General features: G+C 60.4%; 54 protein-coding genes (1 of these 54 running past the window's edge). 31 read left to right on the forward strand and 23 right to left on the reverse strand.

Annotation, left to right across the window (positions count from 1 at the left end):
- Window positions 1–153: 153 nt before the first annotated feature.
- Window positions 154–1,671 carry an MDR family MFS transporter gene (locus ACTJK7_RS06210; protein WP_039765903.1) on the forward strand — a complete coding sequence of 506 codons (1,518 nt, stop codon included), beginning with the start codon at window positions 154–156 and terminating at the stop codon, window positions 1,669–1,671.
- 44 nt (window positions 1,672–1,715) lie between these two features.
- Here the strand turns inward: ACTJK7_RS06210 and ACTJK7_RS06215 are convergent, their stop codons facing one another.
- From ACTJK7_RS06215 to ACTJK7_RS06230, 4 genes are all read right to left on the reverse strand, one after another.
- Complete coding sequence (locus ACTJK7_RS06215; protein ID WP_163976312.1) at window positions 1,716–2,564, reverse strand: cache domain-containing protein; 849 nt, start codon at window positions 2,562–2,564, stop codon at window positions 1,716–1,718.
- A gap of 115 nt (window positions 2,565–2,679) precedes the next feature.
- A complete protein-coding gene (locus tag ACTJK7_RS06220; RefSeq protein WP_440779858.1) occupies window positions 2,680–3,555 on the reverse strand; it encodes an ATPase in 876 nt (291 codons plus the stop codon).
- A 116-nt stretch (window positions 3,556–3,671) separates the two neighbouring features.
- The gene (locus ACTJK7_RS06225; RefSeq protein ID WP_039765898.1) at window positions 3,672–4,664 is read right to left on the reverse strand and encodes an NAD-dependent epimerase/dehydratase family protein; all 993 of its coding nucleotides are present in this window, start codon (window positions 4,662–4,664) and stop codon (window positions 3,672–3,674) included.
- A 108-nt stretch (window positions 4,665–4,772) separates the two neighbouring features.
- The gene (locus ACTJK7_RS06230) at window positions 4,773–5,660 is read right to left on the reverse strand and encodes a LysR family transcriptional regulator ArgP (protein ID WP_103387416.1); all 888 of its coding nucleotides are present in this window, start codon (window positions 5,658–5,660) and stop codon (window positions 4,773–4,775) included.
- Between the two features lie 96 nt (window positions 5,661–5,756).
- Between ACTJK7_RS06230 and ACTJK7_RS06235 the strand changes: the two genes are divergently transcribed.
- From ACTJK7_RS06235 to ACTJK7_RS06280, 10 genes are all read left to right on the forward strand, one after another.
- Window positions 5,757–6,158 (forward strand): ACT domain-containing protein, encoded by a 402-nt coding sequence (locus tag ACTJK7_RS06235; RefSeq protein ID WP_440779859.1) that lies wholly within the window; start codon window positions 5,757–5,759, stop codon window positions 6,156–6,158.
- A 5-nt stretch (window positions 6,159–6,163) separates the two neighbouring features.
- Entirely contained in the window at window positions 6,164–6,766 is a 603-nt protein-coding gene (locus tag ACTJK7_RS06240) for a LysE/ArgO family amino acid transporter (protein ID WP_108563126.1), read from the forward strand.
- A gap of 176 nt (window positions 6,767–6,942) precedes the next feature.
- Entirely contained in the window at window positions 6,943–7,539 is a 597-nt protein-coding gene (locus ACTJK7_RS06245) for a superoxide dismutase (RefSeq protein WP_003227660.1), read from the forward strand.
- 355 nt (window positions 7,540–7,894) lie between these two features.
- Window positions 7,895–9,946, forward strand: coding sequence for a putative bifunctional diguanylate cyclase/phosphodiesterase (locus tag ACTJK7_RS06250; RefSeq protein ID WP_064383811.1), 2,052 nt, complete (start codon window positions 7,895–7,897; stop codon window positions 9,944–9,946).
- A gap of 196 nt (window positions 9,947–10,142) precedes the next feature.
- Window positions 10,143–11,489 carry an imelysin family protein gene (locus tag ACTJK7_RS06255; RefSeq protein ID WP_108563127.1) on the forward strand — a complete coding sequence of 449 codons (1,347 nt, stop codon included), beginning with the start codon at window positions 10,143–10,145 and terminating at the stop codon, window positions 11,487–11,489.
- Between the two features lie 277 nt (window positions 11,490–11,766).
- The gene (locus ACTJK7_RS06260) at window positions 11,767–13,194 is read left to right on the forward strand and encodes a di-heme oxidoreductase family protein (RefSeq protein WP_085654793.1); all 1,428 of its coding nucleotides are present in this window, start codon (window positions 11,767–11,769) and stop codon (window positions 13,192–13,194) included.
- A gap of 26 nt (window positions 13,195–13,220) precedes the next feature.
- Window positions 13,221–14,285 carry an imelysin family protein gene (locus ACTJK7_RS06265; RefSeq protein ID WP_085654791.1) on the forward strand — a complete coding sequence of 355 codons (1,065 nt, stop codon included), beginning with the start codon at window positions 13,221–13,223 and terminating at the stop codon, window positions 14,283–14,285.
- A 14-nt stretch (window positions 14,286–14,299) separates the two neighbouring features.
- Window positions 14,300–15,400, forward strand: a complete 1,101-nt coding sequence (locus ACTJK7_RS06270; protein ID WP_108563129.1) for a DUF1513 domain-containing protein — start codon at window positions 14,300–14,302, stop codon at window positions 15,398–15,400.
- Window positions 15,401–15,547: 147 nt separating this feature from the next.
- Entirely contained in the window at window positions 15,548–16,696 is a 1,149-nt protein-coding gene (locus ACTJK7_RS06275) for an efflux RND transporter periplasmic adaptor subunit (protein ID WP_064383816.1), read from the forward strand.
- A gap of 13 nt (window positions 16,697–16,709) precedes the next feature.
- Entirely contained in the window at window positions 16,710–19,739 is a 3,030-nt protein-coding gene (locus tag ACTJK7_RS06280) for a multidrug efflux RND transporter permease subunit (protein WP_064383817.1), read from the forward strand.
- A 72-nt stretch (window positions 19,740–19,811) separates the two neighbouring features.
- Here ACTJK7_RS06280 and ACTJK7_RS06285 read toward each other — a convergent pair whose 3' ends face one another.
- From ACTJK7_RS06285 to colR, 5 genes are all read right to left on the reverse strand, one after another.
- Window positions 19,812–20,039, reverse strand: a complete 228-nt coding sequence (locus ACTJK7_RS06285) for a hypothetical protein (protein ID WP_011335717.1) — start codon at window positions 20,037–20,039, stop codon at window positions 19,812–19,814.
- A 2-nt stretch (window positions 20,040–20,041) separates the two neighbouring features.
- Window positions 20,042–20,755: a lipopolysaccharide kinase InaA family protein gene (locus ACTJK7_RS06290; protein ID WP_085654781.1), complete on the reverse strand. Its 714-nt coding sequence runs from the start codon at window positions 20,753–20,755 to the stop codon at window positions 20,042–20,044.
- Window positions 20,756–20,759: 4 nt separating this feature from the next.
- The gene (locus ACTJK7_RS06295) at window positions 20,760–21,428 is read right to left on the reverse strand and encodes a class I SAM-dependent methyltransferase (protein WP_064383819.1); all 669 of its coding nucleotides are present in this window, start codon (window positions 21,426–21,428) and stop codon (window positions 20,760–20,762) included.
- Between the two features lie 161 nt (window positions 21,429–21,589).
- Complete coding sequence (locus ACTJK7_RS06300; RefSeq protein WP_064383820.1) at window positions 21,590–22,864, reverse strand: sensor histidine kinase; 1,275 nt, start codon at window positions 22,862–22,864, stop codon at window positions 21,590–21,592.
- Entirely contained in the window at window positions 22,854–23,537 is a 684-nt protein-coding gene (colR, locus tag ACTJK7_RS06305; RefSeq protein WP_007953224.1) for a two-component system response regulator ColR, read from the reverse strand. The genes ACTJK7_RS06300 and colR overlap by 11 nt, the downstream gene beginning before the upstream one ends.
- 203 nt (window positions 23,538–23,740) lie before the next feature.
- Between colR and ACTJK7_RS06310 the strand changes: the two genes are divergently transcribed.
- Together ACTJK7_RS06310 and ACTJK7_RS06315 are read left to right on the forward strand one after the other, a co-directional pair.
- Window positions 23,741–25,690: an LTA synthase family protein gene (locus ACTJK7_RS06310; RefSeq protein ID WP_440779860.1), complete on the forward strand. Its 1,950-nt coding sequence runs from the start codon at window positions 23,741–23,743 to the stop codon at window positions 25,688–25,690.
- A 51-nt stretch (window positions 25,691–25,741) separates the two neighbouring features.
- Complete coding sequence (locus ACTJK7_RS06315; protein WP_197868531.1) at window positions 25,742–26,485, forward strand: phosphatase PAP2 family protein; 744 nt, start codon at window positions 25,742–25,744, stop codon at window positions 26,483–26,485.
- Window positions 26,486–26,560: 75 nt separating this feature from the next.
- Here ACTJK7_RS06315 and groL read toward each other — a convergent pair whose 3' ends face one another.
- From groL to ACTJK7_RS06335, 4 genes are all read right to left on the reverse strand, one after another.
- Window positions 26,561–28,207 carry a chaperonin GroEL gene (groL, locus tag ACTJK7_RS06320; RefSeq protein ID WP_064383822.1) on the reverse strand — a complete coding sequence of 549 codons (1,647 nt, stop codon included), beginning with the start codon at window positions 28,205–28,207 and terminating at the stop codon, window positions 26,561–26,563.
- 49 nt (window positions 28,208–28,256) lie between these two features.
- Window positions 28,257–28,550: a co-chaperone GroES gene (locus ACTJK7_RS06325; protein WP_064383823.1), complete on the reverse strand. Its 294-nt coding sequence runs from the start codon at window positions 28,548–28,550 to the stop codon at window positions 28,257–28,259.
- 258 nt (window positions 28,551–28,808) lie between these two features.
- Window positions 28,809–29,285 (reverse strand): FxsA family protein, encoded by a 477-nt coding sequence (locus ACTJK7_RS06330; protein ID WP_039765871.1) that lies wholly within the window; start codon window positions 29,283–29,285, stop codon window positions 28,809–28,811.
- 65 nt (window positions 29,286–29,350) lie between these two features.
- Window positions 29,351–30,082 (reverse strand): HugZ family pyridoxamine 5'-phosphate oxidase, encoded by a 732-nt coding sequence (locus ACTJK7_RS06335; RefSeq protein ID WP_064383824.1) that lies wholly within the window; start codon window positions 30,080–30,082, stop codon window positions 29,351–29,353.
- A gap of 160 nt (window positions 30,083–30,242) precedes the next feature.
- Here ACTJK7_RS06335 and ACTJK7_RS06340 point away from each other — a divergent pair, with 160 nt between their 5' ends.
- The gene (locus ACTJK7_RS06340) at window positions 30,243–31,001 is read left to right on the forward strand and encodes an SDR family oxidoreductase (protein ID WP_011335726.1); all 759 of its coding nucleotides are present in this window, start codon (window positions 30,243–30,245) and stop codon (window positions 30,999–31,001) included.
- A 68-nt stretch (window positions 31,002–31,069) separates the two neighbouring features.
- On the opposite strand, the gene apbC is transcribed toward ACTJK7_RS06340, so the two are convergent.
- Entirely contained in the window at window positions 31,070–32,164 is a 1,095-nt protein-coding gene (apbC, locus tag ACTJK7_RS06345) for an iron-sulfur cluster carrier protein ApbC (protein WP_064383825.1), read from the reverse strand.
- A gap of 155 nt (window positions 32,165–32,319) precedes the next feature.
- On the opposite strand from apbC, the gene metG reads away from it, so the two are divergent.
- The 8 genes from metG (at window position 32,320) to ACTJK7_RS06385 (ending at window position 39,355) form a co-directional block, all read left to right on the forward strand.
- A complete protein-coding gene (gene metG, locus ACTJK7_RS06350; RefSeq protein ID WP_440779861.1) occupies window positions 32,320–34,371 on the forward strand; it encodes a methionine--tRNA ligase in 2,052 nt (683 codons plus the stop codon).
- Between the two features lie 131 nt (window positions 34,372–34,502).
- The gene (locus ACTJK7_RS06355) at window positions 34,503–35,072 is read left to right on the forward strand and encodes an electron transport complex protein RnfA (RefSeq protein ID WP_440779862.1); all 570 of its coding nucleotides are present in this window, start codon (window positions 34,503–34,505) and stop codon (window positions 35,070–35,072) included.
- Entirely contained in the window at window positions 35,069–36,283 is a 1,215-nt protein-coding gene (gene rsxB, locus ACTJK7_RS06360; RefSeq protein WP_108563135.1) for an electron transport complex subunit RsxB, read from the forward strand. The genes ACTJK7_RS06355 and rsxB overlap by 4 nt, the downstream gene beginning before the upstream one ends.
- Complete coding sequence (locus tag ACTJK7_RS06365) at window positions 36,270–37,253, forward strand: RnfABCDGE type electron transport complex subunit D (protein ID WP_108563136.1); 984 nt, start codon at window positions 36,270–36,272, stop codon at window positions 37,251–37,253. The genes rsxB and ACTJK7_RS06365 overlap by 14 nt, the downstream gene beginning before the upstream one ends.
- Window positions 37,250–37,855, forward strand: coding sequence for an RnfABCDGE type electron transport complex subunit G (locus ACTJK7_RS06370; protein ID WP_108563137.1), 606 nt, complete (start codon window positions 37,250–37,252; stop codon window positions 37,853–37,855). The genes ACTJK7_RS06365 and ACTJK7_RS06370 overlap by 4 nt, the downstream gene beginning before the upstream one ends.
- Entirely contained in the window at window positions 37,852–38,433 is a 582-nt protein-coding gene (locus ACTJK7_RS06375; RefSeq protein WP_108563138.1) for an Rnf-Nqr domain containing protein, read from the forward strand. Before ACTJK7_RS06370 ends, ACTJK7_RS06375 begins: the two co-directional genes overlap by 4 nt.
- On the forward strand, window positions 38,430–39,068 hold the full coding sequence (gene nth / locus ACTJK7_RS06380) for an endonuclease III (RefSeq protein WP_085647251.1): 639 nt from the start codon (window positions 38,430–38,432) through the stop codon (window positions 39,066–39,068). The genes ACTJK7_RS06375 and nth overlap by 4 nt, the downstream gene beginning before the upstream one ends.
- A gap of 107 nt (window positions 39,069–39,175) precedes the next feature.
- A complete protein-coding gene (locus ACTJK7_RS06385; protein ID WP_064383833.1) occupies window positions 39,176–39,355 on the forward strand; it encodes a PA3496 family putative envelope integrity protein in 180 nt (59 codons plus the stop codon).
- Between the two features lie 88 nt (window positions 39,356–39,443).
- Here ACTJK7_RS06385 and ACTJK7_RS06390 read toward each other — a convergent pair whose 3' ends face one another.
- Entirely contained in the window at window positions 39,444–40,070 is a 627-nt protein-coding gene (locus ACTJK7_RS06390; protein WP_007953203.1) for a response regulator transcription factor, read from the reverse strand.
- 401 nt (window positions 40,071–40,471) lie between these two features.
- Here ACTJK7_RS06390 and ACTJK7_RS06395 point away from each other — a divergent pair, with 401 nt between their 5' ends.
- Complete coding sequence (locus ACTJK7_RS06395) at window positions 40,472–41,053, forward strand: hypothetical protein (RefSeq protein WP_085654767.1); 582 nt, start codon at window positions 40,472–40,474, stop codon at window positions 41,051–41,053.
- Window positions 41,054–41,168: 115 nt separating this feature from the next.
- Here the strand turns inward: ACTJK7_RS06395 and ACTJK7_RS06400 are convergent, their stop codons facing one another.
- Window positions 41,169–42,386: an argininosuccinate synthase gene (locus ACTJK7_RS06400; RefSeq protein ID WP_011335737.1), complete on the reverse strand. Its 1,218-nt coding sequence runs from the start codon at window positions 42,384–42,386 to the stop codon at window positions 41,169–41,171.
- Between the two features lie 129 nt (window positions 42,387–42,515).
- On the reverse strand, window positions 42,516–43,424 hold the full coding sequence (locus ACTJK7_RS06405) for a flagellar protein MotY (protein ID WP_007953200.1): 909 nt from the start codon (window positions 43,422–43,424) through the stop codon (window positions 42,516–42,518).
- A 160-nt stretch (window positions 43,425–43,584) separates the two neighbouring features.
- Between ACTJK7_RS06405 and pyrC the strand changes: the two genes are divergently transcribed.
- Together pyrC and rnt are read left to right on the forward strand one after the other, a co-directional pair.
- Window positions 43,585–44,631, forward strand: a complete 1,047-nt coding sequence (gene pyrC / locus ACTJK7_RS06410) for a dihydroorotase (protein ID WP_440779863.1) — start codon at window positions 43,585–43,587, stop codon at window positions 44,629–44,631.
- Entirely contained in the window at window positions 44,628–45,302 is a 675-nt protein-coding gene (gene rnt / locus ACTJK7_RS06415; protein ID WP_007953196.1) for a ribonuclease T, read from the forward strand. The genes pyrC and rnt overlap by 4 nt, the downstream gene beginning before the upstream one ends.
- Before the next feature lie 74 nt (window positions 45,303–45,376).
- Here rnt and ACTJK7_RS06420 read toward each other — a convergent pair whose 3' ends face one another.
- Entirely contained in the window at window positions 45,377–45,979 is a 603-nt protein-coding gene (locus tag ACTJK7_RS06420; protein ID WP_007963972.1) for a peroxiredoxin, read from the reverse strand.
- A gap of 291 nt (window positions 45,980–46,270) precedes the next feature.
- Here ACTJK7_RS06420 and ACTJK7_RS06425 point away from each other — a divergent pair, with 291 nt between their 5' ends.
- The gene (locus ACTJK7_RS06425; RefSeq protein WP_007953193.1) at window positions 46,271–46,489 is read left to right on the forward strand and encodes a bacterioferritin-associated ferredoxin; all 219 of its coding nucleotides are present in this window, start codon (window positions 46,271–46,273) and stop codon (window positions 46,487–46,489) included.
- 200 nt (window positions 46,490–46,689) lie between these two features.
- Entirely contained in the window at window positions 46,690–47,166 is a 477-nt protein-coding gene (gene bfr, locus ACTJK7_RS06430) for a bacterioferritin (RefSeq protein ID WP_011335740.1), read from the forward strand.
- Window positions 47,167–47,271: 105 nt separating this feature from the next.
- On the opposite strand, the gene grxD is transcribed toward bfr, so the two are convergent.
- From grxD to ACTJK7_RS06445, 3 genes are all read right to left on the reverse strand, one after another.
- A complete protein-coding gene (gene grxD / locus ACTJK7_RS06435; protein ID WP_039765841.1) occupies window positions 47,272–47,613 on the reverse strand; it encodes a Grx4 family monothiol glutaredoxin in 342 nt (113 codons plus the stop codon).
- Between the two features lie 97 nt (window positions 47,614–47,710).
- A complete protein-coding gene (locus ACTJK7_RS06440; RefSeq protein ID WP_440779865.1) occupies window positions 47,711–49,816 on the reverse strand; it encodes a molybdopterin oxidoreductase family protein in 2,106 nt (701 codons plus the stop codon).
- 131 nt (window positions 49,817–49,947) lie between these two features.
- Window positions 49,948–50,238: a hypothetical protein gene (locus tag ACTJK7_RS06445; RefSeq protein WP_007963969.1), complete on the reverse strand. Its 291-nt coding sequence runs from the start codon at window positions 50,236–50,238 to the stop codon at window positions 49,948–49,950.
- 406 nt (window positions 50,239–50,644) lie between these two features.
- On the opposite strand from ACTJK7_RS06445, the gene argF reads away from it, so the two are divergent.
- Window positions 50,645–51,565, forward strand: a complete 921-nt coding sequence (gene argF, locus ACTJK7_RS06450; protein ID WP_039765834.1) for an ornithine carbamoyltransferase — start codon at window positions 50,645–50,647, stop codon at window positions 51,563–51,565.
- A complete protein-coding gene (locus tag ACTJK7_RS06455) occupies window positions 51,562–52,671 on the forward strand; it encodes an ABC transporter ATP-binding protein (RefSeq protein WP_011335744.1) in 1,110 nt (369 codons plus the stop codon). The genes argF and ACTJK7_RS06455 overlap by 4 nt, the downstream gene beginning before the upstream one ends.
- A gap of 49 nt (window positions 52,672–52,720) precedes the next feature.
- On the opposite strand, the gene ACTJK7_RS06460 is transcribed toward ACTJK7_RS06455, so the two are convergent.
- Window positions 52,721–53,503 carry a PhzF family phenazine biosynthesis protein gene (locus tag ACTJK7_RS06460; RefSeq protein WP_108563140.1) on the reverse strand — a complete coding sequence of 261 codons (783 nt, stop codon included), beginning with the start codon at window positions 53,501–53,503 and terminating at the stop codon, window positions 52,721–52,723.
- Window positions 53,504–53,592: 89 nt separating this feature from the next.
- Window positions 53,593–54,063 carry a Cys-tRNA(Pro) deacylase gene (gene ybaK, locus ACTJK7_RS06465; protein ID WP_064383838.1) on the reverse strand — a complete coding sequence of 157 codons (471 nt, stop codon included), beginning with the start codon at window positions 54,061–54,063 and terminating at the stop codon, window positions 53,593–53,595.
- Between the two features lie 360 nt (window positions 54,064–54,423).
- Between ybaK and ACTJK7_RS06470 the strand changes: the two genes are divergently transcribed.
- Together ACTJK7_RS06470 and glpK are read left to right on the forward strand one after the other, a co-directional pair.
- Window positions 54,424–55,275 carry an MIP/aquaporin family protein gene (locus tag ACTJK7_RS06470; RefSeq protein WP_011335747.1) on the forward strand — a complete coding sequence of 284 codons (852 nt, stop codon included), beginning with the start codon at window positions 54,424–54,426 and terminating at the stop codon, window positions 55,273–55,275.
- A 77-nt stretch (window positions 55,276–55,352) separates the two neighbouring features.
- A protein-coding gene (gene glpK, locus ACTJK7_RS06475; RefSeq protein WP_011335748.1) for a glycerol kinase GlpK crosses the window boundary here: on the forward strand, window positions 55,353–56,539 show its 5' portion. The gene runs 316 nt beyond the window's last position; only the first 1,187 of its 1,503 coding nucleotides appear in the window; it begins with the start codon at window positions 55,353–55,355; its stop codon lies beyond the right edge, outside the window.

The raw sequence follows: 56,539 nt of genomic DNA on the forward strand, positions 1-56,539 counted from the left end.
AAACAACCCTTACCTTCGGGCTGCGCCTTGCCTGGCCCGCTTTCAGGTGGCAACGCGGCGCGGGAAATAATGGATGACACACCCTGTTACACTGGCGAGCATCCCCGCTCGCCTGGCGATCTGCGGGACCCTCACTGCCCGCAGGTTTTGCCCGTGACCAATCTCAACCATCCCGAAACGCCCAAACCGGCCATTCGCAGCGTACTGGTCGCGCTGATGATGGCGATCTTTCTCGGCGCGCTCGACCAGACCATCGTCGCCGTTTCCATGCCGGCCATCTCCGCCCAGTTCAAGGACGTCAGCCTGCTGGCCTGGGTGATTTCCGGCTACATGGTGGCGATGACCGTGGCGGTGCCGATCTACGGCAAGCTCGGCGATCTGTACGGGCGGCGCAAACTGATGCTGTTCGGCATGGGCCTGTTCACCCTCGCCTCGCTGTTCTGCGGCATGGCCCAGAGCATGGAGCAACTGGTGCTGGCGCGGATCTTCCAGGGCATCGGTGCCGGCGGGATGATTTCGGTGAGCCAGGCGATCATCGGCGACATCGTGCCGCCTCGCGAACGCGGGCGTTATCAGGGTTATTTCAGCAGCATGTACGCGGTGGCCAGCGTCGCCGGCCCGGTGCTCGGCGGTTACATGACCGAGTACCTGTCATGGCGCTGGGTGTTCCTGATCAACCTGCCGTTGGGCCTTGGCGCTTACTGGGTGGCGCGACGCAACCTGATCGGCCTGCCGATTCCCCAGCGCAAACCAATCATCGACTACCTCGGCACGCTGCTGATGATCATCGGTCTGACGGCGCTGTTGTTGGCGATCACTCAGGTCGGCCAGGGTTACGCGTGGCGCAGCAGCGAAGTGCTCGGGCTGTTCGCTTGCGCGGTGGCGGTTTTGGCGGTGTTCGTCTGGCATGAGCGGCGCGCCCGGGAGCCGTTGCTGCCGATGCACCTGTTCACCAACCGCAGCGCTCTGCTGTGCTGGTGCACGATTTTCTTTTGCAGCTTCCAGGCGATTTCCCTGATCGTTCTGATGCCGCTACGCTTCCAGAGCGTGACCGGCGCAGGGGCGGACAGCGCTGCGTTGCACTTGCTGCCGCTGGCGATGGGATTGCCGATCGGCGCGTATTTCGCCGGACGCCGCACCTCGATCACCGGTCGCTACAAACCGCAGATTCTGACCGGCGCGCTGCTGATGCCGATCTCGATCCTCGGCATGGCCTTCAGCCCGCCCGATGCCACGCTGCTCAGCAGCCTGTTCATGCTGCTCAGCGGGATCGCCGGCGGCATGCAGTTCCCAACTTCGCTGGTCGGTACGCAGAACTCGGTGGAGCAAAAGGACATTGGCGTCGCCACCAGTACCACCAACCTGTTCCGCTCTCTGGGCGGCGCGGTGGGCGTGGCGTTGATGTCGGCGCTGTTGCTGGCGTTGTTGCAGGACTCCAGTTTCGCCCACCTGGCCGGCAGCTCGCTGATGAGCGAAGGGCATTCCGGCAACGTGCTGCTCGACGGCCTGAACGCGGCACCCGGCGATGCGCAGAACGCCTTGCGTGCCGAATTGCTGGTGACGTTCCGGCATTTGCTGATGGTCAGCGCGGCGGTCTCGCTGCTCGGGCTGGCGGCGGCGATTGCGATGCCGAACCGGTTGCTGCGGGGCCGTGAGCACGGCGCCCGCTGATTGATGCCAATCGCTCCCACGCGCCGCGTGGGAGCTTTCAGCAATCAAGCACTGTAATAACCGACCGCCACCAGCATGTTCCCGACCTTCTTCAGGTAAGCATGCTTGTTCTCGACCTTGCCGGTCACCGGGTTTTTCCAGCGGTACTCGTACTCGCCCTCATCCTGTTTGCCGATCAGCGCCAGAATCGGTTCGCCCACCGGTTTGCCTTCGGGATCGTCGACCTTGGCGAAATCGGTGTTGATCAGCCGCAGGTTGGTGCCATGGGCGACGTAGCGGTGGTTGTCGAGATTGACCACGAACACATACAGGTCGTCCTGCAGGTAACCGCCCTTGAGCGAGTTAATCGCGGACAGCGTGCCCTTCTCATCCTTGGTCAAATCGGTAGCAGCCTTGTCGAGCAACGCTTTCGCCTGCTCCGCCGACGCGCGCGGCAGGTAATAACCCACCGCCAGAATCCGCTGACCGATGCGTTGATAGTAAACGTGCTTGCGCTCGACCTTGCCGTCGGACCAGTTCTGCCAGCGGTATTCGGCCTGCTGGATGCCGTTGCCTTCCGGCACTTTCAAGGCGTCCTTGAAGGACTTCTGCAAGTCCGGCCCGAGCACTTCGCTGACGTCGCGCCCGATCAACGCCGATGACGGCCCACCGCTGGCGAGCATCACGCCCTTGGTATCGACCACGAACACATAGCGATCCTTGTCGACGAATTCGCCCTGACGGCTGAACGCCGCAAACGCCTTGTCGCCGTTGTCGTGGTAATAGGCCAGAGCCTTTTCCAGCAAGGCGATGGCGGCCTTGCTGTCGTCTTTTTCCGTGGTGGCCGCATTGGCCTGACCGAAACTCAACAGCAGCACCGCGCCGAGCCAGGCCAGCTTGTGCACAAACCCCATGACGCATCCCTCGTTCTTGTTGGTGTTTCAAGAGCGTAGACGGCCTGAAGGCATGTATGGATATTCAGAAAGCTTCTGAATGTTGCTGTGGCGAGNCCCTCGCCACACAAGAGGCTTACGGACGGGCGTTGAGTTGCTGTTGCAGGTTCTGTATCTGCGCCTGCAGGGTGTTGATGTTGCGGGTAATCTGCGCGCGGAACGCGTCGAACTCGGCAGTGTTGGTGCCACCCTGCGCAGCAGCCGGACGGTTGTCCTGCTCGCTCTTGAGGATGACGATTTCCTGCTCCAGACGGTCGATGGCGGCGTTTGAGCCACCCTGTTTTTTCAGAGCCGTGATGTCGGCACCGAGACTTTTGAACTGCGCATCGAAACCCTTCACCTGTGCATCGAAGCTCTTGAGCTGGGCATCGAGCTTGCTGGTGTCGGCCGGGGTGCTTTTCAGCGTTGCCAGCTCGGCGCTCAGGGCTTTGACCTGAGCCTGCAACTGAGTGTTGGCGTTCTGCTGTTCAGTGGTCTGGGCGGTCATCTGCGCCAGGCGCTTGTCCAGGTCCGTCGCCTGCCCGGCCACGCCCTGCTGCTGTTTGCTCTGATCCTGAAGCGCACTTTGCAGCTGTTTGATCTGCAGCTTCAGGGCTTCGCTGTCGGTGGTGACGTTGGTCTGGCTGGCCACGACCTTGCCGGAAATGTCCTGCAGGCGCCCCGCCGCTTCCTCACTGATGCGCGCGAAACTTTCCTGGGTCGCCACCAGTTGCTGCTCCATCAGCGAAATCTGCTGGAAGCTCCACCAGGCCAGACCGATGAAGGCGAAGAACAATGCGCCGACCAGTGCCCACAACGGCCCGGTGCTGGCGGCCTTGACCTTGACCACCGGCGGCGTGCGCGAATGCACGGTGGTGCGGGCGGTGACCGGAAAATCGTCGTCATCGAGGGTATCGGCGCGCAGGCTCGGTACATCGTCGAAATCGTCGTGGGCATCGTTACGCATGGACATTGAGGCAACCTTTGTGAAACGCGGTGATGGCAGATTGGCGCGAAGTATAAACCCCGCGGCCGCTGGGGTTGACCCTCAAGCCGTGACGCGGTTCAGTGCCGGCCGGCAGATTCGTATCAACGAATGTCCTGAGCCTTCCACCAGCCACAGAACTCATCGAGGGCCGTCCACAGACTGACTTTCGGATCGTAGTCCAGATAATGCCGGGCGCGACTGATGTCGAGGGTGAAATTTTTGTTCATCACCTGCATGCCCAGGCGCGACAGGGTCGGCTCGGGACGCCCGGGCCAGAGCTTGCACACACCTTCGTTGAGCGCTGCCACGCTGTAGGCCAGCCCGTAGGAACGGTACTTGGTGACCTGGGGGACTTCCATCTTGCGCATCACGTAATTGACCACATCCCACAGCGGCACCGGGGCGCCGTTGCTGATGTTGTAGGCCTTGCCCAGCGCGGAAGCGTCGGCCAGCAGGCTGCTGAGCAACGCTTCGTTGAGGTTGTGCACGCTGGTGAAATCGACTTTGTTCAGACCGTTGCCGATGATTGCCAGACGGCCCTTGCGCTGCATGTTCAGCAAGCGCGGGAAGATGCTCATGTCACCGGCGCCGGTGACGAAACGCGGTCGCAGGGCGAGGGTTTCGAGGCCGAATTCCTGGGCGCCGAAGACCTTTTGCTCGGCCAGGTATTTGGTCGCGGCGTAGTGATGCTTGAAGCGCTTGGGCACTTGCTCTTCGGTCAGGCCGAGATGGTCGCGACCGTCAAAGTAGATCGAGGGCGACGACAGATGCACCAGCCGCCGGACCCGTTGCTTCAGGCAGGCTTCGACCACGTTTTCGGTGACCTGCACATTGCCCTGATGGAAGTCCTGATAGCGGCCCCAAAGGCCGACCGCGCCGGCGCAATGCACCACGGCTTCGACGTCATTGCACAATTCCCGCACCAGATCCGGATCGCTCAGATCGCCTTGAACGAACTCGGCACCGCGACGCACCAGATGCTCGACACCCTCGGCCCGGCGACCGTTGACCCGCACGTCCAGGCCCTGCTCCAGGGCGAAACGCGCAAAGCGTCCGCCGATGAAGCCGCTTGCGCCGGTGACCAGAATTTTCATGTAGAGCTCCAACAAAACCAGCTGCAAGCTTCGAGCTTCGAGCTGCAAGGTAAAAACAGTACGCAAGCGCTTTACTAGGCGCTTGCAGCTTGACGCTCGTAGCTGCTTTCAGGCCACCAGCCATTGCGCCGACGAGCGCACCAATTGCTCGGTCAACAGCCCGAGCAACTGACCGCCATTGCGCCAATGATGCCAGTACAAGGGCACGTCGATCGGTTTATCTGGCAACAGTTCGCGCAGCACGCCGCGCTCCAGTTGCTCGCGGACCTGTAATTCCGGCACCAGGCCCCAGCCGAGCCCGGCTTCGGTCAGGCGGAGGAAACCTTCGGACGACGGGCACAGGTGATGTTCGAAACCGCCATCGACGCCGAGGGACGCGAGGTATCGATGCTGGAGAAAATCGTCAGGGCCGAACACCAGCGCCGGGGTGCGCGGTAATTGTTCGGCCCGCACGCCGTCGGGAAAATGCCGCTCGATGAATGCGGGGCTGGCCAGCGCTCGATAGCGCATCGCCCCGAGCAACACGCTGCGTGCCCCCGCCACCGGCCGCTCACTGGCGCACAGGCAAGCGGCCACTTCACCGGCGCGCATGCGTTTGAGGCCGACGGTCTGGTCCTCGACGATCAGATCGAGCAATAGATGTTGTTCGGCGCAGAAGTCGCCCACCGCCTCGGCCCACCAGGTGGCGAGACTGTCGGCATTCAGGGCGATACGCAGGCGCTCCGGCAGGCCTTCTTCGTCCAGCGCCGGCACCAGCGTCTGCAAATCCCGTTCAAGCAGGCGCACCTGCTGCACATGGTTGAGCAGGCGCCGGCCAATTTCGGTAGGCGACGGCGGCGTGCCACGCACCAGCACCGGCTGGCCGACCCGCGCTTCCAGCAGTTTGATCCGCTGGGAAATCGCCGATTGCGAAAGGCCCAGCACCTGCGCCGCCCGTTCGAATCCGGCCTGCTCGACCACGGCGGCCAGAGCGGAAAGCAATTTGTAGTCAAACATCAGTTTTCCTAATGAGCGATCAGCACTATTGGTTTTTCTTATACCGCGTCAACCGGGAGAATAGCCAGCAAGCACTCTTTATCAAGGACCACCCCCATGGCTGGCGAAACCTCGTTGACCACCCTGTTGCGCAGCATGAGCCCGCAGCTCAATGCCGGCGAATACGTGTTCTGCACCTTGTCCGACGGCGAGTTGCCGAGCGGCCTGGAAGTCGTAGGCAGTTTCCGTGAACAGGAAGGCCTGACGGTGATTCTGGAACGTTCCCACGCCGAGCGCGCCAGTTTCAGCTTCGACTACGTCGCAGCGTGGATCACATTGAACGTGCATTCGGCGCTGGAAGCCGTCGGCCTGACCGCCGCGTTCGCCACCGCATTGGGCAAGGCCGGGATCAGCTGCAACGTGATTGCCGGCTACTACCACGACCATTTGTTCGTCGGTCAGGCCGACGCCGAACGCGCCATGCAAGTGCTGCGCGACCTCGCAGCCAACGCGGAGTAACCGTCATGTGGCAAAGCTATACCAACGGTTTGCTGGTGGCGTTCGGGCTGATCATGGCGATCGGTACGCAGAACGCTTTTGTCCTGGCCCAGAGCCTGCGGCGTGAACATCACCTGCCGGTCGCGGCGCTGTGCGTCGCCTGCGATGCGCTGCTGGTGGCGGCCGGGGTGTTCGGTCTGGCCACGGTGCTGGCGCAGAACCCGACCTTGCTGGCGGTTGCCCGCTGGGGCGGCGCGGTGTTCCTGATCTGGTACGGCAGCCAGGCGCTGCGCCGGGCCTGTTCGAAACAGAGCCTGCAACAGGGTGAAAAACAGACCGTACGTTCGCTGCGGGCGGTGATGTTCAGCGCTCTGGCGGTGACCCTGCTCAACCCGCACGTCTATCTCGACACCGTTTTGCTGATCGGCTCCCTCGGTGCGCAGCAGTCGGTGCCCGGCGCTTATGTGGTCGGCGCGGCGAGTGCTTCGCTGCTGTGGTTCTTCACCCTGGCGTTCGGCGCGGCATGGCTCGCGCCGTGGCTGGCACGGCCGAGTACCTGGCGGATTCTGGATCTGTTGGTGGCGGTGATGATGTTCACGGTGGCGGGGCAATTGATATTGGCTTCATGATTTATTCCAAACAGCTCTGGAACCTCTATCCCACACAGTTGTTGCGTGGTTAAGCCGCACCCCCGGTGCTATGATCCGAACCCTGCGCCGCAAAGAGTAAAAACTCGCCGGTGCATTTCTGGCCGCCCGTGATCGGCCTTGCGCTCACCGCAACAGACCTGATTAGGAGAATCATCATGGCTTTCGAATTGCCGCCGCTGCCTTACGCACACGATGCCCTGCAGCCGCACATTTCCAAGGAAACCCTGGAATTCCACCACGACAAGCACCACAACACCTATGTCGTGAACCTGAACAACCTGGTGCCAGGCACCGAGTTCGAAGGCAAGACCCTGGAAGAAATCGTCAAGACTTCCTCGGGCGGCATCTTCAACAACGCCGCTCAGGTCTGGAACCACACCTTCTACTGGAACTGCCTGGCGCCAAACGCCGGCGGTCAACCAACCGGCGCACTGGCTGAAGCCATCAACGCGGCTTTCGGTTCGTTCGACAAGTTCAAGGAAGAGTTCAGCAAAACCTCGATCGGCACCTTCGGTTCCGGCTGGGGCTGGCTGGTGAAAAAGGCTGACGGTTCCCTGGCGCTGGCCAGCACCATCGGCGCCGGCAACCCGCTGACCAGCGGTGACACCCCGCTGCTGACCTGCGACGTCTGGGAACACGCTTACTACATCGACTACCGTAACCTGCGTCCGAAGTACGTCGAGGCGTTCTGGAACCTGGTCAACTGGAAGTTCGTGGCCGAGCAGTTCGAAGGCAAGACCTTCACCGCTTAAGCTGCACGCCAGACAAAAACCCGGCTTTGCCGGGTTTTTTTATACCTGCGAAAATCATCGTGGGTGCGTTGCATCGCAAACAGGGCCTTTTCCCACATCTGATACCGCCCTTCTCCCCTTGCTCCCAAGCCACGGCGGACTAACATCAAAAAAAGGAAAAAATGTCCGACACCCCTCAAGTTGGAGACCGAAACTACCGACACAGTACAACCAGGGCAAAGACTCCAGACAGCAGCATTTCGGCCAAGGCCACGGACAATTATTCTGCGGCTCGATTGTCCCTTTGACTGCCAACACGGGATTGCCAATACTCATGGCAACTTGACGCTACCCGCACGGAACAAGGAATAACCCTTTGAAGCTGGAACTCAAGAACAGCTTGTCGGTGAAGTTGCTCCGGGTCGTGCTCCTGTCGGCATTGATCGTCGGCGTGGTCTTGAGCTGCGCGCAGATCGTGTTCGATGCCTATAAAACACGCCAGGCCGTCGCCGGTGATGCCGAACGCATCCTCGACATGTTCCGCGATCCCTCCACCCAGGCCGTCTACAGCCTGGATCGGGAGATGGGCATGCAGGTGATCGAAGGCCTGTTCCAGGATGACGCCGTGCGCCAGGCCTCCATCGGTCATCCCAACGAAGCCATGCTCGCGCAAAAATCCCGTGAGCTGCAGCAATCCAACAGCCGCTGGCTGACCGACCTGATCCTCGGCCAGGAGCGCACGTTCACCACCCAACTGGTGGGACGCGGGCCCTACAGCGAGTATTACGGCGATCTGAGCATCACCCTCGACACGGCTACCTACGGTCAGGGCTTCATCGTCAGTTCGGTGATCATCTTCATTTCCGGCGTGTTGCGCGCCCTGGCCATGGGCCTGGTCCTGTATCTGGTCTATCACTGGCTGCTGACCAAACCGCTGTCGCGGATCATCGAACACCTCACCGAGATCAACCCGGACCGCCCCAGCGAACACAAGATTCCGCAACTCAAGGGCCACGAGAAAAACGAACTGGGGATCTGGATCAACACCGCCAACCAGTTGCTCGAATCCATCGAACGCAATACCCACCTGCGCCACGAAGCGGAAAACAGCCTGCTGCGCATGGCCCAGTACGATTTCCTCACCGGCCTGCCGAACCGTCAGCAATTGCAGCAGCAACTGGACAAGATTCTGGTGGATGCCGGCAAGCTGCAACGCAGGGTCGCCGTGCTTTGCGTAGGTCTGGATGATTTCAAAGGCATCAACGAACAATTCAGCTACCAGACCGGCGACCAGTTATTGCTCGCCCTGGCTGACCGGCTACGCGCCCACAGCGGTCGCCTCGGCGCCCTCGCCCGTCTCGGCGGCGACCAGTTTGCCCTGGTGCAGGCCGATATCGAGCAACCCTACGAAGCGGCGGAACTGGCGCAAAGTATCCTTGATGACCTGGAAGCGCCGTTCGCCCTTGATCATCAAGAGATTCGCCTGCGCGCGACCATCGGCATCACCCTGTTCCCGGAGGACGGCGACAGCACCGAGAAGCTGTTGCAGAAAGCCGAGCAGACCATGACCCTGGCCAAGACCCGCTCACGCAACCGCTATCAGTTCTACATCGCCAGCGTCGACAGCGAGATGCGCCGCCGTCGCGAACTGGAAAAAGACCTGCGCGATGCGCTGTTGCGCGATCAGTTCTACCTCGTCTATCAGCCGCAGATCAGCTACCGCGATCATCGCGTGGTCGGGGTCGAAGCCCTGATCCGCTGGCAGCATCCGGAACACGGTCTGGTGCCGCCAGACCTGTTCATACCCCTGGCCGAGCAGAACGGCACCATCATCGCCATCGGCGAATGGGTGCTGGATCAGGCCTGCAAGCAACTGCGCGACTGGCACGATCAGGGTTTTGTCGACCTGCGCATGGCGGTCAACCTGTCCACCGTGCAACTGCACCACGCCGAGCTGCCCCGCGTGGTCAACAACCTGTTGCAGATGTACCGCCTGCCACCGCGCAGCCTGGAGCTGGAAGTCACCGAAACCGGCCTGATGGAAGACATCAGCACCGCCGCCCAGCACCTGCTGAGCCTGCGCCGCTCCGGCGCCTTGATCGCTATCGACGACTTCGGCACCGGCTATTCGTCGCTGAGTTATCTCAAGAGCCTGCCGCTGGACAAGATCAAGATCGACAAGAGCTTCGTCCAGGATCTGCTGGATGACGACGATGACGCGACCATCGTTCGCGCCATCATTCAACTGGGCAAAAGCCTGGGCATGCAGGTGATCGCCGAAGGCGTGGAAACCGCCGAACAGGAAACCTACATCATTTCCGAAGGCTGCCACGAAGGTCAGGGCTACCACTACAGCAAACCGCTGCCGGCACGCGAGTTGAGCATTTACCTCAAGCAGGCCCAGCGCAGCAACGCTGCCATCCTCTGAAACCGGCCTGCCATGCCCGATACCACCCGCGGTCTGCCGGGCATGAACCTCGCGGTTGATCCAGCGCAAACCCCGCGCAAATAAGAAATATTTCCAGCTACAACCCTTTACACATAATGCGAAAGATTTGCATTATGTCGCAGCTTTTGCGCACCCCCGCGCCTGTCCACTCAATTACCGAAGCAGGATGTTCGCCATGATTCGTATGCCTCTGGCTACCGCCAGTCTGCTGGCCATCGCTATTTCCCTCGCCGGTTGCGGCGAAGGTAAAGACAAAGACAAGGCCGCCGCTCCTGCGCCGACCCCGGCTGCCAGCACCGCTGCACCGGCTGCGCCAGCTGCAGCCGGTAAAGTCGACGAGGCCGCCGGCAAAGCCGTTGTCGCGCACTACGCCGACATGGTCTTCGCCGTTTACAGCGATGCCGAATCCACCGCGAAAACCCTGCAAACCGCCATCGACGCGTTCCTCGCCAAGCCGGACGCCGACACCCTGAAAGCCGCCAGGGCTGCCTGGGTCGCCGCCCGCGTTCCTTACCTGCAGAGCGAAGTGTTCCGCTTCGGCAACACCATCATCGACGACTGGGAAGGTCAGGTGAACGCCTGGCCTCTGGACGAAGGCCTGATCGACTACGTCGACAAGTCCTACGAACACGCACTGGGCAATCCAGGCGCCACCGCCAACATCATCGCCAACACCGAAGTACAGGTCGGCGAAGACAAGGTCGACGTCAAGGACATCACCCCGGAAAAACTCGCCAGCCTGAACGAGCTGGGCGGTTCCGAAGCCAACGTTGCCACCGGCTACCACGCCATCGAATTCCTGCTCTGGGGCCAGGATCTGAACGGCACCGGCCCGGGCGCCGGCAACCGTCCGGCTTCGGACTATCTGGAAGGCAAAGGCGCCACTGGCGGTCACAACGATCGTCGTCGTGCCTACCTGAAAGCCGTGACCCAGCTGCTGGTCAGCGATCTGGAAGAAATGGTCGCCAACTGGAAGCCGAACGTGGCTGACAACTACCGCGCCACCCTGGAAGCCGAACCGGCTGAAAGCGGCCTGCGCAAAATGCTGTTCGGCATGGGCAGCCTGTCCCTGGGCGAACTGGCCGGCGAGCGCATGAAGGTGTCCCTGGAAGCGAACTCCCCGGAAGACGAACAGGATTGCTTCAGCGACAACACCCACAACTCGCACTTCTACGATGCCAAGGGCATTCGTAACGTTTACCTGGGCGAGTACACCCGCGTCGACGGCACCAAACTGACCGGCGCCAGTCTGTCGTCGCTGGTGGCCAAGGTCGATCCGGCTGCCGACACCGCGCTGAAAGCCGATCTGGCCGCCACGGAAGCCAAGATCCAGGTCATGGTCGATCACGCCAACAAGGGTGAGCACTACGACCAGTTGATCGCAGCCGGCAACACGGCTGGTAACCAGATCGTGCGCGATGCCATCGCTTCGCTGGTCAAGCAGACCGGTTCGATCGAAGCCGCAGCCGGCAAGCTCGGCATCAGCGACCTGAACCCGGACAACGCCGATCACGAGTTCTGATCACAGCGTCCGCGTTAAAAAAAGGCGACCTTCGGGTCGCCTTTTTTCGCTGATCGTTCCCACGCTCTGCGTGGGAACGCAGCCCGGGACGCTCTGCGTCCCAAATCAAAAGCCGAACGCAGAGCGTCCGTTGAGGCGTTCCCACGCAGAGCGTGGGAACGATCAAAGTTTGTGAAACCCCTGCCCTGCATCAAGCAAACGATAATTCCTCTTATTCAATCTCCCTCGCCCTGTTAGACTTTGCGCCTTTAAATTCGCCCCTCTTGCAGGAAGTCTGATGCCCTCGCTGCCTCTTCGCTTGTCCGCACTGTTTCTGGCCCTGGGCCTGAGTGCCTGCGATGACGCCCCGCGTTTCACCAAGGCCGAGCCGGGTGAGGCCCGTTCCGGCGGCGCGGCGACCGTGCGCAAGAGCGATCAGAACGCATTTTCCCTGCCGTCGGCCAATCTGCCGCCCTCGCGCCGGGTGGACTTCAGCGTCGGCAACAGCTTTTTTCGCAGCCCGTGGGTGATCGCGCCTTCGACCACCACGGCACGCGATGGCCTCGGCCCGCTGTTCAACACCAACGCCTGCCAGAACTGCCACATCAAGGACGGTCGCGGTCATCCGCCGACGCCGGATGCGGCCAACGCGGTGTCGATGCTGGTGCGTCTGTCGATTCCCGATGCGCCGCAGTACGCCAAATTGATCGAGCAGGTCGGTGTGGTTCCCGAGCCGGTGTACGGCGGCCAGTTCCAGGACATGGCCGTTCCCGGCGTCGCGCCGGAAGGCAAGGTGCGGGTCGATTACACGCCGGTGCCGGTCCGCTTCAAGGACGGCACCGAGGTCGAGCTGCGCAAACCAGTCTTGCAGATCACCCAGCTCGGCTACGGCCCGATGCACCCGGACACACGTTTCTCGGCCCGCGTTGCGCCGCCGATGATCGGCCTGGGCCTGCTCGAAGCGATTCCCGAAGAAGCGATCCTCGCCAACGCCGCCGCACAGGCCAAAGAGAACAACGGCATCAACGGCCGGCCAAACCGGGTCTGGGATGACGCACAGCAAAAGACCGTGATGGGGCGATTTGGCTGGAAAGCCGGCCAACCGAACCTCAATCAACAAAATGTACACGCGTTTTCGGGTGATATGGGCCTGACCACCAGCCTGAGACCGTTTGATGACTGCACCGACGCGCAAACCGCCTGTAAACAGGCGCCGAACGGCAGCGGCCCGGACGGCGAACCTGAAGTCAGCGACAACATCCTGCGCCTGGTGCTGTTCTACAGCCGCAACCTTGCCGTTCCCGCCCGCCGTGGGGTCAACGATGCGCAAGTGCTGGCCGGCAAGAATCTGTTTTTCCAGGCGGGCTGCCAGTCCTGTCACACCCCAAAATACACCACCGCCGCCAATGCCGCCGAACCTGAACTGGCCAATCAAGTGATTCGCCCGTACAGCGATCTGCTGCTCCATGACATGGGCGAAGGCCTGGCGGACAACCGCACTGAATTTCAGGCTTCCGGCCGCGACTGGCGCACCCCGCCGCTGTGGGGCATCGGCCTGACGCAGACGGTCAGCGGCCATACCCAGTTTCTGCATGACGGCCGCGCCCGCAATCTGCTCGAAGCCGTGCTCTGGCACGGCGGCGAAGCGAAGGCGGCGCAGCAACAGGTTTTGTCTTTCAACGCCGAGCAGCGTGCCGCGCTGCTGGCGTTCTTGAACTCACTTTAAACACTTGAACGAATCGGGAGCCCGACATGTTCCGTCCCAAGCTGTTGTTCACCAGCCTTGCCGCACTGGCCCTCGGCGCGTGCTCGCCGCAGGATCCGCAAGCCGTCACCTCGGCGGCCATCGCCAAATCGGTGATCCTGCCGACCTACACCCGCTGGGTCGAAGCCGACAGGCAACTGGCCGTCAGTGCCCTCGCCTACTGCCAGGGCAAAGAGTCGCTGGACACCGCCCGTGCTGACTTCCTGCATGCGCAGAAAGCCTGGGCCGAGTTGCAACCGTTGCTGATTGGCCCGCTGGCCGAGGGCAACCGTTCGTGGCAGGTGCAGTTCTGGCCGGACAAGAAAAACCTGGTCGGCCGTCAGGTCGAGCAACTGGTCACCGCGCAGCCGCAGATCGACGCCGCCGCCCTGGCCAAATCCAGCGTCGTGGTTCAGGGCCTGTCCGCCTACGAGTACATCCTGTTCGACGCCAAGCCTGACGTCGCCAACGACGCGCAGAAAGCCAAATACTGCCCACTGCTGGTGGCCATCGGCGAGCGTCAGAAACAACTGGCCGAAGAGATCCTCAGCAGTTGGAACAACACCGACGGCATGCTCGCGCAGATGAGCAAATTCCCGAACCAGCGCTACGCCGACTCCCACGAAGCGATCGCCGATCTGCTGCGGGTACAGGTCACCGCTCTCGACACCCTGAAGAAAAAACTCGGCACGCCGATGGGCCGTCAGAGCAAGGGCGTACCTCAACCGTTCCAGGCCGACGCATGGCGTAGCCAGTCGTCCATGGAGGCGCTGGAAGCCAGCCTCGCGGCGGCGAAAACTGTCTGGGAAGGCGTCGACAACAAAGGCCTGCGTGGCCTGCTGCCGGCTGAGCAAAAGCCGCTGGCGGACAAGATCGATGCCGCCTACGCGGCCTCGCTCAAACTGTTCGACAGCACCCAGCGCTCGCTGACCGAAATGCTCAACGATGACGCTGGTCGCCAGCAACTCAACGACATTTACGACAGCCTCAACGTCGTCCATCGCCTGCATGAAGGCGAACTGGCCAAGGCGCTGGGCATCCAACTGGGCTTCAACGCCAACGACGGTGACTGATGAGGGCACGTGCCATGCTGCGACGCCAGGCTCTGACTTTAGGTAGTTTGCTGCTGGGAGCAGTGACACTGGGCGGCTGGACGCTGTTCAAACGCAAGGACCAAAGCCCGCTGCTGCTGTCGGCGCGGGACGACACCGACGGCAAGCACTACGCCGTCGGTTACCGGCTGGACGGCACCCGGGTGTTCGCCACTGAAGTCGGCCAGCGCTGCCACGACATCATTAATCACCCGACGCTGCCGATCGCGCTGTTCGTCGCTCGCCGGCCGGGCACCGAGAGCTACCTGATCGACCTGCGCAACGGTGCATTGCTGCAAACCGTGACCTCGCAGCCGAACCGGCATTTCTACGGACATGCGGTGATCCACCACAGCGGCGATTACCTGTATGCCACCGAAAACGACACCACCGATCCGGGCCGTGGCCTGCTCGGGGTGTACAAGTTCGAAGGCGAACGGCTGGTGCACAGCGGCGAGATTTCCACCCACGGTCTCGGCCCGCATCAGGTGTCGTGGATGCCCGACGGTGAAACCCTGGTGGTGGCCAATGGCGGGATCCGCACCGAGGCCGAAAGCCGGGTCGACATGAACCTCGACGCCATGGAACCAAGCCTGGTGCTGATGCAGCGCGACGGCACCCTGCTGAGCAAGGAAACCCTCGCCCAGCAGATGAACAGCGTGCGCCACCTGGGGATCGCCAGCGACGGCACCATCGTCGCCGGCCAGCAATTCATGGGGCCTTCCCACGAGCGCTCGGAGCTGCTGGCGATCAAACGTCCCGGCCAGCCGTTCGTGGCGTTCCCGGTGCCGGAGCATCAGTTGCAGTCGATGGGTCATTACACCGCCAGCGTCGCCGTGCACAGCGACCTGCGTCTGGTGGCACTGACCGCACCGCGCGGCAACCGCTTCTTCATCTGGGACCTGGACAGCGGCGAAGTGCGCCTCGACGCCCCGTTGCCTGACTGCGCCGGGGTCGGTGCAGTGCAGGACGGTTTTGTCGTGACCTCCGGTCAGGGACGCTGCCGTTACTACGATTGCCGCCAGGATGAACTGCTGGCCAAACCGCTGGATTTGCCCGCAGGGCTCTGGGACAACCATCTTCATCTGATGGCCTGAAATTCGCCGTCGACCGCTCGGTCGGCGGTCCCGCTTTTTTGTATCGCCTCCTTTCATACCCTGTAAAAACTGGCAGTTGGAATCCCTGCCGGACTCAGGGTAATGTGCCCGCCTGTCTCGCCTGATTTTCTCCAAGGAACTGGAAATATGCTGCGTCGCCGCATGCTGATCATGTTGGGTGTTGTACTGCTGATCGTTCTGCTTCTCGCCGGTTACAAGGCCTTTTCGATCTATACGATGATCCAGGGCTTTTCCAAACCGAAGCCGCCGATCAGCGTCGCCGTGGCCACCGCCGTCGAGCGCCCGTGGCAGATGCGCCTGCCCACCGTCGGCACGCTGAAAGCGCTGCAAGGCGTCGACCTGAGTCTGGAGAACGCCGGCACCGTCACCGAGCTGAAATTCGAATCGGGGCAGAAGGTCAAGGCCGGCCAACCCTTGCTGCAACTGGACAGCGCCGTCGAAGCCGCCTTCCTCGAAACCGCCAAGGCCGATCTCGGCCTCGCGCAGCTGGATTACGGTCGCGGCAGCCAACTGGTCGGCAGCAGCGCCATCTCCAAAGGCGAATTCGACCGGCTCTCGGCGCAGCTGCAAAAGAACAAGGCCACGGTCAATCAACTCAATGCGGCGCTGGCCAAAAAACGCATCGTCGCGCCCTTCAGCGGCACCATCGGCATCCGCCTCGTCGACATCGGCGACTACCTCGCCAGCGGCACCAAGATCGCCACCCTGCAAGATCTGAGCAGCCTATACGCCGACTTCTACGTACCCGAACAGTCGGTGCCGAAACTGGCCATCGGGCAACCGGTACAGATTACGGTCGCGGCGTATCCCGGCCAGAACTTCACCGGTGCCATCAGCGCGATCAACCCGATCGTCGAGAGCACCACCCGCAACATTCTGGTTCGCGCCACCCTGGCCAACCCCGACGGCAAGTTGCTGCCGGGGATGTTCACCAGCGTCGAAGTGCTGCTGCCGGATCCGCAGAAACACATCGTGGTCCCGGAAAGCGCGATCACCTACACCCTCTACGGCAACTCGACGTACGTGGTCACCCAGAAGAAAGCCGAAGACGGCACCGTCGAGAAAGACGACAAGGGCCAACCGGTGCTGATCGCCGAGCGTCGGTTCGTCGAGACCGGCGAACGCCGCGATGGCCAGGTGATGATCAACAAGGGCGTGCAGAGCGGCGAACAGGTGGTGACGGCCGGCCAGATCAAACTGGACAACGGCGCCCACATTGCCATCAGCGACGACAAGACCCTCGGCGAGCAGAACAGTCCGCCCCGCGCCGACTGATCAAGGAAACCCCATGGCTTTTACCGATCCGTTCATCCGCCGCCCGGTGCTCGCCACCGTGGTCAGCCTGCTGATTGTGCTGTTGGGCTTCCAGGCCTGGAGCAAGCTGCCGCTGCGCCAATACCCGCAAATGGAAAACGCCCTGATCACGGTGACCACCGCGTACCCCGGGGCCAACGCCGAAACCATTCAGGGCTACATCACCCAGCCGATGCAGCAAAGCCTGGCCAGCGCCGAGGGCATCGACTACATGACCTCGGTCAGTCGCCAGAACTTCTCGGTGATTTCGATCTACGCGCGCATCGGCTCCAACAGCGACCGCCTGTTCACCGAACTGCTGGCCAAGGCCAACGAGGTGAAGAACAAACTGCCTCAGGATGCCGAAGACCCGGTACTGAGCAAAGAAGCCGCCGATGCCTCGGCGCTGATGTACATCAGCTTCTTCAGCAAGGAGCTGAACAACCCGCAGATCACCGACTACCTGTCGCGAGTGATACAGCCGAAGCTGGCAACCCTGCCGGGTATGGCCGAGGCAGAGATTCTCGGCAACCAGGTGTTCGCCATGCGCCTGTGGATCGATCCGGTGAAACTCGCCGGGTTCGGCCTCAGCGCCAGTGACGTGACCAACGCGGTGCGCCAGTACAACTTCCTCTCCGCCGCCGGTGAGGTGAAAGGTGAGTACGTGGTCACCAGCATCAACGCCAACACCGAACTGAAGTCCGCCGAAGCCTTCGGCAAGATCCCGCTCAAGGTGAGCGGTGACAGCCGGGTGCTGCTCAGCGATGTGGCGCGGGTCGAGATGGGCGCGGAAAACTACAACTCGATCAGTTCGTTCGGCGGTACGCCCTCGGTGTACATCGGGATCAAGGCCACACCCGGTGCCAACCCGCTGGACGTTATCAAGGAAGTACGCAAGATCATGCCGGAGCTGGAAGCCCAGCTGCCGCCCAACCTCAAGAGCGAAATCGCCTACGACGCCACGCTGTTCATCCAGGCCTCCATCGACGAAGTGGTGAAAACCCTGTTCGAGGCGGTGCTGATCGTGATCGTGGTGGTGTTCCTGTTCCTCGGTGCCCTGCGTTCGGTAGTGATTCCGGTGGTGACCATTCCGCTGTCGATGATCGGCGTGATGTTCTTCATGCAGATGATGGGCTACTCGATCAACCTGCTGACGCTGTTGGCGATGGTGCTGGCCATCGGGCTGGTGGTGGACGACGCGATTGTGGTGGTGGAAAACATCCACCGGCACATCGAGGAAGGCAAGACACCGCTGGAGGCCGCGCTCGAAGGCGCCCGGGAAATCGCCATGCCGGTGGTGTCTATGACCATCACCCTGGCAGCGGTGTACGCACCGATCGGCTTCCTGACCGGGCTGACCGGGGCGCTGTTCAAGGAGTTTGCGTTGACCCTGGCCGGGGCGGTGGTGATCTCCGGCGTCGTCGCCCTGACCCTGTCGCCGATGATGTGCGCCATGCTGCTGCGCCATGACGAAAACCCCACGGGCCTGGCCCACCGCCTCGACCGGATTTTCGACAGTCTCAAGCGGCGTTATCAAACCATGCTGCACGGCACGCTCAATACCCGGCCGGTGGTGCTGGTGTTTGCGGTGATCGTGTTGTGCCTGATTCCGGTGCTGCTCAAGTTCACCAAGTCGGAACTGGCACCGGACGAGGATCAGGGCATCATCTTCATGATGGCCAACGCGCCGCAACCGACCAACCTCGATTACCTGAACACCTACACCGACGAGTTCATCAAGATCTTCAAGGAGTTCCCGGAGTACTACTCATCGTTCCAGATCAACGGCTACAACGGCGTCCAGAGCGGCATCGGCGGTTTCCTGCTCAAGCCGTGGAACGAGCGCAGCCGCACGCAAATGGAAATCCTCCCCGAGGTGCAGGGCAGACTCGAGGGCATTCCGGGCCTGCAGATTTTCGGTTTCAACCTGCCATCCCTGCCTGGCACCGGTGAAGGCCTGCCGTTCGAATTCGTGATCAACACCGCCAACGACTACGAGCTGTTGCTGCAAGTGGCCGACCGGATCAAGAAGCGCGCCATGGAGTCGGGCAAGTTCGCCTTCGTCGACCTTGACCTGGCCTTCGACAAACCCGAAGTGGTGGTCGACATCGACCGCGCCAAGGCGGCGCAGATGGGCGTATCGATGCAGGATCTGGGCGGTACGCTGGCGACTTTGCTGGGCGAGGCGGAAATCAACCGGTTCACCATCGAAGGCCGCAGCTACAAGGTCATCGCCCAGGTCGAACGGGCCTACCGCGATAACCCGGACTGGCTGAACAATTACTACGTGAAAAACACCCAGGGCGAACTGCTGCCGCTGTCGACCCTGATCACCGTGACCGACCGCGCACGACCGCGACAGCTCAACCAGTTCCAGCAACTCAACGCGGCCAAGCTGTCCGGGTTCCCGCTGGTGAGCATGGGGGAAGCCATCGACAGCGTGTTGCAGATCGCCCGGGAAGAAGCCCCGGCCGGCTTTGCCTTCGATTACGGCGGCGCTTCCCGGCAGTACGTCCAGGAGGGCAGCGCGCTGTGGGTGACTTTCGCCCTGGCCCTGGCGATCATTTTCCTGGTGCTGGCGGCGCAGTTCGAAAGCTTCCGCGATCCATTGGTGATTCTGGTGACCGTGCCGCTGTCGATCTGCGGGGCGCTGATTCCGCTGTTCCTCGGCTGGTCGAGCATGAACATCTACACCCAGGTCGGGCTGGTGACACTGATCGGGCTGATCAGCAAACACGGGATCCTGATCGTCGAGTTCGCCAACCAGTTGCGCAAGGAGAAGGGCCTCACGCCTCGGGAGGCGGTGGAGGAAGCGGCGGCGATTCGTCTGCGCCCGGTGTTGATGACCACGGCGGCGATGGTGTTCGGCATGGTGCCGTTGATCGTGGCTACCGGCGCCGGTGCGGTCAGCCGCTTCGACATCGGGACGGTGATTGCCACGGGGATGTCGATCGGGACACTGTTTACGCTGTTTGTCCTGCCGTGCGTTTATACCGTGCTGGCGAAACCCGATCCCAAGGCATGACGCAGTAACACGAGCCATGACGCAATAAAAAAGGCCTCGCATTGGCGAGGCCTTTGGCTCTTGTCGAACGATTCAACTCTGCGGCCTCATCCCTTGAGAAAGTCCGAACATGAACAGCAACAGATCATGGTCCGGCTGAGTCGCCACGGCGGCTTTTGCCACCCGTGGCATTGGGCAATGCGGGTCGCTGGCTGATGCGCCAATGACCTGCATGCGTGGCTGTTCCCAGGCCGCCACCGCCAATGATGCAACTGCCAAGGCTCCTACCAGAAACAAACCTCGTGCAATTTCTAGTTTCATCGCTATAAACCTTTGATAGCGCTGCCAAACGCCGTCTCATAAAAGTAGACGAGTTTTTTCCAGTCGGTAGCGCTGAACGACGAGTGGCGGCGCAATTGCTTCATGTCATGGGCGGCGGCGCGATGAGCGGTCAGACGCTGACGGCATTTTTCCAGATCGATCAGAGCGACTTCGACCTTGGCCGACTCACCTTCGCCGGTCACGCTGACGAAGACGTGCTTGATGTAGATGCAGCTGTGCTGCCAGCGACCTTTGTGCATGCGGGCCAGGTTTTCTGCGAGGTCCTTGAGCACGCGTTCATAGACGGCTTCACCATATTGCTCACGACCGCCGGCGGCCACCCATTGCTCAAGCTCCTGAAAGCCATCGAGGGATTTGGTCACCAACAGCGCCCGCCACTTGTGCTGAGGATCGGGTTGAGCACCGCAAAAGACGATTTCTGGCACCCGGACCCCGAGACGGGAAACCCCGGTCAGCGCATCCAGTTCACGCAACACGGTCGGTCGCCCGAACGGATGCAGCCAGCTGCGATAAATATGTCCTGTCTGGCGTTTGGCATACAGCAGTTGACCATCGCGTCCCACCACCCGTTGCACACCACTTTCGCCACCACGACGCACGTTGGGTTCTTCCACCCATTCACCGCGCTGGTTCCAGTAGTAGTCGAAGCGGTCCTGGGGAGCGGCTTCCGTTTCTGCTGCAAATTGCACTGCCATCCTCTTACCTCTTGCGTAATACGTAAACTCGCCACATGGCATAGAGCGGAATGAAGTCCAGTTGTTCCTGGATGCGGAATCCCGCGTCTTCGAATTCCTTTTCAACTGTTGCGGCCGGTAACACAAACCGGTTCTGGTAACCCTCCTGCCCACGCTTGCGCTCGGCGCGCTTGCGTTTCCAGGCCTTGAAATTGCCATCGACCCAGAGCGAAATGATCACGCTGTCGCGGGTGACGCGCTCGAACTCGCGCAGAATCGCCCGGCGGTGCTCGGCTTCACCGATGTGATGCAGCAGTCGCATGCAGAAAATGCTGTCGACGGCGTTATCAGGCAAGGCAATGTCGAACGCAGAGGTGTGCAAGGGTTGTACCCGTTTCACCACATCCGCCGGTTGCGCCTGCATGGCGGTCTTGATCATCGACTCGGAGTTGTCCGCCCCAATGATCACCCGGTTGGGTTTTTCCGCCAGCAATGGCCAGAAACGTCCTGCACCGCACGGCAGGTCCAGAACCAGCCCCGGCTCGCCGACAAGGGTCAACGCCTTGCGGGCCAACTGCTGATCCCGCCAGTTGGACAAACGACGCCCCAGACCGTCCTGATGCTTGCGCAAATATTTCTGCGCATGGTTGTCGTCGTATTTTTCGGAAAAATCGAGCTTGATCGGGCCGGCCATCACCAGAACTCCTGAATTACTGATAGCGCCACCTTAAGCAGCGGCGTGTCAGTGTCAGGTCATCCCTTTGTGAAAAAAACGTCATGTAAATCGGCAAACTATTTCAAGGTTATACAGGATTTAGACAGGTTGGAGGCACTCTCGTGTCAGATGCAACGCCCTCAACGCTTGCCCAGATCCACCTCGAAACGGCAGCCATTGGGCTCCATCGTGCTCAACGTGACGCTCCAGCCCTGGTTCTCGCAGATGCGTTGAACCAGTGACAGACCCAATCCCAGCCCTTCTCCGCGCTTTTCGTTGCCGCGGACAAACGGCTGGAACATCGCCTCGCGCTTTTCCTCGGGAATGCCGACGCCCGAATCCTCGACAACGAAACCGTTGGCATTGAGGGTCAAGCGAATGAACCCCTGCTCGGTGTAATGCAAGGCGTTGCGCAGCAAGTTGCCCATCACGGCATTGAGCAGCGTTGCGTTGTAACGGGTGTCGGGCGGATTACCCGGTTCGAAAATCAGCTGCAAGCCCTTGGATTCGATGGGCTCTCGCCACAGGCACAGCAAACTGTCAGCCACTTGCGAGAGGCTTTGCTGGGGCGCCGCGCCGGCGTCTTCACGTTGGGCGCGAGCGAGCATCAGGAAAGTCTGTACCAGCTCACGCATCTCTTCACTGGCCCGCGCAATGCGCTGAACCTGAGCCTTGCCGCGCTGATCGATGCCCGGATTTTCCAGCAGCAGCTCACAAGAGCTGGCCAGCACCATCAACGGCGTACGCAATTCGTGACTGACGTCGCTGGTAAACAAGCGCTCCCGCGTCAGTGCCTGACGCAAGCGTCCAAGAGTGGCGTCGAACGCCACTGCCAGCTCGCCCACCTCGTCTGCCGCATAATCCGGCGCCAGCGGAGGCGCCAGTCCGAGCAACTGATCGCGATGACGTACCTGGCGGGCCAGCCGCACCACCGGGGCCATCACCTTGCGCGCCAGCACCCAGCCAAGGAACACCGCCAGCGCCAGACTGAGCACAAAGCCCACCAGCACCACGGCAAACAGAACGCGCTCGCGCTCTTCGAAATCGCTTTGATCCTGCAGCAGCACATAGCGGCGACCGTCGACCACCTCGACCATCGCGTGGTACGAAAGCTGCTCGCGAAAGACTTCATGGAAACCCGAATCCAGGTGTCGCAGGTCCTTGGGCAGCTCGAAGTCGCCCGGCCCGCCGCTGAAGTAGAAGAGTTGATCCGGTTCCGGCCGGTGGCTCCAGTCCGAGACGTTGTCCATCAGCAGCAGACGTTGCAGGTCGCCGCCCAGCCCGGCGGAAATCAGTTTTTCCTCGACCAGATGCACGGTCGCGACGATGCCCATGGCAAACGCCCCGGCCACCAGTGCACTCATCAACGCAAAGGCGATGATGATCCGCTGGGCAAGACTTTGCTTAAACTCCATCGCGGCCCTCGGCCAAGCGATAGCCCACGCCATGCACAGTGTGCAGCAACGGTTTGGCGAACGGTTTGTCGATCACCTGACGCAACTGGTGGACATGACTGCGCAGGCTGTCGCTGTCCGGGCAGTCATCGCCCCACAGCGCTTCTTCGAGAATTTCCCGACGCAGGACATGCGGGCTCTTTTGCATCAGCACCGCCAGCAGTTTCAGGCCGACCGGGTTGAGCTTGAGCAATTTGCCTTCGCGGGTCACTTCAAGGGTATCAAGGTCGTAGCTCAGATCGCCGACCTGCAGGGCACGACGACCGCCGCCCTGAGTGCGGCGCATCACCGCTTCGACCCGCGCCGCCAGTTCCGACAGCGCGAACGGCTTGACCAGATAATCGTCGGCCCCGGACTTGAAGCCCTGCAAGCGGTCATCGAGCTGGTCGCGCGCGGTGAGCATGATCACCGGCGTATCGCGACGGGCGTCTTCGCGCAGGCGCTTGCACAGGGTGTAGCCGTCGATGCCCGGCAGCATGATGTCGAGCACGATCAGGTCGTAATGCTCGGTGGCGGCCAGATGCAGGCCCGACAGACCGTCCTGGGCGCAATCGACGGTGTAGCCTTTGAGCCCCAGGTAATCGGCCAGATTGGCCAGGATATCGCGGTTGTCTTCGACCAATAGAATTCGCATGGGCACCTCCTCCGTACACGGTAGCGGCCGTCTTGGCCCGCGCAGCTTACGGCCATCGCCGACTCACGGCTAGGGCGGCAAGCAGCACAAATCCAGTCTTTCAACCAAATTCATTCGTTAACAAGTTTTTCACTATCGGTTCACAACCTGACTACAGTGACCCCGTGAAACTCTCGCGCCATTAGATATAAGGAATGTAGACAATGGACTTCTTCAAGACGGCGCCCCTGCGCTTTCTGCTGCTGGTCACCGGCGCCTGGCTGGTGGTGTTTCTCCTGACCCGAACCGTGTTGTTGCTGACTCACCTGGATGAGGCCGGCGGCGTAGCACTTTCCATGTTCGGCATTGGTTTGTTGTATGACTTGGGCTTCCTCGCCTATGCCGCGCTGCCGATGGGGCTGTACCTGTTGCTGTGTCCGCCGGCCCTGTGGCGTCGGCGCGGTCATCGCTGGTTCCTTCAGGGACTGCTGACCATCAGTCTGTTCGCCATGCTGTTCACCTCAGTGGCCGAATGGCTGTTCTGGGACGAGTTCGGCGTGCGCTTCAACTTCATCGCCGTCGACTATCTGGTGTATTCCGATGAAGTCCTGAACAACGTGCTGGAGTCGTATCCCATCGGCATGTTGCTGAGCATCCTTGCGCTGCTCGCCGTGGCGCTGAGTTTCGCGTTGCGCAAACCTTTCAACGCGGCGCTGGACGCCCCGCTGCCGCCACTGCGCGGTCGCCTGTTCAATGCCCTCGGCCTGTTGGTCGTCGCGGGACTGAGCCTGCAACTGCTCAGTCAGGACTCGCCGCGCGCTCAGGGCGGCAATGCCTATCAGAATGAACTGGCGAGCAATGGCCCGTATCAGTTCTTCGCCGCGTTCCGTAACAACGAACTGGACTATGGCCAGTTCTACAGCAGTCTGTCGCCGGAAAAAGTCGCCGGCCAGATACGTGCTGAATTGAGCGAACCCAACGCGCGCTTCATCGGCCAGGATCCACAGGACATCCGCCGAGTGATCGACAATCCTGGCACCGTGCGTAAACCGAACATCATACTGGTCACCATCGAAAGCCTCAGTGCCAAGTATCTGGGCAGCAATGGCGATGAGCGCAACCTGACACCGAATCTGGATGCCTTGCGCAAGCAGAGTCTGTACTTCAACAATTTCTACGCCACCGGCACCCGCACCGATCGCGGCCTGGAAGCCATCACCTTGGCCATTCCGCCGACGCCGGGCCGGTCGATCGTCAAGCGCATCGGCCGCGAAAGCGGCTTCGCCAGCCTCGGCCAGCAACTCAGCGCCGTCGGCTACGACAGCGTGTTCGTCTACGGCGGACGCGGTTATTTCGACAACATGAACGCGTTCTTCAGCGGCAACGGCTACCGCGTGGTCGATCAGAGCAGCGTCGATGAATCGGAAATTCACTTCAAGAATGCCTGGGGCATGGCCGACGAGGATCTGTACAAACAGACCTTGAAACTGGCCGATGCCGATTACGCCAGGCAGCAACCCTTCCTGTTGCAGTTGATGACCACGTCCAACCACCGTCCTTATACCTATCCGGACAACCGGATCGACATCAAGTCCGGCAACGGTCGCGATGGCGCGGTGAAATACACCGACTACGCCATCGGCCAGTTCCTGGAACAGGCGCGGCAGAAACCGTGGTTCGACAATACGATCTTCATCTTTGTCGCCGATCACACCGCCGGCAGCGCGGGCAAGGAAGACTTGCCGATCAGCAACTACCAGATCCCGCTGTTCATCTATGCACCGAAGCTGATCGAACCACGGGAAAGCGCACAACTGGCCAGCCAGATCGACCTCGCGCCGACCCTGCTGGGCTTGCTGAACCTGGATTACCGATCGACGTTCTTCGGTCGCAACCTGCTGCAGGACAACCCGCTGCCACCGCGAGTCGTGGTCGGCAACTATCAACATCTGGGACTGTTCGATGGGAAGGATCTGGCGATCCTCAGCCCGCGCCAGGGCCTGCGCCGGCATGACGATGCGCTGACCGAAAGTCGCGAGTCCAGGGCCGGCAGCGACGACCCGCTGATCAGCCGCGCCATCACCTATTACCAAACGGCCAGTTATGGCTTCAAGCAACAGCTGCTTGGCTGGAAAGCGCCCAGGGAGGGTGCCGAGCAAGTCAGCGAACGTTAATCGAAGCGCCCCGGGCTGATGCCCCGGGGCGTTTCCCGCTCTGGATATGTCATGTCATCAAGCGTTGTACGCCCTGCCCCTCGCCCACTGAATTTCTGGTTGTGCCTGGGGATTCCCGCCGTGGCGGCCGTCATTCTGGTGTTGCTGGAGCTGACCGATCTGGACATGGATCTGGCCCGGCTTTTCTATGACCCGGCTGCCGGTGACTTCATTGGCCGCCACAGCTACTTCCTGGAAAACATCCTCCACGACCGCGCCAAACAAGTGGTGATCGCCTTTTCGGTGTTCTCCATCCTCGGGTTCATCGGCGCGTTTTTCATTGATCGGCTCAAACCGTTCAAGCGTGAGCTGGGCTGCCTGGTGTTGTCGCTGGGGCTGGCCACTTCTTTTGTCACGCCGGTGAAAGCGGTGACAGCGGTGCAATGCCCCTGGAGCCTCGAACAGTTCGGCGGCCATGAAACCTACAGCAAGCTGCTGGAGCATCGCCCGCCGACCGACAAGCCCGGCCGTTGCTGGCCGGGTGGTCATGCGGCTACAGGTTTTACCTTGTTTGCGTTGTTCTTCGTGCTGCGTGATCGTCGCCCGCGGCTGGCCCGTCAGGCGTTCATCTTTGCCTTTGCGCTGGGGTCGGTGTTCTCGATCAGCCGGATGATGCAGGGCGCGCACTTCTTTTCCCACAACGTGTGGACGGCGATCTTCTGCTGGCTGATCTGTCTGGGGTCGTATTACTGGATTCTGTATCGTCCGGCAGTAAAGGCTGAAACAGCGACACAGGCCCGGCCGGTCAACGCATGAAACTCTGAAACGCGGGCAATAAAAAACCCCGTCTGCTCACGCAGACGGGGTTTTTCGTTACTGGGTAAGGCTGGCTTACATCATGCCGCCCATGCCACCCATGCCGCCCATGTCTGGCATACCGCCGCCAGCTGCACCTTCTTTCTTCGGTGCGTCAGCAACAGCTGCTTCGGTGGTCAGGATCAGACCGCCGATGGAGGCTGCAGCTTGCAGAGCCGAACGGGTGACCTTGGTTGGGTCCAGGATGCCCATTTCGATCATGTCGCCGTATTCGCCGGAAGCAGCGTTGTAACCGAAGTTACCTTTGCCGTTCTTGACTTCGTTGACGACTACGCTTGGCTCGTCACCGGAGTTGGCAGCGATCTGACGCAGCGGCGCTTCAACAGCGCGACGCAGCACAGCGATACCGACGTTCTGGTCAGCATTGTCGCCGGTCAGTTCGGTCAGGGCTTCCAGAGCGCGGATCAGCGCAACGCCACCGCCAGGAACCACGCCTTCTTCAACGGCTGCACGGGTTGCGTGCAGGGCGTCTTCAACGCGGGCTTTCTTCTCTTTCATTTCGACTTCGGAACCAGCGCCAACCTTGATCACTGCAACGCCGCCGGACAGCTTGGCCAGACGCTCTTGCAGTTTTTCACGGTCGTAGTCCGAGGAAGTTTCGGCAACCTGGGCACGGATCTGAGCGATACGGGCTTCGATGTCGCCTTGAACGCCAGCACCGTCAACGATGATGGTGTTTTCCTTGGACAGGGTCACGCGCTTGGCGCTGCCCAGGTGTTCCAGGGTGGTGCTTTCCAGGCTCAGGCCGATCTCTTCGGAAATCACGGTACCGCCGGTCAGAACGGCGATGTCCTGCAGCATGGCCTTGCGACGGTCGCCGAAGCCTGGAGCCTTGACGGCTGCGACTTTAACGATGCCACGCATGTTGTTCACAACCAGAGTCGCCAGGGCTTCGCCTTCAACGTCTTCGGCCACGATCAGCAGTGGACGGCCGGCTTTGGCTACGGCTTCCAGCACTGGCAGCATTTCGCGGATGTTCGAGATCTTCTTGTCGACCAGCAGGATCAGCGGGCCGTCGAGCTCGGCGACCATGGTGTCCGGCTTGTTGACGAAGTACGGGGACAGGTAGCCACGGTCGAACTGCATGCCTTCTACAACCGACAGTTCGTTTTCCAGGCCCGAGCCTTCTTCAACGGTGATCACGCCTTCTTTACCGACTTTTTCCATGGCTTCGGCAATGATGTCGCCGATGGAGTTGTCGGAGTTGGCGGAGATGGTGCCGACCTGAGCGATGGCCTTGGTGTCAGCGCATGGCTTGGACAGGGCTTTCAGTTCTTTGACGATCGCGATGGTCGCTTTGTCGATACCGCGCTTCAGGTCCATCGGGTTCATGCCGGCAGCGACGGCTTTCAGGCCTTCGTTGACGATCGACTGAGCCAGAACGGTAGCGGTAGTAGTACCGTCACCGGCGTCATCGTTGGCACGGGAGGCAACGTCTTTGACCAGCTGCGCGCCCATGTTTTCGAAGCGATCTTCGAGTTCGATTTCTTTGGCGACGGAAACGCCGTCCTTGGTGATGGTCGGAGCGCCGAAGCTCTTCTCGAGGATCACGTTACGGCCTTTCGGGCCCAGGGTCGCTTTTACCGCGTCAGCCAGAACGTTGACGCCTTTGAGCATCTTGGAGCGAGCGGCATCGCCGAATTTAACTTCTTTAGCAGCCATGATCGATATTCCTTAAATACTTTGTAGTAGCGGGAAAATGAGCGGGGAATCAGCCTTCCAGTACAGCGAGAATCTCGTTCTCAGCCATTACCAGCAGGTCTTCGCCGTCGACTTTCACAGTGTTGCTGCCGGAGTAAGGACCGAACACAACCTTGTCGCCGACTTTAACGGCCAGCGGACGCACTTCACCGTTTTCCAGAGTTTTGCCCGGACCTGCAGCGACGATCACACCGTGGTTGGCCTTTTCAGCAGCCGAACCTGGCAGGACGATACCGCCAGCGGTTTTCTTTTCTTCTTCGCTGCGACGGATAACGACGCGGTCATGCAGAGGACGAAGCTTCATTGTCGATCTCTCCTAATTGTGGTTTTCATCGGCCGGTGTAGTCCCGGCGGGTTTAACGAATCCGGCCTGCGCCGGTTGCGGCTCGTCGAGCGAACCGCGGAAGTCTGTCCGACTCATATGCCGGAACCTTGCGGTGACCGATACATAAGGGCGCATAAGCTGATTACAAGGGTTGAGGACAAAAAATTTTCATGCAGGCTGACTGAATTCGTCCCATAAAAGAACACGGCACCCGAAGGTGCCGTGTCGATGCAGAAGTTACTTGCTGTCGCGGTGTTCGAATTCGCCTTCGATCACATCACCTTCGCGGCCCAGAGGCTGACGCGGTGCAGGACCGCCGCGAGGTTGCAGGTCATCGGCGAACGCTCGCTGGCGCATGGCCTGTTCTTCAGCGCGCTGGCGCATTTTGTTAGCGACCAGTCGGCGACTGAACGGCAACAGCAGCACCAGACCGACCACGTCGCTGATGAAGCCCGGCAGGATCAACAGGCCACCGGCCAGGGCCAGCATCAGGCCTTCAAGCATGGTTTGCGCAGGCAGTTCGCCGCGGTTCAGGCTTTCACGGGCACGCAGTGCGGTGGCCAGCCCGGCGACGCGCAGCACGAACACGCCGAACATCGAGCCGAGAATGATCAGCAGCAGGGCCGGGAAAAATCCGATCGATCCTGCCACTTTGACGAATACGAACAGCTCCAACACCGGGAACAGCAGAAAGAGCAACAAAAAAGGGCGCATCAAAGTTTCCTCAACGCAAGAAATGCCTTGCAGTAAGCCTTAGATGACGTCGCCCTTTCGTGAATTCAAGCATCGGCCACCGCATTTTTTGGCCAGACCTCGGCGTGAGCCAGAGAAACCAAGGCCTCGCGCACTTGTATCGGCGTATGACAAGGCGCTTGAAACGGCAGCCAGTACAGCGCCTGACCGATGCGCAAGTGCATGCCTTCGGTGTCGATCCCGGCCAGTTGCGCCGGGACGGTTTTCGGCAGGCCGGCGAGGTCGACGTAATGCGCAATGGCCTTGGCGTGGTCGCTGTTCATGTGCTCGACCATGCTGACTTCGGCCTTGCCGGCGAACGGGTTGGCCAGGGTCAGGTGATCGACCCAATGGATCGCGCCAAAACCGCCGATGTAGCGATGACGCACCGGTTTGAGCACCCAGAAATCGAAATCGTGGGCCTTGTGGTAATTCTGCGAATCGGGGAAATAACGGTAGTAGCGCTCGGCGGCAGCTTCGATGGCGGCAGCGTCTTCGAGTTTTGCCGCCTCGGCCAGGTAGGTCAGGCGACCAACGGCTTGCACATCGTCGGCCTCGCGCTCACCCACCAGCAGCGAACATTTCGGATCTTTCTGCAGGTTGTGGGTGTGCTGGGCGATACGGCTGATCAGGATCAGCGGCCGGCCCTGCTCGTCCAGGCAGTAGGGAACCACGGAGCCAAACGGAAAACCGGGCATCGATCTGGAGTGGGTCGACAGCACGCCACGGTATTCCTTGAGAAGCAATTCTCGGGCATTCTTAGCCGCTTCAACGCTCAATTTATGACTCCTTAAATAGAATCCGTCGACAAAACGGACAGGCGCATGGGTTTTGTCCCACTCGCCATCGGGCAGTTCTCATGTGCAACAGGCTGCTGGCCGGTGCAGATCGAGAGGCTACCTGTAAGGACCACTCTGACCTGCTCTCGGGGGCATGCGAATGCAACTCAACGACAAAGTAATCATTATCACTGGCGGTTGCCAAGGCTTGGGCCGCTCGATGGCCGAGTATTTCGCGGGCAAGGGCGCGAAGCTGGCGCTGGTCGACCTGAATCAGGAAAAACTCGATGACGCAGTCGCAGCCTGCAAGGCCAAGGGTGTCGAGGCACGCAGCTATCTGTGCAACGTCGCCAACGAAGAGCAGGTGACGCACATGGTCGCTCAGGTCGCCGAAGACTTCGGCGCGATCCACGGCCTGATCAACAACGCCGGGATCCTGCGCGACGGCCTGCTGCTCAAGGTCAAGGACGGCGAGATGACCAAGATGAGCCTGGCCCAGTGGCAGGCTGTGATCGACGTCAACCTGACCGGCGTATTCCTTTGCACCCGTGAAGTGGCGGCGAAAATGGTCGAGCTGAAGAACAGCGGCGCGATCATCAACATCTCGTCGATCTCCCGCGCGGGCAACGTCGGCCAGACCAACTACTCCGCCGCCAAGGCTGGCGTCGCTGCGGCGACCGTGACGTGGGCGAAGGAACTGGCGCGCTATGGCATCCGCGTGGCGGGTATCGCACCGGGCTTCATCGAAACCGAGATGACCCTGGGCATGAAGCCTGAAGCGCTGGAAAAAATGACCTCGGGCATTCCGCTCAAGCGCATGGGCAAGCCGGAAGAGATCGCCCATTCGGCGGCGTACATCTTCGAGAACGACTACTACACCGGCCGGATTCTGGAGATGGACGGCGGGTTGCGTATCTGACCCCTGCCACGCAATGAAAAACGCCCCGGTGCACAGGCACCGGGGCGTTTTTGTTTAAACCGCAGGCATCAATCGTCGCTGATGGTGATGTTCGGCATCGCAGGCGAGGCTGCTTCCTGCAACACGATCCGCGCGCCGACGTGGCGGGCCAGTTCCTGATAGACCATGGCGATCTGGCTGTCCGGCTCGGAAATCACCGTCGGCTTGCCGCCATCGGCCTGTTCGCGGATCAGCATCGACAGCGGCAACGAAGCCAGCAGCTCGACGCCGAACTGGGTCGCCAGCTTCTCTCCACCGCCCTCACCGAACAGATGCTCGGCATGACCGCAGTTCGAGCAGATGTGCACGGCCATGTTTTCCACCACGCCCAGCACCGGAATGTTGACCTTGCGGAACATCTCTACGCCTTTACGCGCGTCGAGCAGCGCCAGATCCTGCGGTGTGGTGACGATCACGGCGCCAGCCACCGGGACTTTCTGCGCCAGGGTCAGCTGGATGTCGCCGGTGCCTGGCGGCATGTCGATGACCAGATAATCCAGGTCGCCCCAGGCGGTTTGCGTCACCAGTTGCAGCAGCGCGCCGGAGACCATCGGCCCGCGCCAGACCATCGGCGTGTTGTCGTCGGTCAGGAATGCCATCGACATCACTTCCACGCCATGGGCCTGCAGCGGCACGAACCATTTCTGATCCTTGACCTGCGGACGGGTGCCCTCGGGAATGCCGAACATGATGCCCTGGCTCGGGCCATAGATATCGGCATCGAGAATCCCGACCTTCGCACCTTCGCGGGCCAGTGCCAGGGCCAGGTTGGCAGCGGTGGTGGACTTGCCCACACCGCCCTTGCCGGAGGCCACGGCGACCACGTTCTTGACGTTGGCCAGCCCCGGGATCTGCGCCTGGGCCTTGTGCGCGGCGATCACGCTGTTGACCTCGACCTTCGCAGTCACCACGCCGTCGAGGTTTTCGATGGCCAGTTGCAGCAATTGCGCCCAGCCGCTCTTGAACAGACCGGCGGCATAACCGATTTCCAACTGCACGCTGACGCGATCACCGGTGATTTCGATGTTGCGCACGCAACCGGCGCTGACCGGATCCTGGTTCAGGTAAGGGTCGGTGTATTGGCTGAGGACGGCTTCCACCGCTGCGCGAGTGACGGCACTCATGGGCAACTCCGATAACAAGACTGGGAAAAGATGGCGGGTATCCTACCCCTTCTGTCCTCCGGACGGCATGTCCGGCAACGATTTGCAGAGGTGAAATATCTTTCCCGGCGCTTTATAGTGGCCGACCTCCGTTTCATCAAGTAGCGAAGCCCCACATGTCCGAACCACGCAAGATTCTCGTCACCAGCGCCCTGCCCTACGCCAACGGTTCGATCCACCTTGGCCACATGCTGGAATACATCCAGACCGATATGTGGGTGCGCTTCCAGAAGCATCGCGGCAATCAGTGCATTTATGTCTGCGCCGACGACGCCCACGGTTCGGCGATCATGCTGCGCGCGGAAAAGGAAGGCATCACCCCGGAACAACTGATCGCCAACGTCCAGGCCGAACACAGCGCCGACTTTGCCGAGTTCCTGGTGGACTTCGACAACTTCCACTCCACTCACGCCGAAGAAAACCGTGAGCTGTCGAGCCAGATCTACCTGAAGCTGCGTGACGCCGGGCACATCGCCCAACGTTCGATCACCCAGTATTTCGACCCGGAAAAGAAAATGTTCCTGGCCGACCGCTTCATCAAGGGCACCTGCCCGAAATGCGGCACCGAAGACCAGTACGGCGACAACTGCGAAAAATGCGGTGCGACCTACGCGCCGACCGATCTGAAGGATCCGAAATCGGCAATCTCCGGCGCCACCCCGGTGCTCAAGGATTCCCAGCACTTCTTCTTCAAGCTGCCGGACTTCCAGGAAATGCTGCAGGGCTGGACCCGCAGCGGCACCCTGCAGGACGCCGTGGCCAACAAGATCGCCGAATGGCTGGACGCCGGCCTGCAACAGTGGGACATCTCCCGCGATGCGCCGTACTTCGGCTTCGAGATCCCGGGCGAGCCGGGCAAGTACTTCTACGTGTGGCTGGACGCGCCGATCGGCTACATGGCCAGCTTCAAGAACCTCTGCGACCGCACGCCGGAGCTGGACTTCGACGCGTTCTGGGGCAAGGACTCCACCGCCGAGCTGTACCACTTCATCGGCAAGGACATCGTCAACTTCCATGCCCTGTTCTGGCCGGCGATGCTTGAAGGCGCGGGTTTCCGCAAGCCGACCGGGATCAACGTGCACGGCTACCTGACCGTCAACGGTCAGAAGATGTCCAAGTCCCGCGGCACCTTCATCAAGGCCCGTACCTACCTGGATCACCTGTCGCCGGAATACCTGCGCTACTACTACGCGGCCAAACTGGGCCGTGGCGTGGACGACCTCGACCTGAACCTCGAAGACTTCGTGCAGAAGGTCAACTCCGACCTGGTCGGCAAAGTCGTCAACATCGCCAGCCGTTGCGCCGGTTTCATCCAGAAAGGCAACGCCGGCCTGCTGGTGGACACCAACGCCGCACCGGAACTGACCGAAGCATTCCTGGCTGCTGCGCCAAGCATCGCCGACGCCTATGAGGCCCGCGACTTCGCCCGTGCCATGCGCGAAACCATGGCGTTGGCCGACCGCGCCAACGCCTGGATCGCCGACAAGGCGCCATGGTCGCTGAACAAGCAGGAAGGCAAGCAGGATGAAGTCCAGGCGGTCTGCGCCACGGCGATCAACCTGTTCCGTCAGTTGGTGATCTTCCTCAAACCGGTGCTGCCAGTGCTGGCCGCCGATGCCGAGGCGTTCCTCAACGTCGCTCCGCTGACCTGGAACGACCACACCAAGCTGCTGGCCAACCACCAGTTGAACGAATTCAAACCGTTGATGACCCGCATCGACCCGGTGAAAGTGCAAGCCATGACCGACGCCTCGAAAGAAGACCTGACCGCCAGCCAGACCGACACCGGCGCCGCCGCACCTGCCGGCAATGGCGAACTGGCCAAGGATCCGCTGTCGCCGGAAATCGACTTCGACACCTTCGCCGCCGTCGACCTGCGCGTGGCGCTGATCGTCAAGGCCGAACACGTGGAAGGCGCGGACAAGCTGCTGCGCCTGACCCTCGACATCGGTGACGAGCAACGCAACGTGTTCTCGGGGATCAAGAGCGCTTATCCGGATCCGTCGAAGCTCGACGGTCGCCTGACCATGATGATCGCCAACCTCAAGCCACGGAAAATGAAGTTCGGCATCTCCGAAGGCATGGTGATGGCGGCCGGCCCTGGCGGTGAAGAAATCTACCTGCTGAGCCCGGACAGCGGCGCCAAGCCGGGTCAGCGCATCAAGTAAGGTTCTGCCCTGACAGATCCCACAGGCGTGCTCCGTGCGCCTGTGGGATTTTTCATATCTGGCCCGCCCTCCACGGCTGCCGGATAATGCCTAACCTTAAGTGACACTCGTCCGTTCCTGCCGGCAGAACCATGACCGAACTCGTGCTTACGCTCTTCAGTGCTGCGCTGATCAACAACTTCGTGTTGCACTGGCCGCTGGGCGTCGATCCGCTGCTGGCGGGCGAACGCCGTCAGGTGCATGCGCTGGGGCTGGCAACGTTGTGTTTGATGCTGATTGTCGGCGTGGCGGGTTATGCGATCTGGCATTGGCTGCTGGTGCCGATGCAACTGGAATTCCTGCGGCAGTTTGTGTTTCTGCCGTTGAGCGTCCTGCTTTTCGCGCCGTTGCTGAAGCTGTTGGCACATTGGCGACCCACGCTGCCATTCGAAGGTTTGTGGCCGCTGCTGCTGGGCAATGCCGGTGTGCTGGGGCTGACGCTGATCAACGCGCAAACGGATCAAGGCCTGTTACATGCGACAGCCCTGAGCCTTGGCGCCGGTCTGGGTTTCTGGCTGGTGTTGAGCCTGTTCAGCGATTTGCGCGAACGCACGGCCGACAACGATATTCCCCTGCCCTTTCGTGGTCTGCCGATCCTGTTGATCGGCGCCGGACTGATGGCCGTGGCTTTTCTCGGATTCAGTGGACTGATCAAAACATGAGTCTGATTCAACGCATCGATGCCTTGCTGCCGCAGACCCAATGCGGCAAGTGCGGCCATCCCGGATGCAAACCCTACGCTGAAGGCATCGCTGACGGCGAGCCGATCAACAAGTGCCCGCCGGGTGGCGACGAAACCATTGCGGCGCTGGCCGAACTGCTGAAAATCCCGGTGCTGGAACTGGACATCAGCCGTGGTTCGGCGCCGCCGCAAGTGGCCTACATTCGCGAGGCCGAATGCATCGGCTGCACCAAATGCATCCAGGCCTGCCCGATCGACGCGATCGTCGGCGCGGCAAAACTGATGCACACCGTCATCATCGACGAATGCACCGGTTGCGATCTGTGCGTGGCGCCCTGCCCGGTTGACTGCATAGAGATGCACCCGCTGCCGCTGGGCACGCTGCCGGTGGTCGGTGGGCTGGCCGCCAGCCTTGAAGAACAACAGGCTCGTGCGGCCAAACGCGATCACGCCCGCCAGCGTTTCGAACGGCGTAACGCTCGCTTGCAACGCGAAGAGCAGCAGAAGCAGGCCGAACGCGAGGCCCGGGCGCAGCGCGCGGCCCAGGCCGAAGCCACCGCCACCACACTCGATCCAGTGCAGGCGGCGCTGGAACGGGTGCGTGCGCAAAAAGCCGCGACCGCCGATGCTGCGCTGAAAAAAGCCAAGATCGACGTGGCCATGAGTCGGGCGCAATTGAACAAGTCGCTCAAGGCATTCGGTCATCCGCCAACCTTCGATCAGCAATCGCAACTGATCGTCCTGCAACAACAGTTCGAAGCGGCCGAACAGGCACTGGCGAAGCTGGAAAGCAGCGCGGCACCCGCGCCGGTCGTGGCCGCTCCGGCGAAGGACGCCGATCTGAAGCGGGCAAAAATCCAGTTGGCAATGCGCCGCGCCGAGCTGAAAAAAGCGCAAACCGCGGAGGCTCCGCCAGCCGAGATCGCCGCGCTGGAGCAAGCGCTGCGTGACGCCGAACAGGCCCTGCACAACGCCGAAGCCGCCAGCGATCAACCGACGCCCGAGCTTGTGCGTGTCGAGAAACGTCCGATCGACGACCAGCTGCGTCAGCTGAAAACCGAACTGGCCTACGCTCGTGCCGATCTGAACAAGCTGCAACGGCGCGACGGCACACCCGCCGACATCCTCGAAAAGGCCCGTGCTCGCCTGCAAGAAGCAGAGCGGCTGGTACAAGCTCATGTCAGCCATTGAAACCAGAGACGAGCGCCTGCAACAGGCAATGAAGCTGGTGTTGCTGGCGACATTGCCGGGATGGCTGGCGTTGTTCTGGTTTTACGGCTGGGGCGTGTCGATCAACCTGATTCTCTCCGTCGGCACGGCGCTGGCTGTGGAAGCTGCGGTGACACATCTGCGCCGCCAGCCATTGCAAGCTACCTTGACCGATGGCAGCGCGGTCGTCAGCGCCACGCTGCTGGCAATTGCCCTGCCGCCTTATTGCCCGTGGTGGCTGACGGTCACGGCGATCGCCTCGGGCCTGCTGCTGGGTAAACATCTGTACGGTGGCGTGGGCCGAAACCCGTTCAATCCAGCCATGCTCGGCTTTGCCCTGGCGATGGTCATGTTCCCGCAACCGATGACCCACTGGCCCGCCCATGGCATGGGTCTGGCGGCGGCTTTTGGCCAGGTGTTCAATCCGGGCTCACAGCCGGATGCCTGGGTTCAAGCCACCGCGCTGGACAGTTTGCGCATCAATAAAAGCCTGACCATGGACGAACTGTTTGCCGCCAATCCGGCTTTCGGTCGCGTTGGCGGGCACGGCGTTGAGTGGGTGAACCTGGCGTTCCTCGCCGGCGGCCTGTTCCTGTTACAGCGTCGGGTGTTTGGTTGGCAGGCACCGGTCGGCATGCTCGCCAGCCTGTTTGTGATCAGCCTGTTGTGCTGGAACGGTTCGGGATCCGACTCCCACGGTTCGCCACTGTTTCACCTGCTGAGCGGCGCGACCATGCTTGGCGCATTTTTCATCGTCACTGAACCGGTATCGGGCGCCAGGAGTCCGCTCGGCCGTCTGCTGTTCGGCGCGGGCGTGGGGCTGTTGACGTACGTGATCCGCACCTGGGGTGGTTACCCGGACGGCGTGGCGTTTGCGGTGCTGTTGATGAACCTCTGCGTGCCGGCGCTGGAGCGCTTTGCGATGGCCCGTCAGGCGCGGGTAACAACATGAACCGGACGAACAGCCTGATCACACTGTTGTTGATAAGCGCGCTGGGCATCGGCGTGACGTGGCTGGTGCAACGCAGCAATGCGCCGCAGATCGCCGCCGAACAGCGTCTGCGTGAGAGTCGTAAATTGCTGGACGTGCTGCCGGTCGACGCTTACGACAATCAGCCGCTTCAACAACCTCTGACGCTGACCGACATCAACCTGAGCCATAGTCAGCTGCTGGGCGGTTATCGGGCGAGCAAAAACGGACAACCCGTGGCAGTCCTGTTGCGCAGCCAGACCCAAGGTTACGCTGGCAATATCGAGTTGCTGATTGCCATCGACGCCAAGGGCCGATTGCTCGGCGTGAAAACCCTTGAGCAAAACGAAACGCCTTCGCTGGGCGGGCATATCGGCGACTGGCCACATGGCTGGCTTCAGGCCTTCAGCGGAAAATCACTCAGCCAACCGCCAGATGCCGGATGGGCCTTGAAGAAGGATCAGGGGCAATTCGACCAGATCGCCGGGGCAACCATTACATCTCGCGCGGCGATCAATGCCATCCACGATGCCCTGCGCTACTTCGATGAACACCGGACGGCCCTGATCGGGAGCGCGTCATGAACACGTCAGCGACACTGTCGAATTCAATGATGCTGGTGCTATTGATCGGAGCCAGCGACTCCGTGGCGGGTGCGCTGGCGACGCTGTTGATATTCGCGGTTGTCATGGGCGTTTACGGTGTGTGCATGGCACCGCTGCGCTCGCGTCTGAGCAGCCAGAGCCTGTTGCCGGTCAGTCTGGTGCTGGCCGCGACGCTGACGGGCTGCGCCGATATTTTCCTGCAACGCAGTGCAATGCAGTGGCATCAACTGATCAGCCTTTATGTTGGGCTGATTGGCTTGCAATGCGTCGTGCTGGAGCACAATGGATTCTTTCGCCAGCCTGTCCGCGCACCGCTGAACCTGTGTGGCCTGTTTGCCGTGCTGATGATTGTGCTCGCGGTATTGCGTGAGCTGATCGGGCAGGGCAGCATCGGCCATCACCTGTCGGAACACTGGCAAGGCTTGATTCTGTTCAGCGAAGGCCTGCATTTCGCGACGCTGGCGCCCGGCGCCTTCATATTGCTTGGACTGTTACTGGCCGCCCGTCAGGCCTGGACTCGCCCTGCCGCCCTACCCGAGGAAACGCATCACCCATGAATGCCGCAAAACGTCTGGAGATCTTCCGCAGGCTGCACGAGGACAACCCCGAACCCAAGACCGAACTGGCCTACTCCTCGCCTTTCGAACTGTTGATCGCGGTGATTCTGTCCGCGCAGTCGACGGATGTCGGGGTGAACAAAGCGACGGCCAAGCTGTTCCCGGTGGCGAACACGCCGGCAGCCATTCATGCCTTGGGCGTTGAAGGTCTGTCCGAATACATCAAGACCATCGGACTCTATAACAGCAAAGCCAAAAACGTGATCGAGACCTGCCGCCTGCTGGTCGAGCTGCACAATGGCGAGGTCCCGCAGACGCGCGAAGAACTGGAAGCCTTGCCCGGTGTTGGCCGCAAGACCGCCAACGTGGTGCTCAACACCGCGTTCCGCCAGTTGACCATGGCAGTGGACACCCACATCTTCCGGGTCAGCAACCGCACCGGCATTGCACCGGGTAAAAATGTGGTCGAGGTGGAAAAAAAACTGATGAAGTTTGTGCCAAAAGAATACCTGCTCGACTCGCACCACTGGCTCATTCTTCACGGGCGCTACGTGTGCCTGGCACGCAAACCCCGTTGTGGCAGCTGTCGGATCGAAGATTTGTGTGAGTACAAGCACAAGACTTCAGACGATTGAGCGGCTATTGGAATTATTGATTTATCGATTGAAAAAATCTTTTTTACCATCGGCGGGAATATCGATATAAGGAGCGCCAACGGCAGTCTTAGCCTGGAGTTGACCTTATGACTGACACCAAAGAACAACTGGATGTAGACGACGATTTCATCGCTGCCGAAACCGACGACGCCGAACCGGTGGTTGAAGTCGCCAAGACCAATCTCAGCAAGCGTCGAACCATCGACAACCTGCTTGAGGAGCGCCGGTTGCAGAAGCAATTGGCCGATTACGATTTTGATCTCTGACATTTGAAAGCCTCCCGAAACGGAGGCTTTTCTCTTTCTGGCATACGCTGATTCCGATCCGCCCATGATCCGTCAGCCACAGAAACTCTCAGACCAGGCCGTTCCGCTGCGCCAACTCAATCAGATCCACCAGCGACCGCGCGTTGAGTTTTAAAAGCAATCGGGTTTTGTAGGTACTCACGGTCTTGTTGCTCAGGAACATCCCGTCGGCAATTTCCTTGTTGGTCTTGCCTCGCGCCAGTTGCTGCAACACCATCATTTCACGCCCTGACAGGCGATCAACCATGTCCGCCTCGCTGGCGTTTCCCAGACTGGTTCGCACGGTGTGCAACGCCTGATTCGGAAAATAGCTGTATCCGGACAGTACCGCCTTGATTGCACTCAGCAACTCAGTGAGATCCTGTTGCTTGCAAACATAACCCGCCGCCCCCGATTGCATGCAACGCATGGAAAAGTGCCCCGGTGACTGTGACGTCAGCACGAGCACTTTCAACGGCATTGCACTTGTTGTAAGGCGCGCAATGACTTCCAGTCCATCCAGTTTCGGTATACCGATATCAAGAATGACAATATCGGGCATCTGGTCGCGGGCAAGCTGTAATGCATCCACTCCATTATCGGTTTCTGCAATGACTTCGTAGCCATGACGCTCCATCAGCATACGTACCGCAAGACGAATGACGGGGTGATCATCCACGATCAGCACTTTATTCATGGGCAAGTCCAGTTTCGCTGTTCGAATTTTTAGAACCGGCACAATAACGCAGTCATTTCATCCATGGCATGGATAAGTTCATTCACACTGGCATCAAGAGACACTTCCTACAACCCATAAAGATTAGTCCTACAGAAACGGCCCACCAGAACAAAAGCATGAGGGCAGAAAGAACAAAAGCCTCACTTCCGACCGGTCAATAACCAACAACAATTCGACCACTCATTCCAGAAATGACAAAACCATCCATCACAAAAAACCTGAAACAACATACTGATGTTCACCCGGCCACTTTTAATATAAACACCCGTTAACGAGCACTGAATACACCCCTCATCGCTCCCCTATACAAACCCCTAAAAACATCACAACGAGAACAGTCAATTTCATGAGAAAAGACCATGTTGAAAAAATACAAAAAAGTCACAAACCCTATAAGCATCATCGCCATATTTGCGTTGATAACCGAAACTTCGGCGGCGGTCTCCCTGCCTTTTCTTGATAACGAAGAACGAAAAACATATATCTGGCTTTTGATCAGCTTCCCGTTTTTCTTGTCATTCCTGTTCTTCATCACACTCAACTTTAACTATCGTTCACTTTATGCACCGTCGGACTTCAATAACGAAAATAATTTTCTAAAGGCATTTGAAGATACCGCAACGAACTTGATGGAGGTACAACCGCAGCCCAATCCAGCACTGCATACGGTAAAACTGCCAAAACCATTCAGCACGCTATATATCATTGACACCAGGGGAGGAATTTCCGTATCGGAGACAGAAGTATTATTGGAAAAAATCCCACACTCGCCCAAGCACTCACTCAGAATATTCGTGTTTTTGACCAGCTCGATATCAGACGATTCAGCAACGGAAAATATCTTCAAATCGTTTAAACAGGGAAAGAAAGCCGTCGGAACTACTTACTGTATTTTCTACGACGCGGACTCAATGAACATGATCCAGGCGGGGAAAGTTTGAGAAGGCGGAATATCGCGGAGATACTGACCATTGCTGATCAAGTCAAGCAGGGGAATTTGCGCAGTGGCGGCCTTGTCACACAGACAAGGCCGCCATTTTCATCACACCAAAAAACTCAGAACAGCTTGCGGCCCTTGTTGGCAGCAATACGCATGCGCAGTGCGTTGAGCTTGATGAAGCCCGCCGCGTCGGCCTGGTTGTAGGCGCCGCCGTCTTCTTCGAAGGTCGCGATGTTGGCGTCGAACAGCGAATCGTCGGACTTGCGGCCGGTCACGATCACGTTGCCCTTGTACAGTTTCAGACGGACAACGCCGTTCACGTTGACCTGAGAAGCGTCGATCATCTGTTGCAGCATCAGACGCTCAGGGCTCCACCAGTAGCCGGTGTAGATCAGGCTGGCGTACTTCGGCATCAGCTCGTCTTTGAGGTGAGCGACTTCGCGGTCCAGAGTGATCGATTCGATCGCGCGGTGAGCGCGCAGCATGATGGTACCGCCCGGGGTTTCGTAGCAGCCACGGGACTTCATGCCGACGTAACGGTTCTCGACGATGTCGAGACGGCCGATGCCGTGCTCGCCACCGATCCTGTTCAGGGTCGCCAGCACGGTGGCCGGGGTCATTTCGACGCCGTCCAGCGCGACGATGTCGCCGTTGCGGTAGGTCAGTTCCAGGTATTGCGGGGTGTCGGGAGCCTTCTCCGGGGAGACGGTCCAGCGCCACATGTCTTCCTCGTGCTCGGTCCAGGTGTCTTCCAGCACGCCGCCTTCATAGGAGATGTGCAGCAGGTTGGCGTCCATCGAGTATGGGGATTTCTTCTTGCCGTGACGCTCGATCGGGATCGCGTGCTTCTCGGCGTAGTCCATCAGCTTCTCGCGGGACAGCAGGTCCCACTCGCGCCACGGAGCAATCACTTTCACGCCTGGCTTGAGCGCGTAGGCACCCAGTTCGAAACGCACCTGGTCGTTGCCCTTGCCGGTGGCGCCGTGGGAAATGGCATCGGCGCCGGTTTCGTTGGCGATTTCGATCAGACGCTTGGCGATCAGCGGACGCGCGATGGAAGTACCCAGCAGGTACTCGCCTTCGTAAACGGTGTTGGCGCGGAACATCGGGAACACGAAGTCACGCACGAATTCTTCGCGCAGGTCGTCGATGTAGATTTCTTTGACGCCCATGGCCTGCGCCTTGGCGCGAGCCGGCTCGACCTCTTCGCCCTGACCCAGGTCAGCGGTGAAGGTCACGACTTCACAGTTATAAGTATCCTGCAGCCACTTGAGGATCACCGAAGTGTCCAGGCCGCCGGAATACGCCAGAACGACCTTGTTTACGTCCGCCATGCCATCACTCCACGGGGTTCTACGGAAAGCCGAGGAGTCTACCGCCCAAACGCGATAATTTACAGAGGCGCGACAGCTTAAGACGACAAAGCGACAGAATCTGTCGAGAGGGCGACGATGACCGGCAGGTCAGGAAGTTGCCGCAGTGTTGGCAGGCGTGCTGGCCTGAGGTGCCGGAGCAGTCGTCGGTGCCACCCGCGCCAGGTGCACGTTGACCCGCCGGTTCTTGGCTCGGTTGGCGGCATTGGTGTTCGGCACCAACGGGTAGCGTTCACCATGGAAACGCACGGTGATCTGCGATTCCTGGATGCCGTTGGCCTTGAAGAAGTCGACCACGGCCAGCGCGCGGCGGCGCGACAGTTCGCGATTGGTCAGGCGATTGCCGCTGTTGTCGGAGTGGCCATCGAGCTCAATGTGATTGACCGTCGGATCGGCCTTCATGTACTCGAGCATCACTTGCAACTTGGCCTTGGCGGCGGCGTCCAGTTCGATGCCTTCGCCGGGGAAGCCGATCTGCGATTGTTTGACCTGATCGAAATTCTGCGGGAGCAGTTTCGCCACACAGGTCTGATAGTCATTGAACGCCTTGCTGAACTTGACCGGCAACAGGCGCACTTCCGACACCCGACCATCGCCCGATGCCCGGCGCACCACGGGGCTGCGACCGTCCATCAAACCGCTGATCAGTTGCCCGGCCTGGGATTGAGAACTGTTGAACAGCACGTTGCCGCTGCCCAGTCGAACCGTGCCCAGATTGATGTCGCCACGACCCGGCTGCCACGGCGCAGCCGCTGCCAGCAAGGTCGCCGAACCACCGCCGAGCATGGCGTTGTAGGCGTTCAGGCGAAAGGTCGCCTGCTCGCCGGCCTTGCGCACGAATTGCCCTGAGCCAAAATCAGTGATCGGCTGCGTCAGACGGCACTCGAACTTGTCGCCCTCGACCGTCCACTCAATGTTCTCCAGACGGGTCTGGTAGGTCAGTGCCATCGCGGGAAGGCTGGCAAACACACTGAGCAAGGCTAAATATCGCTGGCGCACGGGAGGCTCCATTGGCTTCTACAACAAAAAAGACCGAGACATACATCTTTACGGCATACCTATGGGATATCGGACGCTCGTCGCAAAACTTGATAGCGAGTGCCTGCAAGAGTCTTTTCCGGTAGCATTCGCCTCAGTTTGACCCGCCTGGAATCCCCTCATGTCCGACCGCCTGACCCTGCTGCGTCCCGACGACTGGCACATTCATCTTCGCGATGGTGCCGTGTTGACCAATACCGTTGCGGATGTCGCGCGCACCTTTGGTCGCGCCATCATCATGCCCAACCTGGTACCTCCGGTGCGCAACGCCGCTGAAGCCGACGGCTATCGCCAGCGGATTCTCGCTGCCCGCCCGGCCGGCAGTCGTTTCGAGCCGCTGATGGTGCTGTACCTCACCGACCGCACCCAGCCCGAAGAAATCCGTGAGGCCAAGGCCAGCGGTTTCGTGCACGCCGCGAAGCTGTATCCGGCCGGCGCCACCACCAACTCCGATTCCGGGGTCACCAGCATCGACAAGATTTTCCCGGTGCTGGAAGCCATGGCCGAAGTCGGCATGCCGCTGTTGATCCACGGCGAAGTCACCCGTGGCGACGTCGACGTGTTCGACCGCGAGAAAATCTTCATCGATGAGCACATGCGTCGCGTGGTCGAGCGCTTTCCGACGCTGAAAGTGGTGTTCGAACACATCACCACCGGCGACGCCGTGCAGTTCGTCAACGAGGCTTCGGCCAACGTCGGCGCGACCATCACCGCGCATCACCTGCTGTACAACCGCAACCACATGCTGGTGGGCGGGATTCGGCCGCACTTCTATTGCCTGCCGATCCTCAAACGCAATACGCACCAGGAAGCCCTGCTCGACGCCGCCACCAGCGGCAGCGCGAAATTCTTCCTGGGCACCGACTCGGCGCCGCACGCCCAGCACGCCAAGGAAGCCGCCTGCGGCTGCGCCGGCTGCTACACCGCGTATGCCGCCATCGAGCTGTATGCCGAAGCCTTCGAACAGCGTAATGCGCTGGACAAGCTCGAAGCGTTCGCCAGCCTCAACGGCCCGCGTTTCTATGACCTGCCGGCAAACACCGATCGCATCACCCTGGTTCGTGACGAATGGACCGCCCCGACCAGCCTGCCTTTCGGCGAGCTGACCGTCATCCCGCTGCGCGCCGGTGAAAAACTGCGCTGGCGCCTGCTGGAGGAACACGCGTGAGTGAAGACCATTTCGACGACGAACTGGACGGTCAAGGTGGCGGCGGTTCCCGTCATCCAATGGCAGCACGCTTTCGCGGCTACCTGCCGGTTGTCGTCGACGTAGAGACCGGTGGTTTCAACTCGGCCACCGACGCACTGCTGGAGATTGCCGCGACCACCATCGCCATGGATGAAAAGGGTTTCGTCTATCCGGACCACACTTACTTCTTCCGTGTCGAGCCGTTCGAAGGCGCCAACGTTGAAGCGGCCGCGCTGGAGTTCACCGGGATCAAGCTCGATCACCCGTTGCGCATGGCCGTCAGCGAAGAAACGGCGCTGACCGACATCTTCCGTGGCGTGCGAAAGGCCTTGAAGGCCAACGGCTGCAAGCGGGCGATTCTGGTCGGCCACAACAGCAGCTTCGACCTCGGCTTCCTGAACGCCGCCGTCGCGCGGCTGGACATGAAGCGCAACCCGTTCCACCCGTTCTCCAGCTTCGACACCGCAACCCTCGCGGGTCTGGCGTACGGTCAGACCGTACTGGCCAAGGCTTGCCAGGCAGCCGACATCGATTTCGACGGCCGTGAAGCGCATTCGGCGCGTTACGACACCGAAAAGACCGCCGAGCTGTTCTGCGGCATCGTCAACCGCTGGAAACAGATGGGCGGCTGGGAAGACTTCGACGACTGAGGGTCGTCGGGCTAAATCCCGCGCATGAAAAAACCGGCTCAAGAGCCGGTTTTTTTGTACCTCGACGATGCGCCTTACAGGGCAGCAGCGTTCTCGGTCAGGTAAGCCGCAACGCCTTCTGGCGAAGCGTTCATGCCTTTGTCGCCTTTTTTCCAGTTGGCAGGGCAGACTTCGCCGTGCTCTTCGTGGAATTGCAGAGCGTCGACCAGACGGATCAGCTCTTCCATGTTACGGCCCAGCGGCAGGTCGTTGATGATCTGCGAGCGGACAACGCCTTTGTCGTCGATCAGGAACGCGCCACGGAAAGCCACGCCGCCTTCGGACTCAACGTCGTAGGCCTTGGCGATTTCGTGCTTCATGTCGGCAGCCATGGTGTATTTCACCTGGCCGATGCCGCCATTGTTGACCGGGGTGTTGCGCCAGGCGTTGTGGGTGAAGTGCGAGTCGATCGAAACGGCGACTACTTCAACGTTGCGTGCCTTGAAGTCGGCCATACGGTTGTCCAGAGCGATCAGCTCGGACGGGCAGACAAAGGTGAAGTCCAGCGGGTAGAAGAACACCAGGCCGTATTTGCCTTTGATGGCCGAGGACAGGGTGAAGCTGTCAACGATCTCGCCATTGCCGAGTACGGCCGGGACGGTGAAGTCAGGGGCTTGTTTGCCTACGAGTACGCTCATTGATATCTCCTGGTGTAGAAACTTGAAGTTCAGGGTTCGGGCCAGCCTGCCACCCTCAGGCGACAGCCCTGTGACACGAACCCCCTTCGCAAGGGCCGACCATCATACACTGCGTTTTTCGACTGTCCTTAAAGGTTTTTCGCGAAATCCCGGCTGGCATTCAGCCATGCACCACCGTTCGTCAGTCACAGCCGTTGGCGATGAAAACCCTTCGGAAAGCACTTTGACAATCATTCTCGTTAACATTAAGATCCATCGCAATTGAGTCACAACCAGCGACGGTTCTCACTTATGTATGTTTGCCTCTGCACTGGCGTCACCGACGGACAAATCCGCGAAGCGATCTATGAAGGTTGCTGCAGCTATAAAGAAGTCCGTCAGGCCACCGGCGTCGCCAGCCAATGCGGCAAATGTGCGTGCCTGGCGAAGGAAGTGGTTCGCGAAACCCTGACCAAACTGCAAACCGCACAGGCCGCGATCCCCTACCCGGCAGAATTTACCGCCGCGTAATGATCTCCGAATTCGAAGAACCGGACTTATGTCCGGTTTTTTTATGCCTGAAAATCAACTGCTTAGCGCCCAGACGCGGAACACAAACATTCTTATTCCGATTAATTTTCATTTATTATTCAATAACTTAGGTTTGACACTTATAAATACCAAGCTCAAACTCTGCCTTATATACCGCTACTTAGGGCAGGACTCCCATCATGAAAGGCGACGTAACAGTCATCCAGCATCTCAACAAGATCCTTGCCAATGAGCTGGTCGCGATCAATCAGTACTTCCTGCATGCACGCATGTACGAAGATTGGGGCCTGAACAAGCTCGGCAAACACGAGTACCACGAATCCATCGACGAGATGAAGCACGCGGACAAGCTGATCAAGCGCATCCTGTTCCTCGAAGGCCTGCCGAACGTGCAGGATCTGGGCAAGCTGCACATCGGCGAGCACACCAAGGAAATGCTGGAGTGCGACCTGCGTATCGAGAAGACCGGCCATGCCGACCTCAAGGCCGCCATCGCCCACTGCGAATCCGTCGGTGACTTCGGCAGCCGCGAACTGCTCGAAGACATCCTGGAATCCGAAGAAGAACACATTGACTGGCTGGAAACCCAACTGGGCCTGATCGATAAAGTCGGTCTTGAGAACTATCTGCAATCGCAGATGGGCGAAGACGAGTAATTAGCCAGCGCTAAACTCGAGACACTAAAAAGCCCCGCCCTCTTTCGAGAGGCGGGGCTTTTTATTGCCCGGACTTCAGCTCGCCGAAATCCGCGCAGAAGCCAATCAGGCTTCGGACTTGGCCGCAGCAGCCTTGGCGGATGCTTCCTTGACCAGGGTCTGCAGCTCACCGTTGGCAAACATTTCAGCCATGATGTCGCTGCCGCCGACCAGTTCACCGGCTACCCACAGCTGCGGGAAAGTCGGCCAGTTGGCGTACTTCGGCAGGTTGGCGCGGATTTCCGGGTTCTGCAGGATGTCGACGTAGGCGAACTTCTCGCCGCAGCCCATCACAGCCTGCGCAGCTTTCGCGGAGAAGCCACACTGGGGGGCATTCGGCGAGCCTTTCATGTAAAGCAGAATGGTGTTGTTGGCAATCTGCTCTTTAATCGTTTCGATGATATCCATGGAGCACCTCGGCTGAACTTTCCGACTCATGGGTCGGCACGGTGGCGCATTGTAACGGAATCCCGAGCGCCCTGCTCGGTCTCCCCGACAGACTTGCTCACGCCGCCGCCACGGTCACCGGCACGCCATTGAGCGCCGCATTGCCTGACAGCTCGTCGAGCTGGCATTCATCGGTCAGGTCATTGGCGCTGGAGCCGGGTTGGCTGCTGGCAATCGCCATCTGCACACCCGGCCGGGCGTGGCCCCATCCGTGCGGCAGGCTGACCACGCCCTTCATCATGTCCGCGCTGCCCAGCACTTCGACCTCGATCTGCCCGACCCGTGAACTCACGCGCACAAGCTGACCATCACTGAGCCCGCGACTGGCGAGATCGTCCGGATTCATCAACAGCTGATGACGCGGCTTGCCCTTCACCAGCCGATGGTAATTGTGCATCCACGAATTGTTGCTGCGCACATGACGGCGGCCGATCATCAACAGCTCATCGGCGGCCGGTGCCTGCAACGCGGCGAAGCGTGCAAGGTCGGCGAGGATTTCCGGCGGCGCGGCCTGGACTCGTTGATTGACGGTCTTCAATCGCGGTATCAGGTTGGGTTTCAGCGCCCCAAGATCAACGCCGTGGGGATGATCGAACAGCGTCGCCAGCGACAATTTATGCTCGGACGCATCGCCATAGGCGCCCATGCGCAATCCCATGTCGATCATCTTCGCCGGCGGCATCGTCGGTTTCAGCTCCTTGCCGGTCTTCGCGGCGAAGGCCTTGGCCAGGCCGACGAAGATTTCCCAGTCGTGCAGCGCCCCTTCGGGTTTGGCGAGGATTGCCCGGTTGAATCGAGTGACGTTGCGCACCGCAAACAGATTGAAAGTGGTGTCGTAGTGATCGTTCTCAAGCGCCGAGGTCGACGGCAGGATCAGGTCGGCGTAGCGCGTGGTTTCATTGATATACAGGTCAACGCTGACCATGAACTCCAGCCCGTCCAGCGCATGCTCCAGTTGCCGGCCGTTGGGCGTGGACAACACCGGATTGCCAGCGACGGTGATCAGCGCGCGAATCTGCCCTTCACCCTCGGTGAGCATTTCTTCAGCCAGCGCCGAGACCGGCAACTCGCCACCGTATTCAGGACGCCCGGACACGCGGCTCTGCCATTTGTTGAAATGCCCGCCCGAAGTCGAGGCCACCAGATCCACCGCAGGCTCGGTGCACAGGGCACCGCCGACGCGATCGAGATTGCCGGTCACCAGATTGATCAACTGCACGACCCAATGGCACAGCGTGCCGAAGGCCTGAGTGGAAACCCCCATCCGACCGTAGCAGACGGCGCTTGGCGCAGCGGCGAAGTCCCGGGCCAGTTGGCGGATCTGTTCGGCGGGAACGGCGCACAACGGGCTCATGGCTTCAGCGGTGAATCCCGCCACCGCCGAGCGCACGTCGTCCAGACCGTCCACCGGCAAATGACTGTCAGACGTCAGTCCTTCGCTGAACAGTGTGTTGAGCACACCAAACAACAACGCCGCATCGCCGCCGGGGCGCACGAACAAATGCTGATCGGCCATCGCCGCCGTCTCGCTGCGCCGTGGATCGACCACCACCACTTTGCCGCCTCGGGCCTGGATCGCTTTCAGACGCTTCTCGACATCCGGCACGGTCATGATGCTGCCATTGGACGCCAGCGGATTACCGCCCAGGATCAACATGAAATCGGTGTGATCGATGTCCGGAATCGGCAGCAGCAAGCCGTGGCCATACATCAAGTAACTGGTCAGGTGATGGGGCAGTTGATCGACCGACGTCGCCGAGTAGCGGTTGCGGGTTTTCAACAGGCCGAGGAAGTAATTGCTGTGGGTCATCAGCCCGTAGTTATGCACGCTGGGGTTACCCTGATACACAGCGACTGCGTTCTGCCCGTGACGCTCCTGAATCGCAGAGAGTTTTTCGGCCACCAGTTCGAACGCTTCGTCCCACTCGATGGGCAGCCATTCGCTGCCGACCCGGCGCATCGGCTGGCGCAGGCGATCCGGATCGTTCTGGATGTCTTGCAGCGCCACGGCCTTGGGGCAGATGTGCCCACGACTGAATGTGTCCAGGGCATCGCCCTTGATCGAGGTGATCTGCACCTGGCCGTCGGTTTCGGTGGTTTCGATGGTCAAGCCGCAGATGGCTTCACACAGGTGGCAGGCACGGTGATGGAGAGTCTTGGTCATGGCCAGTCTCTGTCTTGTTCTGGGCAGGCAATGACGCCTGCGGGAACAAAACTATGGCCCGCAGCCCGATGCAGCGCCAGCGACGTTCGTCTTGTGAATCGGTGGCCATCAGGCCGGCCGATAGACCCGCGTCAGTTCGCCGGAAGCTGTGGCGGTGCGGCCAGCTGAATTTCCTGGATGGTCTCGATCTGCTCATGGGCGACGTGGACGCCGGTGAGCTCGCCGATCAGTCGCCAATGCTCGTCGAGCCCGGCGCTGATGGTCGCCATGCGGTCGATCATCTGCCGGCTGGCGGCCTTGACCACGTCGTCTTCGCTGCGCAGCAGTTCGAAGGACATCGAAGTCATCGAGGCGGTGAGGTGGGTCAATGAGCGTGCCGTGTGGCCCAGCAGTTCCATTAACAGTTTTTCTTTCGATTCCATGCGGAGGCTTCCTGCGTCGCTCGTGATTTATTTATAACCCAGCACTTTGCTTTAGCAAATGTTTCAACCTGCGCATCCGACCAAGCGAATCGGTGGTTCACCGGTCGCAAACCGACCAGAGCTGTGCCATCCCCGCCGCGCCTGATTGCCAAGCCCGGTGGGGCCAGTGTACAAATGCCTCGCTGCCCTCTCGAAAACTGACCGGAAATCACAGTGTTCGCACTGTTCCAACCCCGGCGCATTTCTGCAAAAACCGTAGCCTATTGGAAAAACGCGACATTTAGTGTCAATATCGCGCCTTCCCCTATTTCGTCGCCCCCGTGCGGCTTACGCCGCAGGTCTCGCCCGTTGTTCCGATAAACAAGGCTTTGAGCATCTGCGGTTTGTAGCAAAAAGGTAGTCAATGATGAGCGCAAGGCACTTTCTCTCCCTGATGGATTGCACGCCCGAAGAGCTGGTCAGCGTGATCCGTCGAGGCGTTGAGCTCAAGGACCTGCGTAACCGCGGCGTACTGTTCGAGCCTCTGAAAAACCGCGTCCTGGGGATGATCTTCGAAAAATCCTCGACCCGTACCCGGATCTCCTTCGAGGCCGGCATGATCCAGCTCGGCGGCCAGGCGATCTTCCTGTCGCCGCGCGACACCCAGCTGGGCCGTGGCGAGCCGATCGGCGACTGCGCCATTGTCATGTCGAGCATGCTCGACGCGGTGATGATCCGTACCTTTGCCCACAGCACCCTGACCGAATTCGCCGCCAACTCCCGCGTACCGGTGATCAACGGCCTGTCCGATGACCTGCATCCGTGTCAGTTGCTGGCCGACATGCAGACGTTCCTCGAACACCGCGGCTCGATCCAGGGCAAGACTGTGGCCTGGATCGGCGACGGCAACAACATGTGCAACAGCTATATAGAAGCGGCGATCCAGTTCGACTTCCAGTTGCGCGTGGCCTGCCCTGAAGGCTATGAGCCGAATCCTGAATTCGTGGCCAAGGCCGGTGACCGCGTGACCATCGTCCGCGACCCGAAAGACGCCGTGCGCGGCGCGCATCTGGTGAGCACCGACGTCTGGACCTCCATGGGTCAGGAAGAGGAAACCGCCAAGCGCCTCAAACTGTTCGCGCCGTTTCAGGTCAACCGCGCCCTGCTCGACCTGGCTGCCGATGACGTGCTATTCATGCACTGCCTGCCCGCTCACCGCGGTGAGGAAATCAGCCTCGACCTGCTCGATGACCCGCGCTCCGTCGCCTGGGATCAGGCAGAAAACCGTCTCCACGCACAGAAGGCCCTGCTCGAGTTCCTCGTCGAACCGGCATATCACCACGCATGAGTCATGAATTACTGCTGAACCTGCGCAACCTCGCTTGCGGCTATCAAGATCAACGTGTGGTGCAGAACCTCAATCTGCACCTCAATGCCGGTGACATCGGCTGCCTGCTCGGCTCGTCCGGCTGCGGCAAGACCACCACCCTGCGCGCGATTGCCGGTTTCGAGCCGGTCCACGAAGGGGAAATCTCTCTCGGCGGTGAAGTGATCTCCAGCGCCGGTTTCACCCTCGCTCCGGAGAAGCGCCGGATCGGCATGGTGTTCCAGGACTACGCGCTGTTCCCGCACCTGAGTGTCGCGGACAACATCGCCTTCGGCATTCGCAAGCACCCGAACAAGGAGCGCGTGACTGAAGAGCTGCTGGAACTGGTCAACCTGAAGAATCTCGGCAAGCGCTTCCCCCATGAGCTGTCCGGCGGCCAGCAACAACGTGTCGCTCTCGCCCGCGCCCTGGCACCGGAGCCGCAACTATTGCTGCTCGACGAGCCGTTCTCCAACCTCGATGGCGAGTTGCGCCGCAAGCTCAGCCATGAAGTGCGCGATATCCTCAAGGCCCGAGGCACCAGCGCGATTCTGGTGACGCACGACCAGGAAGAAGCCTTCGCCGTCAGCGATCACGTCGGTGTGTTCAAGGAAGGTCGACTGGAGCAGTGGGACACGCCCTATAACCTCTATCACGAACCGGCGACGCCGTTTGTGGCCAGCTTCATCGGTCAGGGTTACTTCATTCGCGGCCAGCTCGGCAGCCCGGAATCGGTGCAGACCGAACTCGGCGAACTGCGCGGCAATCGCGCCTACACCTGGCCGGTCGGTGGCGCGGTGGATGTGCTGCTGCGTCCGGACGACATCGTTTACGCGCCGGACAGTGGATTGAAAGCGCGGATCGTCGGCAAGACGTTCCTCGGCGCCTCGACCCTGTATCGCCTGCAACTGCCGACCGGTGCGCAGCTGGAATCGATCTTCCCAAGCCATGCCGACCATCAGGTGGGTGCGGATGTCGGGATTCGAGTGGCAGCGGAACATCTGGTGCTGTTCCAGGCGTCCGGCAGCACGGCGGCGCAGATTCCGGCGGTGGAAAACGGCGTCCGCCGTTACAGCACCGCGCACTGATCTGCACACAAACAATGAGGGAGCCTGATGGCTCCCTTATTTTTTGCTCTCAGCCCAGCATCAATGTGCCGCTGGCCACCAGCGTCGCATTCCCGCCGATCTTCACCCGCTCACCGTCCAGCCGACAGAACAGCTCGCCGCCCCGCGCCGAACGCTGGCACGCGGTCAGGCTGGATTTACCCAGACGTTTCGACCAGTACGGAATCAGGCTGCAATGGGTCGAGCCGGTCACCGGGTCTTCATTGATACCGATCGCCGGGGCGAAATAGCGCGAGACAAAATCATGCTGATTGCCCCGAGCGGTGACGATCGCGCCCAGCCACGGCAGCTTGGCGAGCGCGACCATGTCCGGCGTGCAATCGAGCACCGCCTGCTCGGACTCCAGCACCACAAACAGCTCGTTGGAACTCAGGACGTCCACCGCCTGAACATTCAGCGCCCGCTCGATCTCCAGGGTGACGCCTTTCTCCACCGCTTCGATGGCCGGGAAATCGAGCCACAACCTGTCGCCTTCGCGGCTGACGCTCAACGGCCCGGACTTGCAGGTGAAGTCCAGACGCTCGGCTGTTTCCTTGTAAACCTCAAACAGCACATAGGCGCTGGCCAGGGTCGCGTGACCACACAGCGGCACCTCGGTGGTCGGCGTGAACCAGCGGATGTGCCACGCCTGCCCTTCGCGCACCAGAAACGCGGTTTCCGCCAGATTGTGCTCGGCGGCGATCTTTTGCATCAGCTCATCCGCAAGCCACGCGTCGAGCCGATAGACCATTGCCGGATTGCCACTGAACGGCCGATCACTGAACGCGTCGACCTGATGAAACTCGAGCTGCATAACCTTCTCCCTGTGTCAGTCGAACGAGCATGCGGCGCCGGCCGGATCAGCGCCAGTGACAGTGCCGGCCAATTTTCTTCATACAGACGTCAAGGGCGCCCGATGTCGGCAAATTTCGCCTGGGTGTGTTCTGCCAATACTGCCGGCGCCAGTTCCACTTCCAGCCCTCGCCGGCCGGCACTGACATAAATGGTCGAAAAAGGCTGGGCCGAATTATCGATGAAGGTACGCAGGCGTTTTTTCTGCCCCAGCGGACTGATGCCGCCCAACAGATAACCGGTGGAGCGCTGCGCGGCGGCCGGGTCGGCCATCTCGACTTTTTTCACGCCGGCGGCGTGGGCGAGCCCCTTGAGGTCGAGACTTCCGACGACCGGCACCACTGCCACCAGCAACTCACCCTTCTCGCTGGCCGCCAGCAGCGTCTTGAACACCTGCGCCGGATCGAGTCCCAGTTTTTCCGCGGCCTCCAGGCCATACGACGCAGCCTTCGGGTCATGTTCGTAACTGTGCACGCGATGTTCGGCACGAACTTTTTTCAACAAGTCCAACGCAGGGGTCATGGCAGCTCCGGGCTCGGCAGTGGCAAAAAATCCTGCGGCGGATTTTAGGCCATCGCTGGGCAAAAGGCTCTACCACGCGCCACGTTTCACGGGGTTTTCAGGCCGATGACGTTCGTGCAGAACGGGTGAACCGCAGGATCATTCACGTGACTGATAGTTTATTTGTGACTGACGGTTCACTTTCGACCTTTGACAGGTTTGTTTCTTGTCTATATTTTTTCGAATCTGAATAATGTAAGAATTATCGTCATCGCAGCACCCAGCAGTAAACCGGGAACAGGATGGGGATCCTGCCTCGGCGAAAATCGCGCCTTGCCCTGTCGGCAACGCGCCAGACAACAACAAAAACCGAGGTTTTCAATGACAACTGCGTTACAGCAACCTTCGCTCTCGAGCCAGTGCCTGGCCGAGTTTCTGGGTACTGCACTCCTGATCTTTTTCGGCACGGGTTGTGTCGCCGCGCTCAAGGTCGCGGGCGCCAGCTTCGGTCTCTGGGAAATCAGCATCATCTGGGGCGTCGGCGTCAGCATGGCGATCTACCTCACCGCCGGCGTTTCCGGCGCGCACCTGAACCCTGCCGTCAGTATCGCCCTGAGCATTTTTGCCGACTTCGAAAAGCGCAAACTGCCGTTCTACATTCTGGCCCAGGTCGCCGGCGCCTTCTGCGGCGCGCTGTTGGTCTACACGCTGTACAGCAACCTGTTCTTCGATTACGAACAAACTCACCATATGGTTCGCGGCACTGAAGCCAGCCTCGAACTGGCATCGGTGTTCTCCACCTTCCCGAACCCTGCGCTGTCGACTGCGCAGGCGTTCCTGGTCGAGGTGATCATCACTGCGATTCTGATGGGCGTGATCATGTCCCTGACCGACGACAACAACGGCCTGCCGAAAGGCCCGCTGGCGCCGCTGCTGATCGGTCTGCTGATTGCCGTGATTGGCAGCTCGATGGGCCCGCTGACCGGTTTCGCGATGAACCCGGCCCGGGACTTCGGCCCGAAACTGATGACTTTCTTCGCCGGCTGGGGTGAAATTTCCTTCACCGGCGCACGTGAAATCCCGTACTTCCTGATTCCGATTTTTGCACCGATTGTCGGTGCCTGCCTCGGCGCTGCCGGGTATCGCGGGCTGATTGCCCGTCACCTGACCGGCGCCACACCTGCTACAAAGGATGCAGAACCGGCCATTGACGGCAAACCAAGAACTTCTTGAAACAGTCGGCGCGGGCTCCTGCCCTTTAGAGCCCGCGCCACGGCCCACTCTCCCTTATTTCGTCCAAGGCAATCGACATGACCGACATTGAGAATAAGAACTACATCATTGCCCTCGATCAGGGTACGACCAGCTCCCGCGCGATCATTTTCGACCGCGACGCGAACGTGGTCTGCACCGCACAACGCGAATTCGCCCAGCATTACCCGCAAGCCGGTTGGGTCGAACACGACCCGATGGAAATCTTCGCCACCCAGAGCGCGGTGATGGTCGAAGCGCTGGCCCAGGCCGGTCTGCATCACGATCAGGTCGCCGCCATCGGCATCACCAACCAGCGTGAAACCACCGTGGTCTGGGACAAGACCACCGGCCGCCCGGTGTACAACGCGATCGTCTGGCAATGCCGGCGCAGCACCGAGATCTGCCAGCAGCTCAAGCGCGACGGTCATGAAGACTACATCCGCGACACCACGGGCCTGGTCACCGACCCGTACTTCTCCGGCACCAAACTGAAGTGGATCCTCGACAACGTCGAAGGCAGCCGTGAGCGCGCACGCAACGGCGAACTGCTGTTCGGCACCGTCGACAGCTGGCTGATCTGGAAATTCACTGGCGGCAAAGTCCACGTCACCGACTACACCAACGCCTCGCGCACCATGCTCTTCAACATCCACACCCTGGAGTGGGACGCGAAGATGCTGGAGATCCTCGACATCCCGCGCGAGATGCTGCCGGAAGTCAAAGCGTCGTCGGAAATCTACGGCCGTACCAAAAGCGGCATCGCCATCGGCGGTATCGCCGGCGACCAGCAGGCTGCGCTGTTCGGCCAGATGTGCGTCGAGCCGGGCCAGGCGAAAAACACCTACGGCACCGGTTGCTTCCTGCTGATGAACACCGGCGACAAAGCGGTGAAATCCCAGCACGGCATGCTCACCACCATCGCCTGCGGCCCGCGCGGCGAAGTGGCCTACGCCCTGGAGGGTGCCGTGTTCAACGGCGGTTCGACCGTACAGTGGCTGCGCGATGAACTGAAAATCGTCAACGACGCCCACGACACCGAATACTTCGCCAATAAAGTGAAGGACAGCAACGGCGTGTATCTGGTGCCAGCCTTCACCGGCCTCGGCGCGCCCTACTGGGACCCGTATGCCCGTGGCGCCCTGTTCGGCCTGACCCGTGGCGTGCGTGTGGATCACATCATCCGCGCGGCACTGGAATCGATTGCCTACCAGACTCGCGACGTCCTCGACGCCATGCAACAGGA

The organism is Pseudomonas sp. 22085, assembly GCF_052045815.1.
Lineage (GTDB): Bacteria > Pseudomonadota > Gammaproteobacteria > Pseudomonadales > Pseudomonadaceae > Aquipseudomonas > Aquipseudomonas glycinae.

What these genes read in the sequence shown, in the direction of transcription:
- ACTJK7_RS06215 (WP_163976312.1), bottom strand. Translation starts at nt 2,564, where the DNA reads ATGGGGTTTGTGCACAAGCTGGCCTGGCTCGGCGCGGTGCTGCTGTTG.
- ACTJK7_RS06220 (WP_440779858.1), bottom strand. Translation starts at nt 3,555, where the DNA reads ATGTCCATGCGTAACGATGCCCACGACGATTTCGACGATGTACCGAGC.
- ACTJK7_RS06225 (WP_039765898.1), bottom strand. Translation starts at nt 4,664, where the DNA reads ATGAAAATTCTGGTCACCGGCGCAAGCGGCTTCATCGGCGGACGCTTT.
- ACTJK7_RS06230 (WP_103387416.1), bottom strand. Translation starts at nt 5,660, where the DNA reads ATGTTTGACTACAAATTGCTTTCCGCTCTGGCCGCCGTGGTCGAGCAG.
- ACTJK7_RS06235 (WP_440779859.1), top strand. Translation starts at nt 5,757, where the DNA reads ATGGCTGGCGAAACCTCGTTGACCACCCTGTTGCGCAGCATGAGCCCG.
- ACTJK7_RS06240 (WP_108563126.1), top strand. Translation starts at nt 6,164, where the DNA reads ATGTGGCAAAGCTATACCAACGGTTTGCTGGTGGCGTTCGGGCTGATC.
- ACTJK7_RS06245 (WP_003227660.1), top strand. Translation starts at nt 6,943, where the DNA reads ATGGCTTTCGAATTGCCGCCGCTGCCTTACGCACACGATGCCCTGCAG.
- ACTJK7_RS06255 (WP_108563127.1), top strand. Translation starts at nt 10,143, where the DNA reads ATGATTCGTATGCCTCTGGCTACCGCCAGTCTGCTGGCCATCGCTATT.
- ACTJK7_RS06260 (WP_085654793.1), top strand. Translation starts at nt 11,767, where the DNA reads ATGCCCTCGCTGCCTCTTCGCTTGTCCGCACTGTTTCTGGCCCTGGGC.
- ACTJK7_RS06265 (WP_085654791.1), top strand. Translation starts at nt 13,221, where the DNA reads ATGTTCCGTCCCAAGCTGTTGTTCACCAGCCTTGCCGCACTGGCCCTC.
- ACTJK7_RS06270 (WP_108563129.1), top strand. Translation starts at nt 14,300, where the DNA reads ATGCTGCGACGCCAGGCTCTGACTTTAGGTAGTTTGCTGCTGGGAGCA.
- ACTJK7_RS06275 (WP_064383816.1), top strand. Translation starts at nt 15,548, where the DNA reads ATGCTGCGTCGCCGCATGCTGATCATGTTGGGTGTTGTACTGCTGATC.
- ACTJK7_RS06280 (WP_064383817.1), top strand. Translation starts at nt 16,710, where the DNA reads ATGGCTTTTACCGATCCGTTCATCCGCCGCCCGGTGCTCGCCACCGTG.
- ACTJK7_RS06285 (WP_011335717.1), bottom strand. Translation starts at nt 20,039, where the DNA reads ATGAAACTAGAAATTGCACGAGGTTTGTTTCTGGTAGGAGCCTTGGCA.
- ACTJK7_RS06290 (WP_085654781.1), bottom strand. Translation starts at nt 20,755, where the DNA reads ATGGCAGTGCAATTTGCAGCAGAAACGGAAGCCGCTCCCCAGGACCGC.
- ACTJK7_RS06295 (WP_064383819.1), bottom strand. Translation starts at nt 21,428, where the DNA reads ATGGCCGGCCCGATCAAGCTCGATTTTTCCGAAAAATACGACGACAAC.
- ACTJK7_RS06300 (WP_064383820.1), bottom strand. Translation starts at nt 22,864, where the DNA reads ATGGAGTTTAAGCAAAGTCTTGCCCAGCGGATCATCATCGCCTTTGCG.
- colR (WP_007953224.1), bottom strand. Translation starts at nt 23,537, where the DNA reads ATGCGAATTCTATTGGTCGAAGACAACCGCGATATCCTGGCCAATCTG.
- ACTJK7_RS06310 (WP_440779860.1), top strand. Translation starts at nt 23,741, where the DNA reads ATGGACTTCTTCAAGACGGCGCCCCTGCGCTTTCTGCTGCTGGTCACC.
- ACTJK7_RS06315 (WP_197868531.1), top strand. Translation starts at nt 25,742, where the DNA reads ATGTCATCAAGCGTTGTACGCCCTGCCCCTCGCCCACTGAATTTCTGG.
- groL (WP_064383822.1), bottom strand. Translation starts at nt 28,207, where the DNA reads ATGGCTGCTAAAGAAGTTAAATTCGGCGATGCCGCTCGCTCCAAGATG.
- ACTJK7_RS06325 (WP_064383823.1), bottom strand. Translation starts at nt 28,550, where the DNA reads ATGAAGCTTCGTCCTCTGCATGACCGCGTCGTTATCCGTCGCAGCGAA.
- ACTJK7_RS06330 (WP_039765871.1), bottom strand. Translation starts at nt 29,285, where the DNA reads ATGCGCCCTTTTTTGTTGCTCTTTCTGCTGTTCCCGGTGTTGGAGCTG.
- ACTJK7_RS06340 (WP_011335726.1), top strand. Translation starts at nt 30,243, where the DNA reads ATGCAACTCAACGACAAAGTAATCATTATCACTGGCGGTTGCCAAGGC.
- apbC (WP_064383825.1), bottom strand. Translation starts at nt 32,164, where the DNA reads ATGAGTGCCGTCACTCGCGCAGCGGTGGAAGCCGTCCTCAGCCAATAC.
- metG (WP_440779861.1), top strand. Translation starts at nt 32,320, where the DNA reads ATGTCCGAACCACGCAAGATTCTCGTCACCAGCGCCCTGCCCTACGCC.
- ACTJK7_RS06355 (WP_440779862.1), top strand. Translation starts at nt 34,503, where the DNA reads ATGACCGAACTCGTGCTTACGCTCTTCAGTGCTGCGCTGATCAACAAC.
- rsxB (WP_108563135.1), top strand. Translation starts at nt 35,069, where the DNA reads ATGAGTCTGATTCAACGCATCGATGCCTTGCTGCCGCAGACCCAATGC.
- ACTJK7_RS06365 (WP_108563136.1), top strand. Translation starts at nt 36,270, where the DNA reads ATGTCAGCCATTGAAACCAGAGACGAGCGCCTGCAACAGGCAATGAAG.
- ACTJK7_RS06370 (WP_108563137.1), top strand. Translation starts at nt 37,250, where the DNA reads ATGAACCGGACGAACAGCCTGATCACACTGTTGTTGATAAGCGCGCTG.
- ACTJK7_RS06375 (WP_108563138.1), top strand. Translation starts at nt 37,852, where the DNA reads ATGAACACGTCAGCGACACTGTCGAATTCAATGATGCTGGTGCTATTG.
- nth (WP_085647251.1), top strand. Translation starts at nt 38,430, where the DNA reads ATGAATGCCGCAAAACGTCTGGAGATCTTCCGCAGGCTGCACGAGGAC.
- ACTJK7_RS06385 (WP_064383833.1), top strand. Translation starts at nt 39,176, where the DNA reads ATGACTGACACCAAAGAACAACTGGATGTAGACGACGATTTCATCGCT.
- ACTJK7_RS06390 (WP_007953203.1), bottom strand. Translation starts at nt 40,070, where the DNA reads ATGAATAAAGTGCTGATCGTGGATGATCACCCCGTCATTCGTCTTGCG.
- ACTJK7_RS06395 (WP_085654767.1), top strand. Translation starts at nt 40,472, where the DNA reads ATGTTGAAAAAATACAAAAAAGTCACAAACCCTATAAGCATCATCGCC.
- ACTJK7_RS06400 (WP_011335737.1), bottom strand. Translation starts at nt 42,386, where the DNA reads ATGGCGGACGTAAACAAGGTCGTTCTGGCGTATTCCGGCGGCCTGGAC.
- pyrC (WP_440779863.1), top strand. Translation starts at nt 43,585, where the DNA reads ATGTCCGACCGCCTGACCCTGCTGCGTCCCGACGACTGGCACATTCAT.
- ACTJK7_RS06420 (WP_007963972.1), bottom strand. Translation starts at nt 45,979, where the DNA reads ATGAGCGTACTCGTAGGCAAACAAGCCCCTGACTTCACCGTCCCGGCC.
- ACTJK7_RS06425 (WP_007953193.1), top strand. Translation starts at nt 46,271, where the DNA reads ATGTATGTTTGCCTCTGCACTGGCGTCACCGACGGACAAATCCGCGAA.
- bfr (WP_011335740.1), top strand. Translation starts at nt 46,690, where the DNA reads ATGAAAGGCGACGTAACAGTCATCCAGCATCTCAACAAGATCCTTGCC.
- grxD (WP_039765841.1), bottom strand. Translation starts at nt 47,613, where the DNA reads ATGGATATCATCGAAACGATTAAAGAGCAGATTGCCAACAACACCATT.
- ACTJK7_RS06440 (WP_440779865.1), bottom strand. Translation starts at nt 49,816, where the DNA reads ATGACCAAGACTCTCCATCACCGTGCCTGCCACCTGTGTGAAGCCATC.
- ACTJK7_RS06445 (WP_007963969.1), bottom strand. Translation starts at nt 50,238, where the DNA reads ATGGAATCGAAAGAAAAACTGTTAATGGAACTGCTGGGCCACACGGCA.
- argF (WP_039765834.1), top strand. Translation starts at nt 50,645, where the DNA reads ATGAGCGCAAGGCACTTTCTCTCCCTGATGGATTGCACGCCCGAAGAG.
- ACTJK7_RS06455 (WP_011335744.1), top strand. Translation starts at nt 51,562, where the DNA reads ATGAGTCATGAATTACTGCTGAACCTGCGCAACCTCGCTTGCGGCTAT.
- ACTJK7_RS06460 (WP_108563140.1), bottom strand. Translation starts at nt 53,503, where the DNA reads ATGCAGCTCGAGTTTCATCAGGTCGACGCGTTCAGTGATCGGCCGTTC.
- ybaK (WP_064383838.1), bottom strand. Translation starts at nt 54,063, where the DNA reads ATGACCCCTGCGTTGGACTTGTTGAAAAAAGTTCGTGCCGAACATCGC.
- ACTJK7_RS06470 (WP_011335747.1), top strand. Translation starts at nt 54,424, where the DNA reads ATGACAACTGCGTTACAGCAACCTTCGCTCTCGAGCCAGTGCCTGGCC.